General features: G+C 50.7%; 56 protein-coding genes and 1 tRNA gene (1 of these 57 running past the window's edge). 29 read left to right on the forward strand and 28 right to left on the reverse strand.

Annotation, left to right across the window (positions count from 1 at the left end):
- Positions 1-122: 122 nt before the first annotated feature.
- Positions 123-320 (reverse strand): hypothetical protein, encoded by a 198-nt coding sequence (locus M0L20_RS00005; RefSeq protein ID WP_248475089.1) that lies wholly within the window; start codon positions 318-320, stop codon positions 123-125.
- A gap of 218 nt (positions 321-538) precedes the next feature.
- Between M0L20_RS00005 and M0L20_RS00010 the strand changes: the two genes are divergently transcribed.
- From M0L20_RS00010 to arsB, 7 genes are all read left to right on the forward strand, one after another.
- Positions 539-808, forward strand: a complete 270-nt coding sequence (locus tag M0L20_RS00010; RefSeq protein WP_248475090.1) for a hypothetical protein — start codon at positions 539-541, stop codon at positions 806-808.
- Positions 809-1,229: 421 nt separating this feature from the next.
- A complete protein-coding gene (locus M0L20_RS00015) occupies positions 1,230-4,796 on the forward strand; it encodes a PAS domain S-box protein (RefSeq protein ID WP_248475091.1) in 3,567 nt (1,188 codons plus the stop codon).
- A 176-nt stretch (positions 4,797-4,972) separates the two neighbouring features.
- A complete protein-coding gene (locus M0L20_RS00020; protein ID WP_248475092.1) occupies positions 4,973-5,302 on the forward strand; it encodes an ArsR/SmtB family transcription factor in 330 nt (109 codons plus the stop codon).
- 78 nt (positions 5,303-5,380) lie between these two features.
- Positions 5,381-6,310: an arsenite methyltransferase gene (locus M0L20_RS00025; protein ID WP_248475093.1), complete on the forward strand. Its 930-nt coding sequence runs from the start codon at positions 5,381-5,383 to the stop codon at positions 6,308-6,310.
- A gap of 26 nt (positions 6,311-6,336) precedes the next feature.
- Complete coding sequence (locus M0L20_RS00030) at positions 6,337-6,762, forward strand: arsenate reductase ArsC (protein WP_248475094.1); 426 nt, start codon at positions 6,337-6,339, stop codon at positions 6,760-6,762.
- A 2-nt stretch (positions 6,763-6,764) separates the two neighbouring features.
- On the forward strand, positions 6,765-7,199 hold the full coding sequence (gene arsN2, locus M0L20_RS00035) for an arsenic resistance N-acetyltransferase ArsN2 (RefSeq protein WP_248475095.1): 435 nt from the start codon (positions 6,765-6,767) through the stop codon (positions 7,197-7,199).
- A gap of 11 nt (positions 7,200-7,210) precedes the next feature.
- The gene (gene arsB, locus M0L20_RS00040; RefSeq protein WP_248475096.1) at positions 7,211-8,272 is read left to right on the forward strand and encodes an ACR3 family arsenite efflux transporter; all 1,062 of its coding nucleotides are present in this window, start codon (positions 7,211-7,213) and stop codon (positions 8,270-8,272) included.
- A gap of 408 nt (positions 8,273-8,680) precedes the next feature.
- Here the strand turns inward: arsB and M0L20_RS00045 are convergent, their stop codons facing one another.
- The 10 genes from M0L20_RS00045 to M0L20_RS00090 all read right to left on the reverse strand — a co-directional run bounded on the left by M0L20_RS00045 (position 8,681) and on the right by M0L20_RS00090 (position 17,524).
- On the reverse strand, positions 8,681-9,307 hold the full coding sequence (locus tag M0L20_RS00045) for a terminase (RefSeq protein ID WP_248475097.1): 627 nt from the start codon (positions 9,305-9,307) through the stop codon (positions 8,681-8,683).
- A gap of 63 nt (positions 9,308-9,370) precedes the next feature.
- A complete protein-coding gene (locus M0L20_RS00050; RefSeq protein WP_248475098.1) occupies positions 9,371-9,919 on the reverse strand; it encodes a DNA-packaging protein in 549 nt (182 codons plus the stop codon).
- Between the two features lie 404 nt (positions 9,920-10,323).
- Positions 10,324-10,575 (reverse strand): hypothetical protein, encoded by a 252-nt coding sequence (locus M0L20_RS00055; protein ID WP_248475099.1) that lies wholly within the window; start codon positions 10,573-10,575, stop codon positions 10,324-10,326.
- Between the two features lie 13 nt (positions 10,576-10,588).
- Positions 10,589-12,454 carry a DnaB-like helicase C-terminal domain-containing protein gene (locus M0L20_RS00060; protein WP_248475100.1) on the reverse strand — a complete coding sequence of 622 codons (1,866 nt, stop codon included), beginning with the start codon at positions 12,452-12,454 and terminating at the stop codon, positions 10,589-10,591.
- 13 nt (positions 12,455-12,467) lie between these two features.
- Positions 12,468-13,172 carry an LvrA C-terminal domain-related protein gene (locus tag M0L20_RS00065; protein ID WP_248475101.1) on the reverse strand — a complete coding sequence of 235 codons (705 nt, stop codon included), beginning with the start codon at positions 13,170-13,172 and terminating at the stop codon, positions 12,468-12,470.
- Between the two features lie 246 nt (positions 13,173-13,418).
- A complete protein-coding gene (locus M0L20_RS00070) occupies positions 13,419-13,754 on the reverse strand; it encodes a helix-turn-helix domain-containing protein (RefSeq protein ID WP_248475102.1) in 336 nt (111 codons plus the stop codon).
- Between the two features lie 147 nt (positions 13,755-13,901).
- Positions 13,902-14,816, reverse strand: a complete 915-nt coding sequence (locus M0L20_RS00075) for a hypothetical protein (RefSeq protein WP_248475103.1) — start codon at positions 14,814-14,816, stop codon at positions 13,902-13,904.
- A 32-nt stretch (positions 14,817-14,848) separates the two neighbouring features.
- The gene (locus M0L20_RS00080; protein ID WP_248475104.1) at positions 14,849-15,913 is read right to left on the reverse strand and encodes a site-specific integrase; all 1,065 of its coding nucleotides are present in this window, start codon (positions 15,911-15,913) and stop codon (positions 14,849-14,851) included.
- 180 nt (positions 15,914-16,093) lie between these two features.
- Positions 16,094-16,177 (reverse strand) — tRNA-Leu (locus M0L20_RS00085).
- A gap of 108 nt (positions 16,178-16,285) precedes the next feature.
- On the reverse strand, positions 16,286-17,524 hold the full coding sequence (locus M0L20_RS00090) for an ABC transporter permease (RefSeq protein ID WP_248475105.1): 1,239 nt from the start codon (positions 17,522-17,524) through the stop codon (positions 16,286-16,288).
- A gap of 146 nt (positions 17,525-17,670) precedes the next feature.
- On the opposite strand from M0L20_RS00090, the gene M0L20_RS00095 reads away from it, so the two are divergent.
- Both M0L20_RS00095 and M0L20_RS00100 read left to right on the forward strand, forming a co-directional pair.
- Positions 17,671-18,933 (forward strand): asparagine synthetase B, encoded by a 1,263-nt coding sequence (locus tag M0L20_RS00095; RefSeq protein WP_248475106.1) that lies wholly within the window; start codon positions 17,671-17,673, stop codon positions 18,931-18,933.
- Between the two features lies 1 nt (position 18,934).
- Positions 18,935-19,372, forward strand: coding sequence for a hypothetical protein (locus M0L20_RS00100; RefSeq protein WP_248475107.1), 438 nt, complete (start codon positions 18,935-18,937; stop codon positions 19,370-19,372).
- On the opposite strand, the gene M0L20_RS00105 is transcribed toward M0L20_RS00100, so the two are convergent.
- On the reverse strand, positions 19,369-20,433 hold the full coding sequence (locus M0L20_RS00105; RefSeq protein ID WP_232558791.1) for a DNA/RNA non-specific endonuclease: 1,065 nt from the start codon (positions 20,431-20,433) through the stop codon (positions 19,369-19,371). The genes M0L20_RS00100 and M0L20_RS00105 overlap by 4 nt on opposite strands.
- A 133-nt stretch (positions 20,434-20,566) precedes the next feature.
- Here M0L20_RS00105 and M0L20_RS00110 point away from each other — a divergent pair, with 133 nt between their 5' ends.
- The 4 genes from M0L20_RS00110 (at position 20,567) to M0L20_RS00125 (ending at position 24,603) form a co-directional block, all read left to right on the forward strand.
- On the forward strand, positions 20,567-21,808 hold the full coding sequence (locus M0L20_RS00110; RefSeq protein ID WP_248475108.1) for a BaiN/RdsA family NAD(P)/FAD-dependent oxidoreductase: 1,242 nt from the start codon (positions 20,567-20,569) through the stop codon (positions 21,806-21,808).
- Positions 21,809-21,934: 126 nt separating this feature from the next.
- Entirely contained in the window at positions 21,935-22,459 is a 525-nt protein-coding gene (locus M0L20_RS00115; RefSeq protein WP_248475109.1) for a hypothetical protein, read from the forward strand.
- A gap of 122 nt (positions 22,460-22,581) precedes the next feature.
- Complete coding sequence (locus tag M0L20_RS00120) at positions 22,582-22,977, forward strand: protease inhibitor I42 family protein (protein WP_248475110.1); 396 nt, start codon at positions 22,582-22,584, stop codon at positions 22,975-22,977.
- A 138-nt stretch (positions 22,978-23,115) separates the two neighbouring features.
- Entirely contained in the window at positions 23,116-24,603 is a 1,488-nt protein-coding gene (locus M0L20_RS00125; protein ID WP_248475111.1) for an MFS transporter, read from the forward strand.
- A gap of 48 nt (positions 24,604-24,651) precedes the next feature.
- Here M0L20_RS00125 and M0L20_RS00130 read toward each other — a convergent pair whose 3' ends face one another.
- The 3 genes from M0L20_RS00130 to M0L20_RS00140 form a co-directional block, all read right to left on the reverse strand.
- Positions 24,652-25,062, reverse strand: coding sequence for a Dabb family protein (locus tag M0L20_RS00130; protein ID WP_248475112.1), 411 nt, complete (start codon positions 25,060-25,062; stop codon positions 24,652-24,654).
- A 401-nt stretch (positions 25,063-25,463) separates the two neighbouring features.
- The gene (locus M0L20_RS00135) at positions 25,464-26,402 is read right to left on the reverse strand and encodes an NADP-dependent oxidoreductase (RefSeq protein ID WP_248475113.1); all 939 of its coding nucleotides are present in this window, start codon (positions 26,400-26,402) and stop codon (positions 25,464-25,466) included.
- 157 nt (positions 26,403-26,559) lie between these two features.
- Positions 26,560-27,546: an aldo/keto reductase gene (locus M0L20_RS00140; protein WP_248475114.1), complete on the reverse strand. Its 987-nt coding sequence runs from the start codon at positions 27,544-27,546 to the stop codon at positions 26,560-26,562.
- Between the two features lie 264 nt (positions 27,547-27,810).
- Here M0L20_RS00140 and modA point away from each other — a divergent pair, with 264 nt between their 5' ends.
- Genes modA through M0L20_RS00155 form a run of 3 tightly spaced genes read left to right on the forward strand, consistent with a single transcriptional unit; the run spans position 27,811 to position 30,051 of the window.
- The gene (gene modA, locus M0L20_RS00145) at positions 27,811-28,554 is read left to right on the forward strand and encodes a molybdate ABC transporter substrate-binding protein (RefSeq protein WP_248475115.1); all 744 of its coding nucleotides are present in this window, start codon (positions 27,811-27,813) and stop codon (positions 28,552-28,554) included.
- 13 nt (positions 28,555-28,567) lie between these two features.
- Complete coding sequence (gene modB, locus M0L20_RS00150; protein ID WP_232558800.1) at positions 28,568-29,233, forward strand: molybdate ABC transporter permease subunit; 666 nt, start codon at positions 28,568-28,570, stop codon at positions 29,231-29,233.
- Positions 29,230-30,051 carry a sulfate/molybdate ABC transporter ATP-binding protein gene (locus M0L20_RS00155; protein WP_248475116.1) on the forward strand — a complete coding sequence of 274 codons (822 nt, stop codon included), beginning with the start codon at positions 29,230-29,232 and terminating at the stop codon, positions 30,049-30,051. The genes modB and M0L20_RS00155 overlap by 4 nt, the downstream gene beginning before the upstream one ends.
- Before the next feature lie 37 nt (positions 30,052-30,088).
- On the opposite strand, the gene M0L20_RS00160 is transcribed toward M0L20_RS00155, so the two are convergent.
- Entirely contained in the window at positions 30,089-30,511 is a 423-nt protein-coding gene (locus tag M0L20_RS00160) for an EamA family transporter (RefSeq protein WP_232558802.1), read from the reverse strand.
- A 304-nt stretch (positions 30,512-30,815) separates the two neighbouring features.
- On the opposite strand from M0L20_RS00160, the gene M0L20_RS00165 reads away from it, so the two are divergent.
- The 3 genes from M0L20_RS00165 to M0L20_RS00175 all read left to right on the forward strand — a co-directional run bounded on the left by M0L20_RS00165 (position 30,816) and on the right by M0L20_RS00175 (position 37,094).
- Positions 30,816-31,604, forward strand: a complete 789-nt coding sequence (locus M0L20_RS00165) for a DUF2490 domain-containing protein (protein ID WP_248475117.1) — start codon at positions 30,816-30,818, stop codon at positions 31,602-31,604.
- Positions 31,605-32,192: 588 nt separating this feature from the next.
- Positions 32,193-34,934: a T9SS type A sorting domain-containing protein gene (locus tag M0L20_RS00170; RefSeq protein WP_248475118.1), complete on the forward strand. Its 2,742-nt coding sequence runs from the start codon at positions 32,193-32,195 to the stop codon at positions 34,932-34,934.
- 240 nt (positions 34,935-35,174) lie between these two features.
- Entirely contained in the window at positions 35,175-37,094 is a 1,920-nt protein-coding gene (locus M0L20_RS00175) for a M14 family metallopeptidase (protein ID WP_248475119.1), read from the forward strand.
- A gap of 244 nt (positions 37,095-37,338) precedes the next feature.
- Here the strand turns inward: M0L20_RS00175 and M0L20_RS00180 are convergent, their stop codons facing one another.
- Positions 37,339-37,932 carry a GNAT family N-acetyltransferase gene (locus M0L20_RS00180; protein WP_248475120.1) on the reverse strand — a complete coding sequence of 198 codons (594 nt, stop codon included), beginning with the start codon at positions 37,930-37,932 and terminating at the stop codon, positions 37,339-37,341.
- Between the two features lie 3 nt (positions 37,933-37,935).
- Complete coding sequence (locus M0L20_RS00185) at positions 37,936-38,337, reverse strand: nuclear transport factor 2 family protein (protein WP_232558807.1); 402 nt, start codon at positions 38,335-38,337, stop codon at positions 37,936-37,938.
- Between the two features lie 206 nt (positions 38,338-38,543).
- On the opposite strand from M0L20_RS00185, the gene M0L20_RS00190 reads away from it, so the two are divergent.
- From M0L20_RS00190 to M0L20_RS00200, 3 genes are read left to right on the forward strand one after another with little or no spacing between them, the layout of a single operon-like run.
- Positions 38,544-39,431, forward strand: coding sequence for a helix-turn-helix domain-containing protein (locus M0L20_RS00190; RefSeq protein ID WP_248475121.1), 888 nt, complete (start codon positions 38,544-38,546; stop codon positions 39,429-39,431).
- 48 nt (positions 39,432-39,479) lie between these two features.
- On the forward strand, positions 39,480-40,202 hold the full coding sequence (locus tag M0L20_RS00195; protein ID WP_248475122.1) for a siderophore-interacting protein: 723 nt from the start codon (positions 39,480-39,482) through the stop codon (positions 40,200-40,202).
- 13 nt (positions 40,203-40,215) lie between these two features.
- On the forward strand, positions 40,216-40,419 hold the full coding sequence (locus tag M0L20_RS00200; RefSeq protein ID WP_248475123.1) for a hypothetical protein: 204 nt from the start codon (positions 40,216-40,218) through the stop codon (positions 40,417-40,419).
- A 4-nt stretch (positions 40,420-40,423) separates the two neighbouring features.
- Here M0L20_RS00200 and M0L20_RS00205 read toward each other — a convergent pair whose 3' ends face one another.
- The 4 genes from M0L20_RS00205 to M0L20_RS00220 are packed head-to-tail and all read right to left on the reverse strand — an operon-like array spanning position 40,424 to position 44,164.
- Positions 40,424-41,233: a LytR/AlgR family response regulator transcription factor gene (locus M0L20_RS00205; RefSeq protein ID WP_248475124.1), complete on the reverse strand. Its 810-nt coding sequence runs from the start codon at positions 41,231-41,233 to the stop codon at positions 40,424-40,426.
- Positions 41,230-42,264: a sensor histidine kinase gene (locus M0L20_RS00210; protein ID WP_248475125.1), complete on the reverse strand. Its 1,035-nt coding sequence runs from the start codon at positions 42,262-42,264 to the stop codon at positions 41,230-41,232. The genes M0L20_RS00205 and M0L20_RS00210 overlap by 4 nt, the downstream gene beginning before the upstream one ends.
- A 38-nt stretch (positions 42,265-42,302) precedes the next feature.
- A complete protein-coding gene (locus M0L20_RS00215) occupies positions 42,303-43,319 on the reverse strand; it encodes a S41 family peptidase (protein ID WP_248475126.1) in 1,017 nt (338 codons plus the stop codon).
- Between the two features lie 20 nt (positions 43,320-43,339).
- Positions 43,340-44,164: a hypothetical protein gene (locus tag M0L20_RS00220; RefSeq protein ID WP_248475127.1), complete on the reverse strand. Its 825-nt coding sequence runs from the start codon at positions 44,162-44,164 to the stop codon at positions 43,340-43,342.
- Here M0L20_RS00220 and M0L20_RS00225 point away from each other — a divergent pair.
- Together M0L20_RS00225 and M0L20_RS00230 are read left to right on the forward strand one after the other, a co-directional pair.
- Complete coding sequence (locus M0L20_RS00225; RefSeq protein WP_248475128.1) at positions 44,159-44,302, forward strand: hypothetical protein; 144 nt, start codon at positions 44,159-44,161, stop codon at positions 44,300-44,302. The genes M0L20_RS00220 and M0L20_RS00225 overlap by 6 nt on opposite strands.
- Before the next feature lie 180 nt (positions 44,303-44,482).
- On the forward strand, positions 44,483-46,606 hold the full coding sequence (locus M0L20_RS00230; RefSeq protein WP_248475129.1) for a S9 family peptidase: 2,124 nt from the start codon (positions 44,483-44,485) through the stop codon (positions 46,604-46,606).
- 71 nt (positions 46,607-46,677) lie between these two features.
- Here the strand turns inward: M0L20_RS00230 and M0L20_RS00235 are convergent, their stop codons facing one another.
- Both M0L20_RS00235 and M0L20_RS00240 read right to left on the reverse strand, forming a co-directional pair.
- Positions 46,678-47,721 (reverse strand): formylglycine-generating enzyme family protein, encoded by a 1,044-nt coding sequence (locus tag M0L20_RS00235; protein ID WP_435531811.1) that lies wholly within the window; start codon positions 47,719-47,721, stop codon positions 46,678-46,680.
- A gap of 138 nt (positions 47,722-47,859) precedes the next feature.
- Positions 47,860-48,789 (reverse strand): nucleoside hydrolase, encoded by a 930-nt coding sequence (locus M0L20_RS00240; protein WP_248475130.1) that lies wholly within the window; start codon positions 48,787-48,789, stop codon positions 47,860-47,862.
- 122 nt (positions 48,790-48,911) lie between these two features.
- On the opposite strand from M0L20_RS00240, the gene M0L20_RS00245 reads away from it, so the two are divergent.
- The 3 genes from M0L20_RS00245 (at position 48,912) to M0L20_RS00255 (ending at position 53,053) form a co-directional block, all read left to right on the forward strand.
- Positions 48,912-50,345, forward strand: a complete 1,434-nt coding sequence (locus tag M0L20_RS00245; protein ID WP_248475131.1) for a hypothetical protein — start codon at positions 48,912-48,914, stop codon at positions 50,343-50,345.
- A gap of 234 nt (positions 50,346-50,579) precedes the next feature.
- Positions 50,580-51,854, forward strand: coding sequence for a M20/M25/M40 family metallo-hydrolase (locus tag M0L20_RS00250; protein WP_248475132.1), 1,275 nt, complete (start codon positions 50,580-50,582; stop codon positions 51,852-51,854).
- Positions 51,855-51,892: 38 nt separating this feature from the next.
- Positions 51,893-53,053, forward strand: coding sequence for an acetyltransferase domain-containing protein (locus tag M0L20_RS00255; RefSeq protein ID WP_248475133.1), 1,161 nt, complete (start codon positions 51,893-51,895; stop codon positions 53,051-53,053).
- Positions 53,054-53,107: 54 nt separating this feature from the next.
- Here the strand turns inward: M0L20_RS00255 and M0L20_RS00260 are convergent, their stop codons facing one another.
- Positions 53,108-53,404 (reverse strand): antibiotic biosynthesis monooxygenase family protein, encoded by a 297-nt coding sequence (locus M0L20_RS00260; RefSeq protein WP_232558820.1) that lies wholly within the window; start codon positions 53,402-53,404, stop codon positions 53,108-53,110.
- A gap of 211 nt (positions 53,405-53,615) precedes the next feature.
- Positions 53,616-54,731 carry a glycoside hydrolase family 43 protein gene (locus M0L20_RS00265; protein ID WP_248475134.1) on the reverse strand — a complete coding sequence of 372 codons (1,116 nt, stop codon included), beginning with the start codon at positions 54,729-54,731 and terminating at the stop codon, positions 53,616-53,618.
- A 330-nt stretch (positions 54,732-55,061) separates the two neighbouring features.
- Here M0L20_RS00265 and M0L20_RS00270 point away from each other — a divergent pair, with 330 nt between their 5' ends.
- On the forward strand, positions 55,062-56,066 hold the full coding sequence (locus M0L20_RS00270) for an NAD(P)/FAD-dependent oxidoreductase (protein WP_248475135.1): 1,005 nt from the start codon (positions 55,062-55,064) through the stop codon (positions 56,064-56,066).
- 56 nt (positions 56,067-56,122) lie between these two features.
- A complete protein-coding gene (locus tag M0L20_RS00275) occupies positions 56,123-56,443 on the forward strand; it encodes a 2Fe-2S iron-sulfur cluster-binding protein (protein ID WP_248475136.1) in 321 nt (106 codons plus the stop codon).
- 62 nt (positions 56,444-56,505) lie between these two features.
- On the opposite strand, the gene M0L20_RS00280 is transcribed toward M0L20_RS00275, so the two are convergent.
- Both M0L20_RS00280 and M0L20_RS00285 read right to left on the reverse strand, forming a co-directional pair.
- A complete protein-coding gene (locus tag M0L20_RS00280; protein ID WP_248475137.1) occupies positions 56,506-57,027 on the reverse strand; it encodes a RidA family protein in 522 nt (173 codons plus the stop codon).
- A gap of 26 nt (positions 57,028-57,053) precedes the next feature.
- A protein-coding gene (locus tag M0L20_RS00285; RefSeq protein WP_248475138.1) for a GNAT family N-acetyltransferase crosses the window boundary here: on the reverse strand, positions 57,054-57,266 show its end. Its footprint extends 360 nt past the window's final position; only the last 213 of its 573 coding nucleotides appear in the window; its start codon lies off the right edge, out of view; it ends in the stop codon at positions 57,054-57,056.

Here is a 57,266-nt window from a genome sequence, read left to right on the forward strand (position 1 = left end):
TGGTCAGGTGTTTGAGTGCCCTGCTTGGTTTCTAATACGAAGCAGCCGCGTTTGTAGAGGTCAATCCGGCCAATAGATGAATACCCCTTTGAGGTTTCCAAAATAGAAGGAATAGCATTAGCTTAGCTAATGCTATTCCTTCTATTTTGGAAATATACTGCCCGTTCGAGCACATAAGCATCTTGAGCAGGATTGTCGGTGGTAGGGTCAGGTCGGGCAACGCCAATGAGGTCACAAAGGTCTTGCAGGAACAGACTGTAATTGGCCCGTTCGGCTCCCCCGGCTGGTTTCCAGCGGGCTTCGAATTGAGAATAGGTCACAGGTGTAGATGTTGCCAATAAGCGTGTTTAGTTGGAAACAAAAGGCAAAATGACCGGAAAGATAATCACTGCAACGTAGAGTAGCATATAGCGCACAGTACAAGTTAACAACTTGTTGCCAGGGAGCCGAATCTAGTTGGTTGCTGGTAGTCCTTACTGATGAAGTTATGTGTAACTTTACGGTTAGGCGTACCTACCGTAACTTTTTATGAACCTTCATGCTTATCTGTAAGCCTAAACAGGCTCAGCCTTGCTTTTTCTACCGGAGCAGTGCCGATCAACAGGCGCTTAACACGTTTCTAGTCCACTGTAGCGGTTCACAAGCCACTTTCGAGCCAACGGGTAAAGCGTTGTTTATGACCGATCGCAAAGGGCAGTCCGTTTCAATATTCGTGATGCCGGGTTCGTGGGTGCGCTGTTTGGACAGGGGGCAGTTCACCGCCGTACCTGATCGCATCTTTCAGCAACAGTTCGAGTTGGTTTGTTAAACCCGCTCGAACGAATAAGCGAATGAAACCTAGTACCGTTCGATGTTTTGATGCCAACCTGTAAGATGGCCTGATCCAAGCCCACGATTATCGTACTCAGGAGCTGAACTACAACAAGCCCGATTATACGCCCTTGTAGCAAATGATTGTGAAGGCATTACCAATGCCTCATTAACTCAACTGATTGCCCGAACGTGAGGCATTGATTAATGAGATGGCAATTTGAGAATAGCCGCGAAACCCGAAGGTTGCTTTCTATCGTATTCGCTGAGTATCTTCGAAAAACGGGCGTATTTTGAGGTGGTAAACCAATCTACTCATTCTTTTCCGACCGAAGCCTAACTAGCTCTGGCAAATAAGATGTAAATCATAACTTTAGCTTTCGGTAAGAGTTTTCCTCGGATGCCCCTTCCGATCCAGCATGAGCAAACACCACCAACCCGATCAGGCAACCCCCAACCAACCCCCGGCTGACTATTATCAACAAGTCTTGCAATCCTTCCTTACAGCCACCTCCGATGCCGTGTATCGGATGAGTGCTGACTGGCGGCAGATGCATCAGTTGAGCGGTAAATCATTTCTGCTGGATACCGCTACGACCAACTCCTCTTGGCTGCAACAGTACATTCCACCTCCCGATCAGCAGCAGCTACAGACCATCATTGAAGAGGCTATTGTCGCCAAGAAGCCCTTTGAGCTGGAGCATCGCGTCATCCGGGCCGATGGGAGTCTAGGCTGGACGTTTTCGAGGGCCATTCCGCTTCTCGACAAGCAGGGTGAAATTACGGAATGGTTTGGCACTGCCAGTGATATTACCGGCCAAAAACAGGCCCAAGAAGCCCTCGCTCAATCGGAAGAAAAATACCGGATGTTGTTCAACTCGATTGACGAAGGGTTCGTCGAGATGGAAATGGTGATGGATGAGGCCGGACGAGTCCTCGATTGGCGTTGGCTGGATTACAATCCAGCGTTCGAGCGGATGAGCGGGCTGACGGGCAAAAAGGGACAGTTGTTCAGCGAGATCGTGCCTAAGCTGGAGCCGGAATGGGCCCAACGGTACGGGCATGTGGTGGCGACGGGCGAGTCGTTGCGCTTTGAACTGCCGGTAGTCGGCCTGGATAGCTGGTTCGACATCTTCGTCTCGCGGATCGGCGAGGAAGGCGACCGGAAGGTCGTGTGCGTTTTCACCAACATCACCGCCCGCAAACGCCAGGAAGCCAATCTAGCTTTTCTGGCCGAGGTGAGTCAGGACCTGGCCTTGGTGACGGATATTGATCAGACGATGAACGCGTTAGGGCAAAAAATTGCCTCCTATCTAGGCTTGTCGGCCACCTCCTTTGCCGAACTCGATGAGGAGGCTAATCCAGAGACGCTAACCGCCGTCATCAGTCACGGCTGGTATCGGGACGATGTGCCAGGCCATCTGGGTACCTATCGGATGGACGAATTCATGACCCCCGAGGTGATGCAACTTTGTCTGGCTGGCAAAGCCGTCATCATCCGCGATGTCTTCGAAGACCCCAGGACAAATGGAGAGCAGTATGCGGGGTTACACATCGGCTCCTTCATCAGTATGCCACTGGTGCGGGATGGGAAGTGGCGTTTCCTGCTGGTCCTCTATCGAAGTGAGGCCCATGACTGGAGCCAGGAGGAAATTGAGCTGACGCGCGAACTAACCACGCGCATTTGGACGCGTCTCGAACGGGCCCGCGCCGAAGCAGACTTGCAGGCGTCGCAAACGCGCTTTGAATCGATAGCCAACCTGGTGCCCGACCTGCTGTGGGATAGCCAACCGGATGGGTCCACCTACTGGTATAACCAGCGTTGGCTGGACTACACCGGACAGCGGTACGAAGAGGCCATCGGCTGGCGCTGGACTGACGCCGTTCACCCCGACGAACGGGCAGCATCGGCCAAGCGTTACCAAGAGGCCGTGACAACCGGCCAGTCGTTGCGCCAGGAGCACCGGATCCGGCGTCACGACGGGGCGTATCGCTGGTTTGTCGTCAATACCTACCCGCTCAAGGACCAAACCGGGCAGGTGGTCAAAATGTATGGGGCGGCCACCGATATCCACGAGAGTAGACTATATGAAGAAGCCTTGCAGGAATCGGAAAAACGGTTTCGGCTGGCCATCGAAGCCACCGAACTAGCCACCTGGGAGTGGAATCTGGACACCGACCAGGTGTACTGGAACGAGCAGCACTTTCGGCTCTTTGGCATGGAACCCCGGCAAGGCCCTTTGCGCTCAGAGGAGTTCATGCGCCACGTGCATCCACAGGAACAGGATCGAATCAAGCACCTGCTGGAGCAGGCCATCGCCGAGCGAAGCATTTATGAAGCTGAGTTCTGTGCCGTGCTGGACGATGGTGCCCAGCGCTGGATGAGCGGTTACGGACGCATCACCGAAGAGCAGGACGGTCGGCCCGTCAAGATGAGCGGGGTCATGTTCGACGTGGATGATCGCCGACGGACTCAAGATGCCCTGCGGCAGAGCAAGGAGCGGCTCCAAAAGGCCCTCAGCATCCAAACGGTAGGGGTGATCTTCTTCGACCGGCAGACGAGGATCGGGGCCACCAACGAGGCTTTTCTAGCCATGAGTGGGGTGAGCCAGCACGATATCGACCAGCGGTCAGTCAGCCTCATTGAGCTAACGCTGCCCCCCTGGCGTCCCCTTTGCCAGCAGGCGATGAGCGAACTGATGACGGAGGGGCGCTCGCAGCCCCACGAGAAGGAGTTGCTGCGGCCCGATGGCACCCGGTGGTGGGGCCTGTTTGCCGGCTCGCGCCTGAGTGAGGATGAGTTTATCGAGTTCGTGCTGGACGTGACCGAGCGTCGGCGGGCCGAAGATGCGCTGCGGGAGGCCGATGGGCGCAAAGATGAGTTTCTGGCCATGCTGGCCCATGAGCTGCGCAATCCCATGTCCACCCTCCGCTCGGGGTTGCAAATCCTGACAATCACCGATGGCAAAGACCAAACCTCTAGTGACACCATCACCATGATGAACCGGCAGACGGATCATCTGGTACGGATGGTGGATGACCTACTGGATGTGAGCCGCATCAGCCAGGGTAAGATTGAGTTGAAGACGCAGCGAATTAATCTAGTAGAGGTGGTCGCTCAGGCTGCCGAATCCATTCAGACGCTATATCAAGAGCAAGGTCGGCGATTACACCTTGACTTACCGACGACTCCGATCTATCTGGAAGGCGATGCGACCCGCCTGAGCCAGGTGGTCACCAACCTGCTGACCAACGGGGTCCGTTATACCGGGGAGCGCGGCCAGGTTTGGCTGAGTCTGATCCATGAAGCCGGAATACCGGGCGGTCAGCAAGCCACCCTTCAGGTGCGGGATGATGGCATTGGGCTGGCCCCGGATCAACTGTCGGCCATTTTTGACTTATTTGTCCAGGTGGACAATTCCTTAGCCCGCTCGAAAGGGGGCTTAGGCTTGGGCTTAACGCTGGTGAAACGCTTGGTGGAGCTGCACGGAGGCCGGGTAGAAGCACAAAGTGAAGGGATCGGTGCCGGCAGTACCTTTCGGGTCCACTTGCCCACGTTGACTACAGCCTCTGAATCCATCCCCACGCCAGCGGAGGGGAACTCCGCCCAAGTGGCTGCCCAGCGGATTCTGGTGGTGGATGACAATGCCGATGCGGCCTTGATGCTCAGTGTGCTCTTAAGGCTGAAGGGCTACGAGGTGCATAGCCGCCAGAGTGGGCAGGCGGGCCTGGAAGCGGTCGAACAGCTGAAGCCAGGGGTTGTTCTGCTGGACATTGGTATGCCGGGCATGGATGGGTATGAAACGGCTCGGGCCATTCGTCAGCAGTCGGGGGGCCGGGATATCGTCTTAATTGCTTTAACGGGGTATGGTGGCGATGAGGATAAACAACGAGCCAGGGAGGCCGGTTTTGACGAGCATCTAATAAAACCGGTGGATCTGGGCGTCTTAACGGCTTTACTAACGAAGCTGTTACCAGCGGACTAGCGGTAAAGGAAGCCTAGTAACTCCTGTCTATTTATTCTAACAAAATGCTACCAATTGAGACTAGATAGGCTTACATAGTGGCCCAATTTTCGGGCGTATAATGAGATGAGGAATCTGTTAGTAAAAATCATTCATCGCAATATTGCGATTGTGAATTTCTGTGCTACATTTGCAGCATGGGAGTCACGAAAACTGAAATATTCACCGAAGAGCAGAACCGCATTGCGGATCTGGCTAAAGCCTTTGCCCATCCGGCACGGGTGGCCATTCTGCAATTGCTGGCTCAGAAAAAAGCCTGCGTGTGTGGCGACCTGGTGGACGAGTTGCCTCTCGCACAGGCAACCGTTTCACAGCATTTGAAGGAGCTGAAACGCATCGGCATCATTCAGGGCGAAATCAACCCGCCCCGTGTTTGCTACTGCATCAACGAAACCGTATGGGAAGAAGCCCGGCAAGCTTTTGGCTCGCTGTTCGATACCATCGTAAGTGCTGCGACTTGCTGTTAAGTACTCGGACAGCCGCTGCCGCAGCTATTTTTTTGTCCGTTTCAATCGTAATATTACATTTAACCAATAGGTAAACACATGGAAACTGCCGAGCAAATCAAAGAGACAGTGCGCCAGAAATACGGCGCAATTGCCGAACAACCGCCCGGCGGCCCGGCGGATGCCAATGGCTGCTGTGGCCCCACCTCATGCTGCGGGCCTGAAATCGAATCCAACGTGCCGATTGTCATGGCGCAGGATTACCAGGAGCTGAACGGCTATGTGGCCGATGCCGATTTGGGATTGGGTTGCGGCTTGCCGACGCAATTCGCGCAGATCAAACCCGGTGATACGGTAGTGGATCTTGGTTCGGGTGCGGGCAATGATTGCTTTGTCGCTCGTGCGGAAACCGGTGAAACGGGCCGCGTGATCGGTCTGGATATGACTCCTCGCATGATCGACCGTGCCCGCAAGAATGCGAAAGCGTTAGGCTTTACCAATGTCGAGTTCGTGTATGGCGACATCGAGGAGATGCCCTTGCCGGAAAATTTGGCGAACGTGGTCGTGAGCAACTGCGTGATGAATCTGGTTCCCGACAAGCAGAAAGCCTTCGCCGAAACCTTCCGCATTTTAAAGCCCGGTGGCCATTTCAGTATCTCCGATATTGTACTGAAAGGTGAACTGCCCGCAGGCTTGCAGCAGGATGCCGAAATGTATGTGGGTTGCGTATCGGGTGCCATCCAGAAGGATGCCTATTTGCAGCTCGTCAAAGAAAGCGGTTTCACCAACATTCAGGTACAGAAAGAGCGCGAAATCACCCTGCCCGATTCCGTGCTGCAAAACTACTTGTCTGCCGAAGAAATCGCTGAGTATCGCCAGCAAGACCTGGTCACGCCAGACCGGGGGATCTACAGCGTGACGGTTTTTGCGCAAAAACCGTTGGTATTCACCGACATCAAACCCAAGGAGGCCAGCCAGGCCGCTAGCTTTTGCGACCCATCCAGGCCGGGACCTGATTGTTGCAACTAATCCTACAACTGAAACCAGTTCTGAAAATGAAACGAATCCTTGTTTTATGCACGGGCAATTCCGCTCGTTCGCAGATGGCCGAAGGCTATCTGCAAACCTTTGCCGGTGATCGGGCCGAAGTTTTTAGCGCCGGTGTGGCTCCCCACGGTGTCAATCCATTAGCCATTCAGGTAATGGCCGAAGATGGCATTGATATTTCGCATCACACCTCGAACCATGTGGACGAATACACCGACCAGCCGTTCGATTACGTCATCACCGTGTGTGACAATGCCCGTGAGCAGTGCCCCTATTTTCCGTCGAGTGCTGAAAAAATTCACCACAGCTTTCCCGATCCAGGTCATCAGCCGGGCATCGATGCGCTGACCTCGTTCCGCCAGGTGCGCGACCAGATCAAAGCGTACAGTCAGGAGCTTGTCGAAAATCGGTTAGGCGAAACCATCCCCCAATAAGTATGGCCCTGCACATAGAAACCGCCCAGCCCGACGAGAAAGAAACCGTTGTGGCTTTACTTAAACAAGGCGATTTGCTTACCGAGGATTTACCGGCGGGCCTGCCTGATTTCGTGATTGCGAAATACGAGGAAACCCCCGTGGGTGTTGCTGGCCTGGAATCCTTCGGATCGGTGGGCCTATTGCGTTCGGTGGCCGTCGATCCCGCCCATCAGGGTAAGGGTATCGCGGCCCAACTGATCGACCGATTGTTGGCCACTGCCGATGCGTCGCATCTGAAAGAACTCTACCTGATTACCAATACCGCCGATGGCTATTTTACGCGCTACGGTTTTGCACCCGTAAGCCGGGAAACCGTGCCCGAAGCCATCCAGCGAACTCAGCAGTTCAGCGGCCTTTGCCCGTCATCGGCCATTGTCATGAAACGCACGCTTTAAACCATTCGCTTATGAGTACCCCCCGCTTATCGTTTCTCGACCGCTTTTTGACGCTGTGGATTTTCCTGGCCATGCTGATCGGCGTGGCCATCGGCTACTTTTTCCCGCAGTCGCAGACCTTCATCAATGGCTATAATTCTGGCACTACGAATGTACCGTTAGCTATTGGGCTGATCCTGATGATGTATCCGCCTTTGGCAAAGGTGAAGTATGAAGAGCTGCCCAAGGTGTTCGCCAATACGAAAATTCTGGCTCTCTCACTTGTGCAAAACTGGATCATCGGGCCGTTGCTGATGTTCGGCCTAGCGGTGATTTTCCTGCCTGACAAGCCCGATTACATGACGGGTTTAATCATGATTGGCATTGCCCGATGCATTGCAATGGTCATTGTTTGGAACGACCTGGCGGGCGGTGATCGGCTCTATGCGGCTGGCCTGGTAGCCTTCAACAGCATCTTTCAAGTGCTGTTTTATTCGGTTTATGCCTGGCTATTCATCACCGTTTTGCCGCCCCTATTCGGGCTTCATGGATACGACGTGAATATCACCATTGGCCAGGTTGCCGGGAGTGTTTTTATTTATCTAGGCATTCCCTTTTTGGCGGGCCTTTTCTCGCGGGTGATCCTGACCCGGTTATTCAGCCGGAAATGGTACGAGCAGACGTTTTTGCCTGCCATCAGCCCCATTACACTCGTGGCCCTGCTGTTTACGATTGTGGTCATGTTCAGCCTGAAAGGGCAGCTCATCGTTTCCATTCCGCTCGATGTGTTGCGCATCGCCGTTCCGCTGTCGATATATTTCGCCATCATGTTCTTTTCGGCTTTTTACCTGTCGAAACGGGCCGGTGCTGATTATGGCAAATCGACCTCGTTGGCCTTCACTGCCGCAGGCAACAATTTCGAGCTGGGTATTGCGGTGGCCATCGCTGTATTTGGCATCAATTCCGGAGCCGCTTTTGCTGCGGTGATTGGTCCTTTAATCGAAGTACCAGTGCTCATTTTGCTGGTCAATTTTGCTTTGAAGCAGCAACACCGTTTTGAACCCCATAACAAGAAGCCCCATCATGTTCTATAAATCTCATAAAATGCTCTATTCTTGCAACACGCTACCCTTGAAGGATCGAAGTAGCTTTCATCATTTGTAACCAATACGTAATTAGCTATCGCATATTTACGAAAGCTCTACGATTGCTCTGCGATTGCTCCCCCAATCAACTCCTTAATTGCTCTCTAACCTTCGCATATATGCGATAGCTGTTTGCTTTATCGACTAGGAAAACAGGCTTGAACTTCCGTAAATATGCGAAAGTGACACACTCGGATTGTCCCTTCGTCTTTACAGAGTCACGAATCAAAGCATTCAATAGGCACAGAAGCGCAAAATTAGACCCGTCACGCGACGATCTGCCAAGAAACACTCTCTTGCTCGTTTCGCTGTTTGCAGTGCCTTAAATCAAACGTTTTTATCTATCGGTACAATAGCCTAAGCCGAGGTCGATTGCTCCTGACTGGCCCGCTGTGCTACATACTGCTCCAGCTCATCAAGCCACTGTCCTTCGTTGTCCGGCCGGGTTTCGACAACAATCTCCCCGCTCACCTCCTCACGACGGATCAGCACGTTTTGCGCTCTGGCCGCGGGTGGCGTCGGCTTAAAGCTCCACTTATCGGGTTGGCGATTGGTGAGCCAGTACTGACACGCTTTGATGTTGGGCGGTAAGTGCTTCTCGACTTCAATGTGCCGGATCACCCGCTCGCCGTTAGCGTCTTTGAGCAACCATACCTGGGTTTCGGTGTAGGTGTATCCACACGCTAAGCGGAATAGGGCTTCGGCTACTTTCGCATCGGCAATGATCTTACCCCGCCACATGGCTTCTCGAAAGGCAGGATAGCGTTTCTTCCAGTAGTTGAGCGTTCGCACGCTGACATCAAAGAAGAAAGCAATCTCGCTATCGATAGCGCCTAGCAGACAGATGTTATGAACCTGTTTAGCGTATTCGGGCTTATAGCTCCCCGGTCGGCCTCCCTTGTTGCCGACTGCGTTGCGTTTGCCCTGCATGGATTCTGCCGTACGGAGTCGGGAAGAGGGAATGTGTTGAGTGCCTTTTTTCATGATTCGTAGTGTGGGGGGTAGTAAGCCTCGCACGGGCGCACGCGCGTAGCGGTGTGCAATAACTTAGTTTGTTGAAAAAAGGTGGTCCGTAAACTGCGGGTATTCGGTTTCTAAGACGGTATCCCCGTTGGACTGCTCTCGACGAACCAGCACGCTTTGCGGTGGCTGTTGTAGCTGATCATCCCGACGCTGCCTATTTTGCAAGCCTAGCTCCCGCGTAATGATATTAGCATTGAAATAGCCTAGCACAGCTCCTTCGAACTTGTGGGAGTAGATCACATCCTCAATACGATTGATTGCCCATTGAAAAGACTCATCGTCGCGCTTCGACTCTTTGAACTTACGCCAGTAGGATTGACCCACTCGCCAGTAAGCACACAGGCCCGAGAGGGTGTAAGGCCGAATGAGGGGTAAGTCAATCAGACAGGTTTGTTCGCGCTGTAGTGAAGTGTTCGCCCTAATGCGCTGCTCGGTCTTCATCCAGGGATTGTTATCTACCCATTCGAAGTAGTCGGTAGCGGCTTGCCATAGCGCCTGCGGAGTGGCAAAGCGGGGAGTCCGTCCGGTAGTGTGGCGTAGTCGCCAGGCTTGATTTGCCGTTTTAAAACCCATGTTGGATAGAAGAAATGAAGGCTTGAAGATACGAAGAAAGCGGGCTTGTCTCGCGTGCGCGCGCGAAACGACCGTGCATTAATCATAGAAACAGCGGAAAGGGCGTTTTTAGGCTACTGGCCAGGTAAGCGTTCTTCACTGCATTCTCACTGCTTTTGAACTACCCAACTAGTCCAGTAAGCGAAAAGGAAAACGCTCACTTAGCTCAAAAGGAAGGTAGTCGTAAGAGGCTTTATTCATTAGGTCATCGTACACGCTTACGGAATCGATCACCCGAACGGATGAAATACTTGAGCGTACCTCAACCCTGAGCAATTCACCTAAAGAAAGTTTTACCATCAGAGGCTTGTCTATCCACGGATTGGGCTCGGGAATACAAACAGTCAATATGAATAAGCCTTTGATCATACCCGAATGGGAAGGAGATAAAAGGCTTTTGTAACTTCAAGACAATACGGTTCATACTTCATCCTGTCGAACATGTAATCTAATGCCTCAACTAGTGAATTATCAGGCAATACTACGTTCGAACCTGGGCTTTCCACGGCTGCCCGTAGTTGATCGACTGTAAAAGTAAAACCGAGTTTAGGGGTGAAGCTCTCTTCTGACTGGTTGATCATAGCGGCTAATTGATTCGGGGTTGATTTACTATTCATAGTGGCGTGATCGCTAAAACGGGACGTCTTCTTTGTCCAAGGGGTCTTGAAAGCTGTTCGAACCGGTTGGTTTTGGAGGCTCGGGCTGACTGGCTTCGGCTGATGGTGGTTCAACGGGCGTAGAAGGCTCTAAGTCCATCGCTAATTGAACCTTGCGCTTCTGTTGAAACTCAATCTCGGTTTGCCAGACCGGGCGACCCTCCTCGGCATACCGGCTCGTGTCAGGATCAAACTTAAAGGTCTGCGAACCCAACTGACCGTTGAAGAAAAACTTAACCTTCTGCACGTGTACGTCCGCTGTGTTGGTTTCGTAATTACGGTAAACGCATATACCGTTATAGGTCTTGTTAAAGAAGTTTGAAGACCCCGCGATATCATACAGCGTCGGCACGTAATAGTTGCCTTTATCGTCCTTGCGCATTTTAGTCGGGTGAGCCACTAGAAACACGTGAACGTCGTTCAAGCGGGCAAAACGGGTGATCTTGCCCATCACTTCACTGACGTACTCGGTTTCGCTCTGGAAGGCTTGCCGTTTGGACTCAATGCAGTTGTAAGGATCAATGATCAATAGGTCAATGCCTTTGCGCAAGACGAGTTCTCGGCCTTTGTCCAGAATACCATCAATGGTCAGATCCGCCGTATCAATGTCGATAAAAAAGAAATGGTCGTTAACGAAGTTGAGCGCTGCGTTTCGCTGAGTGGCGTTCATCATCGCGTTCTTATCCGAGCGATAGTAGGGTAGTCCGGTATAGCGCTGACAAAGTTTGATGACCTTGATGAACGAAGGCTCTTCATAGGAAAATACCCCCACCTTCCAGCCGTGACGGGAGGCCAGTCGAATCGCGATCTGATCGGTGAACTCGCCTTTGCCGTGCGCAGGAATACCTGTAACTGTGGTGACCTCCCCGCGCCGAAAACGAAGTAAGTGGTCGAACCCTTCGTAACCGATAGCGTCTGACTTGGGCCAGCCATTGAGGGCAATGTCTTCCAGTTCGGCCCGCAGGTCATCGACCAGTAAAACCGATTCCAGGGGAGGGGCAACCGCTGATTGCCACAACGTACGGACTGCTTCGATCCCGTGCTTAAGCAGCACCTCATTGGCATCTTTGCAATCCGCAGGATACTCAACCACCCAGCATCGGTGTTTGCCAAAGCGCCGGATTAGCTCGTTTTTCAAAAACTCTCCGGCCTGATCCCCATCTACGGCGATAATGATCTTCTGCATCTTTTCGAGGGCTGACCAGCAGTTGTCGAGGTATTCCAGCTTGGCGCTACCCTTACTGGCTCCGTTGGGTACCGACACGGCGCCATAGTGTCCCGACTGGTAGAAGGTCATCGCATCGATCTCTCCCTCGCAGATCAGACAGGTGGAGCGGTCTTTCAACGAGTCCAAATTGTACAAAACCAGCTCAGCATCTTTGGTCAGCCGAAAGCACTTGAGCTTGTCGCGATACTTGACGTTGACCTTTTCCCCATCGCGGAAGTAGTTGAAGTTGATACAGCTGCGCTTCCCCGCTGCGTGACCATCGCGTTCAGGCATCCATTCTTTGGACTCACTGACGCGGAAGTATTGCAAGGTTTCGGGGTCAATACCGCGCTGATCTTTGAACCAGCGAATCGTATTGTCATTGAGGGGTAGTTCAATGGGTTCGGGCTTGGCGTACTTCTTACGATCCTGCCGTATTTCTTCATCGGTTTTATCGGTTACGAAGCCGTGCCAGGAACAGTAGTGACAGTTGTACAAGCCTCGGGTGAGGTCAACCGATAAGGATTTATCAGATTTATTTTTACGCTGGTGACTGCACATGGGGCATTTGACTTTCTGATTTCGGCTGCCGTGCAGTTTGACGTCAATGCCAAGTTCGTCGTAGGTTGCCATTGTGGTAGTTGAGTTAGACGACCAGTCGTTTTTTGCCTGAGGTTGTTGCCTGGTCGGGTTTGGATTCTTCGATGGGGTCGTTCCAGCATTCGCCGTTGAGATAGGTAAGTGGATTTTTTCGAAACTCGTATTTCGGGTTCAATCGGACGTAAAGTGGGGTGTGGGCAAGGATAGCCTGCTGAGTTCCCAAGCTTAACTTTTCAAATTTTGCCTGACACTTTTTTTTATCAATCTTCTTGCCGTAAGCGTTGAAAAATTGATCAAATAAAGACGCACTAGATGCGTCAGCATCGGCACTTTTTTTGTTTATTTTTTTATTACTATACTTTACTATACTATTAGAAGCGTTTCGTACACGTTCGAAATCCGTTTCATTTTTGGGAACCACTTGATTTTCACGCCATTCCTGCAAGCGTTTATTGTTTTTTTCTCGAGTTTTCTGGAAGTTTTCGCTAAACTTTAACAGATTTTTGTTGAAAGTTTCACCATTCCCCACTGAAATAAGCCCGATGCTCTCCATAAAAGCCCAGGCTTTTTCGAGCTTCTTGCCAACGGATAGTTGCTTTTTTAGAACAGCTGTCTTTATGGGTTTTTCGTGAAGAGCAAGCTTTTCTAGTATGGCAAAAAAAAGGCCGTAACCCTCATAACCGAAATGCATTATAAGTTCAGTTATCTTCTCGTCTTGGAGGGCGTTCGTGTCATGCAGAAAGTACTTCATGGTTGAAGATCATTAGGCATCATAGACGACTTATGAACGCAACAGCCAACCAGCGCTATAATCAATGACAATAGCTAGTCAAGTCACTACAAATAACTGAGTAGAGAATCTAGCAACTATCAACTATCGTACGTAACGGGTATGCTTATACGACAATTATATTAGCACAAATTGGAAGCGACAGGTTATTGATACTAACCGTTTTGATTGGAGTGCTTACGTTCAGATGTCTGATTAATTTTTAAGCTACCGAGCCGTTTGTTTAGGCTTGTTAGTTCTGACATAATCAGCAACTTGATGCTCAATCTCTTCTGTTGTCTTAACACGATTGCGTTTTAGCCAACCGTCCAATTCAACACGGTCTACGTAAATTACTTTACCCGCGGGTTTGTAATGAGGGATCTTACCGCTAGAAGTTAGTTTGTAGAAGTGCGAAGTACTTAGACCAGCGTAGGCTGCAGCTTCTTCTAAGGTCAAAGTTGCTTTAAAGCAAGCTATTAATGCTAACCGTTGAGTTGCTGTCAATTGCTGTTGTTGTAACTGCTGACTGATTTCAGACATATCCATTGCTGATCCTCCCATCTTTTAAAAAGCGTATTAGTTAGAAAAAATAGGCTTGTGCAAACCTGGTTAGCATTTGCTAACCGTTGGCAAATATGGGAAGCAAAAGAAAAGAAAGCACTTTACCTCACGCATAGGTATAGGTGAAGGGTAAGGTAAAGTGAAGTGTTATAAAAAATTGGAAAGCACTTTGTCTATACTACTCTTTTTCGCTTTACTTAAATCCATATCTAAACGCTGATTGATATTTTTAAAAGCTACATCAAAAGGCTTTCCATCGTCTTTTACAAAGCATCGGCTCAACTTTAAATAATCCATTCGCTTTCCAGCTGAATTTATTAATCCTTTCTCCGTTAAAGAACGAATAAAATATAATAATTCGCTTGGGGAGGCCTTCCATTTAACTGGCTGGAAGTCACCCATCAAGCAACCCGAGAAAGCAGCAGTAAAATCCTGAACACTCGTCTCATTAATATAACGGCTATACATTTGTTCGTACAACTCACGTAATTCTGTAGCAAAATCATCATCGAGCCATTGATATGATATAAACAACCCTCGATCTACTTGTGTCTCACCAGAAATACCATTATGTTCAACTTTTACCTGACGAGCATATACTTTCGAATCGATACCAGTAATTTCAAATAGCTGTTTCGTAAAGCTATTGATGAGATTTACTTTATAGAGTATTGGCCCAGCAATTTCTTGAAGGAAACGCATCATTCCTCCGTAATGGCCCGGTTGGCAAGCTTTATTCAGAACATTGAATTCTATATCTACAATAAGCGCACGACCTAACGCTTTTGTGAAACCTTCGAATAAATGCTTTTCATCACCATAAAACATTGACTCTATACGGCCAATAAGCGTTAATAGGTTATTCCTAATAAGAAATAACCTATTTTGAACATATAGTATCTTTTCTTCTGAGAGTAATAATACTTCTGAGAATGCTGATTCGATTAACATTCTAAACTCTAATTTCTCAGGCTGAAAATAATCAGGGTATTCATCAAAATCCAACCTAATTTTTTTAGGGTTATCGGCGTATAAAAGTTTCGCGTCAAGTTTTTGAACCACAGTTATAAATTCGTGTAGATTAGGGCACTCCATCATAATTCTATTTCAGGTAAACGGTTAACGGCATCTTGTTTTAAAGACTCAACTATTCGCACATATTTCTGTGTGTGTTCAAAGCTAGTATGACCTAGTAGTGATGAAGCGCTACTTATATCAGCGCCAAAAATGATTAGGTTGGTAGCAAATGAATGGCGAGCAACGTGGAAGGTTACCGTTTTAGATAAACCTGCGCGGTCCTTCCAAACTCTTAGACTTTTTAGAACGCCAGTATGTGAAGGCAGAGTAAAAATAAAGTCGCTGGGCTTACCTGGCTCACCTAATAGTCGTTGAGCATTTGTGTTCAGATTTATGATGACTGGCTTCTGGGTTTTATTTTGAATAATCTTTAGTCTCCCCTCCTGGTAGTGTTTCCATTGTAAGCTCTTCACATCACTAAACCGTAACCCAGTGTTACAGGCAACTAGAAACGCCCGTTTAACCTGGTCATTACTACAATCTGCTTTGGCTAGCGCTTGTAGCTCCTCAACGCTAAGGATATCCTTGGCTACAGTAATATCTGGTTTCTTATTAGGAACATCCTGTGCGGGATGGGTCGTGAACACCCCATCACGAACGGCCTGCTTGAGTACTTTTTTGAACTTGGCGAAGAAGTCATAGGGTGTTTCACCCGTCAAGTTTGGGTGATCGTCCATCCAGACTCTGAAGTCACGGCAGAAGTTTTCCGTGATAGACTTAGAGGACAGATAATCACTACCTGTAAATTCTTGAAGGTATCGCAGGGTGTAACGAATCATTCGAACATCTTTTTTGGTGTATCGATCGATATAGCTCTGCATATAGTCCAAAAAGTTAACCTTCTGCTTCAAGGCAGGCGCTACCCCATTTTGTTCGGCTCCGAGTTGTAATTCGCGTTTAGCTCGAATATTCTCAGCGGTCTGCGTAACTTCTTTGTTATGCTGCTTCTCCAGCTCGTCTTTTGGGCGCTTGTAGAGATAGAGTTTTAAAAACTCATATTTACGCTCCTCCCCATTATACAGGTCCAGGTATAAGCTAATCTTACCATTAGCCAATGCTTTCTTTCTGAGTTTAACTGCCATTTGTCGTTCCTTTCTGATTCTAAAGTAGCAAGTAACAGACAAATATGCGAGTAACAAATGAGTAACAAGAAAGCGATAAACAACAGAAAACAAGAGAAAGAAGAAAGTCACAAAAACAGAAAAGCCACTGATTTACAGTGGCTTTAGCTTTCCGTTGTTTGCTCTTGGTAGAGCCTTTTGTACCGGGAGCCGGACTCGAACCGGCATGTCCTTGCAGACAATGGTGTTTGAGACCATCGCGTCTACCGATTCCGCCATCCCGGCGACAGAATCGTCTCCGTTGCCAGAGATGCGTTTGTCAAACGTGGGTGCAAAAGTAAGGAGAAAGATGAAAAGACAAAACGATGAAGCTATTTTTTTTATTTTCTTTGATTATTCGTACCGAAGGGCTTCAATCGGATCGAGTTTTGAGGCTCGCACAGCCGGGTAAATGCCCGCAAACAAACCTACCGTTACGCAGACGCCTAACCCGAGAAACATCCATCCCCAGGGCACGACAAATCCGCCGGTTCCTCCGCTGATTAGTGTGGCAATCAGATTACCAATCCCCAGACCCAGAATAATTCCTCCCAGGCCGCCAAGAATACAGATGACGATGGCCTCAATCAGAAACTGCTGACGAATCCGCTTGGGCGTGGCTCCGAGTGATTTTCGAATACCAATTTCACGGGTACGCTCCGTAACTGACACAAGCATAATATTCAGCAGGGCAATCGAAGCGCCAAGCAAGGTCACAAAACCAATACCAAACCCACCCATCCGCAGATACCCGGTGATCGTCTCGGTTTGCCGGACTAAATCGTCGGCGCGCTGAATTTCGAATGAATCCGGTTGACCGAGCGGATCGCGACGGATCTGACGCATCACGCCCCGCGCTTCGCCAACGATTTCGTCCTGATCAGCAGCCGTCGTTACCGCAGCTGTAATGTTGAACGTTTGCCGCTGGGTACCAGCGAGTGCCCTTGCGTTATCCAGTGGAATCAGCACAACCCGGTCTTCGTCTCCGCCCGTAACTCCTCCTTTTTTGGCTAACACCCCAACCACCTTGTACTGAATACCGGATACCCGGATAACCTGATTAATCGGATTTAACTTGTTTTCAAACAACGTAGTGGCCACTTCACTACCAACGATAGCAACGTTGCGTGCGTAGTCAACTTCATTACCCGTAAAATTCCGACCATTCTGAACGGTATATCCTTTCACCGGGATGTAAGCCCCATCTCCCCCGATGAGTTGAATGTTGGGGTTTGTTTTTTTCGAGCCAAATTTCGCCTGCGTTCCTCCGGCGGCTACTGTCGATACAGTAATTGTCGCGCCATAAGGAAATCGTTGTTTAAATTGAACAGCATCGTGGTAACTGATGGGCTCGTCCTGTTTTTGCACCCGCCCCCCCTGCCGAAACTCATCCTGACGGGCAACAACCGAGAATGTATTAGCTCCTAAACCAGCGAAGCTGCTGGCTACCGAGTTTTGTATTCCATCGATCGCCGTCAGGATGCCGACCAGCGACGTGATGCCAATGGCTATGATCAGGGAAGTCAGGATGGTACGTAGGCGATTTCCCGCAATCGAACGCAGTCCTTCGCGGATATTTTCAAGTAGGTTCATAGCAAATAGGAAACGAGCGAACGGCCAGATACACCACTGGTCAGGCGATTACACATCTACCTTCTCTTTCGCTCGTTATCTCGCACAAAATTTGCTTATCTTTCGTTATTACAAAACTACCATTAGTATTCTTAACGGGGAAACCAATGAAACGGCTGCTGTTACCGCTTATCCTAATTTTGATATTAACGGGTCATACGTGGGCCTCCAAAATTCTGATTCCGATGGACGATGCCCAGAAGAATCACCTTAAAGCGTACGGCATTGCTTATTGGGTGCTTAAAACGCATGATACCGAAATCGACTGGTTGCTCAACTACCGGGGCGGTTCGTTTATGATGCCTCAAAGTCAGGCGTTCGTCAACGAAATGGTCATCCGGGGGGTTAGCTACGAAGTTATCTCGGACGCGCAATCGGCCCAGATTTTATCCGAAATAGCCGCTGCCGACGCCAATATGGATGCCGTTAAATTACAGAAGCCGCCTAAAGTAGCCGTTTACTCTCCTAAGACCAAGCAGCCCTGGGACGACGCCGTAACGATGGTTATGACCTACGCCGAGATTCCCTACGATGTGGTTTTCGACGAAGAAGTAATGAATGGCAAGCTCCCCGAATATGACTGGTTACACTTGCACCACGAAGATTTTACCGGGCAGTACGGCAAGTTCTTCCATTTTAAAGACCAACCCTGGTATATCGCCCAGAAGCAGGAAGCGGAAAGCATTTCCCGAAAATTCGGCTTCTCGAAAGTCCCTCAGCTAAAGCGTGCCGTGACCCAGAAAATTCGTGATTTTGTGCTGGGTGGTGGTTATTTGTTCGCGATGTGTAACGCAACGGATACTTATGACATCGCTCTGGCATCGCAGAATACGGATATTGTAGACGCTTTCTACGACGGTGACCCCGCCGATCCAAACGCAAACAGTAAGCTGGATTATAGCCAAACCTTCGCGTTCCGCAATTTCCAGGTGTATACCAACCCGTATCTGATCGAGTTCTCGAACATCGATAATCAGCCCGAAGAGCGGGGTTTAAGCGAACACAACGATTATTTTACCTTGTTTCAGTTTTCGGCCAAATACGACCCGATCCCAACCATGCTGACGCAGAATCACCTGAACGTCATTAAAGGGTTTATGGGGCAAACAACCGCTTTTAAGAAAAATCTGATTAAGCCGGAGGTAGTCATTATGGCCGAAAATCGGGCGGCTGGTGAGGCTCGGTACATCCACAGTCCGTACGGTCGCGGCTTTTTCACGTTCTACGGCGGCCACGACCCTGAAGATTACCGGCACGAAATCGGTGAAGAACCAACGGATCTCAATCTGCATCCGAACTCAGCCGGTTACCGACTGATTCTAAACAACATTTTATTCCCGGCGGCCAAGAAGAAGAAACAAAAAACCTAGCATGAACGCGTTCTCCGAAAGGCAGTATTTCCGGCAATGGTGGCTGTGGCTCATTCTGGGCTTCAGCGGCTGTTCGGTAGTTTATGGCGTCATCCAGCATCCTGGTCAATGGCCGGGTCTGGTCATCTTCGCCCTCGTCGTAGCCTTGTTTGCCCTCTGGCGTTTGGACACCCGCTACGACGAAACCGGAATTCATTACCGCGTTTGGCCGCTGATGGCCTGGCGGACAATCCGTTGGAATGATGTCCAGGAAGCAACGCTGGTCACCTACCGCTTTGTCGGCTACGGCATTCGCTGGAACTTCGGCGAGTGGGTGTATAACGTAGCGGGTAACAATGGATTACGCATTCGGACAACGACGAACAAGCGCGTGTTAATCGGTACGCAACAACCCGACGAACTCCAGAATTTCCTGGGCACATTGACCGTTCTACACTAGTTACTGAACCATTCGTCCACCATTTCTCCGCGTCCTTTGCTTTCCAGTTTCCGCTCTAGATCGTCCGGCAGCTTAGGGAAGAAATCAATGCCGGTCAATTGCTCGATCTGGTCAACGGGGACTACGAATTGCTTCAGCGAACTTTCCGACGCTTCGTTGTCGAGCAGAAAACCGATCATGCGTATGTCAGGCTTGTTGCAATACAGAATTACCTTGTAAAATTTTTGCGGAACGCTTACTTCGTTGGCTTTTCCAATTGTGGGTAAGCCCGCTTTTAAAACCGGCCCCGTGATGATGTAAAGTCCATTGTCGCGAACCGCCCAGGTACGAACCAGGTCTTCCAGCTCTTTCCAGATACCCCGGTTAAAATCCGGCACCTGGGGTGTGATATTGCTCATTAGGAATGTTTCGCGCATCATCCGCTGTGAGTATTTGAAATCACCCGCCGGAGCCAGGTGCCCCCGATCATAACCCGACCGCGTGTAATCAGAGGGTAAAGCCGTCCCATTGGCAGCCGCCCGATCTGGTTGAAACTGTTCATTTTTCCGGTCGGCGTCGCCCGTCGTCTCATAGTCCAGCAGCGGGTAAGCGACCCATTCGGCATCCTTGTATTCATCCCGGTAGCTAAGCGTGTATCCTTCGTGACGAATCAGCTCCCCGCCCGATCGGGAAACGGGCAGAATAAAATCGACCTGCTTCTCGAATTCAAAGCGCACGATTTTAGACTCTCGGTTTGTCTTCGTTTTCGACGAGCGTCTGCCCCTTTTATCGCTCGCTTCACTTTCAGATGCCGAAGGCTCCGGGCGTTCGTCCGTAGCTACGTCGGAATCCGGTTCCGGTGCCCGGTAGGGGTTCGATTCTTCCTTTTCGGCGTGTGATCGTCTCAGACCAATTATTTCCCGGACATCATTCCAGAAGGCAACGACCGGCTTGGTTTTACCGCCGTAGTGCAGAAATAAACCAATCAGGAAAAATACAAACAGCAGCACAAGCGTGTTACCGCGTAATCGGAAGCCCCGGCGGGCGTATTTTTTTGTATTAAAGCGAGGTCTGAAAAACATAGGCGTAAATCTACAGAGTTTGCGGACAACACAGCTTTGCAGGAAGAAGAAAGCCTAACGATTTATTGATCGACTTTAAACTCCTGCCTGTCTAACAGACGAACCACAATGAGCGGACAACTGTTGAGCGGTTATGTCATTACATATTGCCGTTATTGGCGGAGGAGCCGCCGGTTTTTTTGGTGCCATCACAGCCGTTGAAACGTATCCGGGTGCTACGGTCACCATTCTGGAAAAGACCCGTACCGTATTGAACAAGGTCCGCATTTCGGGTGGCGGACGCTGCAATGTTACTCACTCCTGTTTTGACAATCGTCAACTCGTCAAGCATTACCCCCGTGGCGAAAAAGCATTACGCTCGCTATTGAACCAGTTCGACGCGGCCGATACGGTGCGCTGGTTCGAGCAGAAAGGTATTGCCTTAAAAACGGAAGCCGACGGGCGGATGTTTCCCGCAACCAACACCTCCGAAACCATTGTCGATTGTCTATTGAATACCGCCCAACGACTGGGCATTCAGATTCGAACCAGTTGTGGCGTCAGTACCTTACAGCCTGATGGGACCGGATGGCAACTTCAGTTACTAACCAGCGAAACGCTGTACGCGGATCGCGTTTTGATCGCAACGGGTGGCTATCCGCAACGGCCCTCTTACGACTGGTTTCCCGACCAAACGGATGAGTTGATCGATCCGGTACCATCGTTGTTTACGTTTAACGTACCTGATAATTACCTGCTACCGCTGGCGGGCGTATCCGTTCCCGATACAGCGGTGTCAGTGGTTGGGACGAAACAACAGCAGCGCGGTCCTTTACTCGTTACGCACTGGGGTTTCAGCGGTCCGGCGGTATTGCGGCTATCGGCCTGGGCAGCCCGCGACCTGGCATCAGTTGATTACCGATTTACGCTACGTATCAATTGGGTTCCTACACTGACCGAGAACGAACTGCGAGCAGCCTTACAGGATTTCCGGCAGCAAAATGGCCGTAAACAGGTAAGCTCACAAAATCCGTTTGGTCTGCCATCCCGTCTTTGGCAGTCCTTTGTTTCTGAATCGGGAATCGAAGACAACCAGCGGTGGGCCGATTTACCCGCTAAACCACTCAATCGACTGGCCGAACGGCTTACCAACAGTCAGTTTGGGGTTGCCGGCAAAAGTACGTTTAAAGACGAGTTCGTTACCTGCGGGGGCGTTCCACTCAGCAGCCTCGATGTACAAACCCTTGAGAGCAAGGCTCAGCCAGGTTTGTTTTTCGCCGGCGAAGTGCTTGACGTTGACGGCATTACCGGCGGTTTTAATTTTCAGAACGCCTGGACAACGGGGTACGTCGTCGGTAAGCACATTGGACACGAATCGACTGCGGTAGCCGAATAGCCTGTTTGTAGGCATCCTTAAGTCTATTAAGCCATATAAATCCTGTTTTCGGGACATTTTCGGTTGACGAAATAGTCGATGGAGCGTATTTTGATGTAGTCCAGCCTGACGCATTCTCTGGCTTCTATGATCGCTCTGCTTTATTCAAACTCCCCATATTATCGACGCTTCCGGTGTGTACTTTATACGGTGAGTTTGCTTTTTCTGGCTAGTTCGACGTTTGCTCAGCGTGTAAACCTGAACGAACTCCTGACCTACATGAGCCTACCAGCGGCACAGTTTGATCAGTGCATGTTCCGGAAAGGCTTTGTTTGTTATAAAAATGAAAGTGGTGTCATTGGTTTTACCTGTCTGTTTGCCTATTCCAGCAACACGCTGCTGACCAGACCGACAACAGCCTCTGCCCTTATTCAATATGTGCGTACAGGACGTTCTGATATATTGATGTATCAGGTTCGCTCGAAAGAAGAATGCGATCAACTTCAACAGCAGCTGATTCGTCAGGGTTACGCGCTTGAACCCGTATCTTCGGATCGCCTGACGTACGTGAACAACAATGTTATTGTCACTTGCCAAAAGGTCGATGTAAACAACGCCATATCCGGTAATTACGCAGGCTACAACCTATCCTTCATCCGGCGCTGGTATTAGCCCGAGGTATTGTTCTCGACTCCAGTCAGCCAGTTTCTTTTGAAACCGCTTTATGGTGCTACGAATGAGCCAGCTGGCTCAAATTCCCAAACCGTTCAGGCGGTCGGTGAGTTATAGCGGGTATGACAACGACACGTACGCAACAAATTCGCCCGCAACTTCTTCTAGCTGGCCTTCTGGCTATAACAACGGCTTGCAGTTCAACGAAAAACGAAGGCTCCAAACAGCGCATCCGCTTATCCGTTGGTGAGATCAAGGAAATTTCTTTACCAAGCCGGGGAGACGGTTCTACCCAGTTAATCGGCACGTCAGATAACCAAGAAGTGGTTGAAGTGTCACGGCCAGAGCTGGCCCCAGCGGTTGATACCCTGAAACGCGATAAATCAGGCCCTACTGTTTTTCAGCTAAAAGGAATTACCGTGGGTAGCGCCAATGTTATGTTCTCGGAAAAACAACCCAGTGAAACGGGTAGCGGCCAGGTAAAGAAAACGTACGTTGTTCAGGTGGTAGCTAAATAAAATTACGACCGGCAAGCATCTCATTAAACGGGAAAGTTAGGGCTCGATAGCCCATCCTTATACCTGGTTATTTCCGAAATCCCTTCAAACAACCAGTCTTACTACCCTGTTACGACCTTGTAGTAATTCGCATCCGTCGTGACACAACCCATTGCCTCCGTCGAAGCATCGGCACCCAACAAGTGGATTATCCTTGGAACGGTCATGTTCGGCACGTTCATGTCTACGCTCGACAGTAGCATCGTGAACATTGCCCTGCCGACCATTCGCCGGGAACTCGGAGCGGGTGATCGCGTCGAATGGATCGTCCTGTGTTACCTACTGACAACAACAAGTACGCTGCTGATCATGGGCAAGCTCTCGGACTGGGTTGGACGGCGGCAACTGTACATCACCGGTTTTAGTGTTTTCGTCGTGGGGTCGCTGTGCTGCGGGTTAGCCTGGAACCTGTGGTCGTTGGTCGGCTTCAGAGTCCTTCAGGGCTTGGGCGCATCCATGATTTTTGCCATTGGGCCGGCCATTATCAGCGATGCCTTCTCCCCCAAAGAGCGGGGTCAGGCGCTCGGCCTCATGGGTTCCGTTGTGGCTGCGGGCTCCAGTGCAGGTCCTGTAATTGGTGGTTTGCTGCTGAGCAAGTTTGGCTGGTCCAGTATCTTTTTCGTCAATGTTCCCATCGGCTTAATCGCCATCTGGCGGGCGTGGACCATTTTGCCGGAAAGCCCTAAAGTGACCAGGCAACGCTTCGATCTGGTTGGAGCAGGTCTTTTTCTGGTTGGTGTCATTACCTTGCTAACAGGTCTGGACTTCGGGCCAGAACCTCGCTACGGCTGGAACGACTCACTTGTGGTCGGATTGCTGTCGGTAGGCGGTGTCTTACTAGTGCTCTTTTTTCTCTGGGAAATGCGGGTCAAAGAGCCAATGTTACGGCTTAGTTTGTTCCGCGTCCGGGCGTTTACTTCGGCAATCCTGGCGGCCTTCTGTGGCTTCATTGCCTCCGGTGCCAACCTATTCGTGATTCCTTTTTTCCTGCAACAATTACTGGGCCTCCCGCCCGGACGAGCGGGGCTGATCCTGCTGGCAGGTCCGCTGACCCTTAGTCTGGTCGCACCGCTGGGCGGCTATTTATCGAGTAAGATCAGTGCCCGCTGGCTTTCCAGCGCTGGGTTGCTTATTACAGCCAGCGGTTATTTTGCTTTTTCGTATCTGTCCACTGATTGGGAATGGCAAGATGTGGTCTGGCGAAGTTCGCTGGTGAGTCTGGGATTCGGTTTATTTCAGTCACCCAATAGCAGCAGCGCCCTCAACTCGGCTCCGCTGGATCAACGAGGCATCGCCAGTAGTATGATTGCCTTTATGCGAAACCTCGGCTTTGTGGTAGGCATCGCGCTGGCGGCTGCCGTTTGGTACAGCCTACGAAACCGATATGCAGTCAATAACCACGTATCGCCCGAAGCAACACCGGCGCAGTTACTTGGCATGCACTATGTGTATTTAACCATGACCGGGTTAGTGCTGCTAGGAGCCCTTTTTTCGCTAACGCGCGGCAATGCACCAAAGCCATCGCCCGTCGAAACAACGGCGTTGTCGACCAGCGGCTTATCAAACCCGGTCAGCCAAGCCGACTGATGACGATAACTGAATATCAATAGCAACCGTCATCAGTCGAGCTAGCGTTTATCGTTTTGGTCCAACCGAATCGTAGATAACAACTTTCTCCCACAACGACGCATAGTTGTTTCTGAAGTCGTCGTGAATCGGATGTTTCTGGTAACTTTCTTCATCGGCAGGGCTGTCGAAAAAGCACAGCCACGAATAGGTATAGTCCCGCTGAATAACCTCACGGTTAGTCTTGGCTGGCGTTCCAATATGAACCATCTTGATTGTCGGACATTTAGCCAGCTTGTTTAATCCTTCCAGCAACTTCGCTTTGTCGGACTCACTGCCCGGATTTTTCAGATAAAAGAAAACGTGGTGGGTAAACAGTTCTTTCGGGGCCATTTCAGCCATGCCCGTTGCGGGAAGTGCAGCCCCTAGCCCGGCGGCAACGCCACTTTTCACAAATGCTCTGCGCGATTGCTCGTTCATAAACGATTTAGGTTTGTTCAGCGAAGCGGCATGTACCCGCTTACAAAAGCAAAAATGAACAACAGTTAGCCGCTTTGCAACTTCAAGTGTACACTAATGAGGGAAATCCCTTACAGATTTTTTCATTCTACGCGTTATTCCTGCAAATTTTACCAAGCTGAAACGGAGTCACACGTTAGATAAAGCCCACTAAATATATAGGCTCCGTTTTCAATTGTACGCTGATCTGTGTTTATATGCTTGACTTTTGGCAGACAGGAATGGTTACAAATCAGTTAAAAGATGAAGATGTTAGCCTTATGGTGGTGTCGGCGGGGCGGCCCCGCCGACACCACCACCATAAGTGAGCTACGGCTACTTGTTTGGGACTGGTCAAAGAGCCAAAACTTCAGATTACTATTTCAGGGAACCAGAACGGCGATTTTGCCCCGCGTTTTTCCGCTTTCTATCTGTATATGCGCTTGCCTCATCTCGTCAAAATCAAAGGTCTGCGAAATGTGGGATCTGATTTTACCCTGCTCAAGAAGGTTTGCCAGTTGGTTCATATCCTCGCCGTTTGACTGCACGCGTATCGGATAGCCAATCATTCCTTTAGCCTCCGCTTTTTCTTTCACCGCTTCGTTCTTCCCCGACGGAATACTAATAATCGTCGCCCCCGGTTTCATCACGTCGAGCGAATGGTCGATGTTTTCGTTCCCGATTGTATCCAGTACGAAGTCAATAGCCTGGGTGGCTCCTGCTATCGTTTGCGTCTTGTAATCAATATGTTCGTCGGCTCCGAGCGATAAAACAAAGTCTTTGTTGGCTGCCGACGAGGTTCCAATTACGTAAGCGCCTAACTCTTTGGCGATTTGTACCGCAAAGTGCCCTACCCCACCCGCAGCGGCATGAATGAGCACCCGTTGACCGGCCTGCACGTTGGCGTGTGAAACAACAGCCTGAAAAGCCGTCAGAGCAGCCAACGAAGCAGCGGCTGCTTCAGCGTGGGAGATTGATCCAGGCTTCAGAGCCAGGTGACTCGCCGGCGCAGCTACATACTGAGCGTACGCTTTGCCGAATCCCGGAAAGTTGACCATACCAAACACATCATCGCCCGCTTTGAACAACGGTGATTTCGACTCCACAACGATACCTGAAACATCCCAACCCAGGATAATTGGATTTTGATCGTTGAACAGGCTGGACACTCCTTTCCCGGAGCGCGTTTTTACATCTATGGGGTTGACGCTGATGGCCTTGACCTGGATCAGTACTTCATTGTCGGAAACAGCGGGCGTATTCACATTGGTAACGACAAGATTGTCAACACTACCGAAATCAGTTAAAATAATCGCTTTCATGCGTAAGTCTGTTTGATTGGCACAAAAGTATACGCTGGCTTTCCCGTCGCTCTGTACATTTCTTCGCTATTTCGGTAGAACCAGACTACTGACAGGAAATTTAGCGCGACAAATGGCCTTTATGGAAAAGGACGCCTTTGTTGAGCGTCCTTTCTCGTTAACTTCGATCCACCAGCTTGTAGTTATTCGCGTTGTAGCGATCTCCGGTGTCCGGATATTTGTGCAACAGGTCTTCAATAGCCTGTACTTGCTGGTCTGACAGCTGGACATCGACACTCCCCGCATTCTCTTCCAGATACTTCCGCTTTTTGGTGCCGGGGATAGGGATAATGTTATCACCCTGATGCAGCACCCAGGCGAGCGCCAGTTGAGCGGGCGTGCAGCCGATATGCTGGGCAATATCCGCAAAGCCAGCGGCTAAATGCTGGTTATTGTCGGCATGTTCAGCCTGATACCTGGGTAATGTTTTCCGGAAATCTCCTTCTTTCAACTCGGCTACGTTCAGTGTGTTGGTCACCAGTCCTCTGGCCAGTGGACTGAATGGTACGAACGAAATGTTCAGCTCTTTGGTAAGGGGTAAAATGGCTGACTCCACATCGCGGGTCAACAGGGAGTATTCGCTTTGTAACGCCGAAATCGGATGGACGGCATGGGCTTTTCGAATCGAATTGGCCGACGCTTCTGACAAACCCAGGTATTTGACTTTGCCTTCTTTCACCAGATCAGCCATCGCCCCGACGGTTTCTTCAATCGGCACGTTCGGATCGACGCGGTGAGCATAGTACAAATCAATAACATCGATCTGTAACCGTTTCAGGCTCGCTTCAACCGCTTTTTTGAGGTAAGCGGGCGACCCATCGAAAGCCGATAAATTGCCATCCGTCTGAGGAACAAACCCAAATTTCGTCGCAATAAAAATCTTATCCCGGTTTGACTTCAACACCTGCGAAATCAACGATTCATTTTTGCCGCTTCCGTAAATATCGGCCGTATCCCAGAAGTTAATGCCCAGTTCAATGGCTCTGTGAAGCGTTGCTATCGACTCATCGTCATCGGGCTGACCGTACGCATGGCTCATCCCCATGCATCCCAGTCCAATGGCCGACAACTGCACATCTGTATTACCTAATAATCTGTATTTCATAAGCTTGTTTCTGTTTTTATGTTCTCACGAACATTCCGTTCACCTGCCTGGATTGAAGAAGGCTTAACCTTTGTAAGATGCCCGTTGTTCAAGATCAGGGAGTCAGACAACGTCTATATCAATACCTTGCCTCTGACTTTATCCAGCCGTCGAAAAACAACGCAAACCACGAAGGCTCACAGCCTGGATACGCCATCGTCCTGATAACGAAAGCAAAATTCAACGCTGGCCGTTATATTTGCCCAACCACAACGTTTGCGTTTAATGAAAAACCTTATTTTCCTGCTTCTTTTCTGGCCCGCTTGCGCACAGTCCCAGGCCCTGCGTGTGGCGGTGGCGGCCAACGCGCAGTTTGTTATGGAACAGTTGCGAACCGCTTTTCAGAAGCAAACCGGCGTCACTGTGGAATCGATTGTTAGTTCCTCGGGTAAACTTACCACGCAGATTCAGCAGGGCGCTCCCTACGACGTATTTCTGTCTGCCGATATGGATTACCCGCAGGCGCTTTATAAACAAGGCTTGACCCAGGCTGCGCCCGCTATTTATGCCTACGGTACGCTTGTGCTCTGGACGGTGGGCGATTTGCCCTTGTCTCAAGACCTTACGGTGCTGAAAAATCCGGCGGTGCGCCACATCGCCATAGCGAATCCGGCAAAAGCACCGTATGGCGAAGCCGCCGAAAGCGTATTGAAACACGCCCAGTTGACGGATCAGGTAAAGGCCAAATGCGTCTATGGCGAAAGCATTGCGCAGGTAAATCAATATGTCCTATCCGGTTCGGCAGAAATGGGTTTTACGGCAAAATCCGTTGTCCTTGACCCTAGCCTGCAACAGAAAGGGCACTGGATCGAACTCTCCACGGACCACTATTCGCCCATTGCTCAGGGCGTTGTGGTACTCAAACGAACAACACAGGGCAAGGCCGCCGGGCAGTTTGTTCAGTTTTTACGGAGCCAGACCGCCCGGCGCATTTTACAACAGTTTGGTTACCGATTGCCCAAGAATTAAAAAGACGTAGCTCATGCCCATTGACTGGGACCCTATCTGGCTCACGTTACGACTTGCCAGTATCACCACCTTTATCCTGCTGCTCATCGGTGTCCCGCTGGCCGGGTGGCTGGCGCTTAGCCGGTTTCGATTGAAACCGTTGGTCGAAACCGTTATCAGTCTGCCGCTGGTACTTCCCCCTTCGGTTGTCGGCTTTTACTTGCTGCTGGCTTTTAGTCCGAACAGTTGGCTGGGGGCCTGGTTGCTTCGTACGCTCAATCTTCAACTAGTCTTTTCGTTCGAGGGGCTGGTCCTGGCGTCGCTATTGTACAGTTTGCCGTTTATGGTTCATCCCATTCAGGCGGGCCTCGAAAATTTGCCCATTTCCTGGCGCGAAGCGGCCTACACGCTGGGTCAGTCTCCCGTTCGAACGTTATGGCACGTCTTGTTGCCCAATTGCAAACCGGCTCTGCTGACGGGCATTGTGCTGTCGTTTGCCCATACGATTGGTGAGTTTGGATTAGTCCTTATGATTGGCGGAAACCTGCCAGGACAAACCCGCGTAGCCTCCATCGCCATTTACGACGAAGTGGAACTGTTGCATTTTGAATCAGCGCACGTCTACGCAGCGCTGCTGTTGGGCCTCTCGTTTCTGATTTTATTGCTGGTGTACGCGATTAACAAACGGGTAACGATATGATTACGCTGGATGTCTGTATGCCGCGCCTGTTTGCCGAAGGCGTTACCGAGCTTGATGTGCAATTCGACCTGGCGGTGGGTAGCCTGACAGCGCTCGTAGGCCCTTCGGGTTCCGGGAAGACGACCTTACTGCGACTGCTGGCCGGATTGGAAAAGCCAAGCCGTGGCTGTATTGAGATCAACGGCGTACGCTGGCTCGATACCGCCCGGCGCATCAATTTACCGCCCCAACAGCGGTCAATAGGCTATGTTTTTCAGGATACGGCCTTGTTCCCGAATATGACCGTACGCGAGAACATCCAGTTTGCCGCGCCCGCTGGTCATCCTGAATTGGTCGATCAACTGATCCAGGAAACGGGACTCGCTACGTTTATCGGCCAGAAACCATCGGCCTTGTCGGGTGGGCAACGACAGCGGGTGGCGTTGGCTCGCGCATTGGTACGTCGGCCAACAGTACTGTTGCTGGATGAACCTTTTGCGGCTCTCGATCCGGACTCTGGCGGGCAGCTCCGTCAGCTGCTTTTAAAACTGCATCAATCCTGGGGTACAACAACCTTGTTGGTTAGCCACCACGAAACCGATGTTCAGGTACTAGCCGACCGGGTTATTCGGCTGACGCAGGGACGTATTCAAAGCGACCGAGTCAATGAGAGAACAGATGTAAGCATTACAGCAGCGTCCGAACCAATCCGGCACATTTACTTCGATGAAACCAGTCAGGAGTGGGTTGTTCAGACCGACACGCTGCTGCTACGATCCACCAATTCGGCTTGGGGGAAGCTACAGGTGAATGACTCCATTCGGATCGCAACCTCCTAAAGGTATGTAATCGACAGTATGGCTCGTGTCGGTTATTTTATTCACGCGCCATCGCAATGACAACCGCACCGATAGCCATCAGTGCAGCCCCGGCAATAACCTGCCAGTTGACTTTTTCTTTGAGGAAAACAACGGCCAGTATAATTGAAAAAACCAACGACACTTTGTCCAGCGACGCCACACGGGACGCGTCACCTATTTTGAGCGCCCGAAACGACAGCAGCGAAGAAACGCACGTGACGATGCCCGCCAGAATCAAATAAATCCAGACGCGTCGCTCGATACGTGCCACATCAGACAGCGTTCCCTGACTGATGACAACACCCCAGGATACAATCAAAATAAGAACCGATTGAATGGCAAACGCCAGACTAGAATCGACGTTTTTAATACCGGCCTTCGACAGTGTTACCACGATAGCCGTTGCCACCGCGGCCAAAAGCGAAAAAAGAATCCACATGAGTTAAGGAATAGCGAAGCGTTTATTGATCAACTAACTGTCTCATTTAAAGGTTACAGTTCCCTGTTATTTAGCTATGCGCATTGCAGCAAGCTACTATGCCCGGACGCTCGATCAACCACCCGGAAACGGCAATATACCAAGTGCAGCTCTGACCACCGGGAAGAGACTGAAACGCTCGCTTAATGTTATGCAAATGTTAACAACGCTAGTTATAAATTACTAAATCGTTATGATTGACCTGAGTCAAATTATAATCTCTTAACACAGACTATTTTTACAGCGTTGTAATGAACCTGCACTTGTGAACCGCTTTCGATTCGCTTTCCTTCTGACAGCCAGCCTGTTTTCGTATACTTTCAACTGCACCTTTGCCCAAACCGCATTAACACCCGCAACACCCTGGGGATCATGGCTTATTGGTACCGTTCAGCTGCCGGGCAATGAAAAAAAATGGGGCGGTTTTGCCGAAATACAGACCCGAAGCAACGCAGTGATGCAGCAGTTTTTTTATTACGAGTTGAAGGGTGGTATCAGTTACGACCTCGACCGTAATTTTACCCTGATGCTAGCGGGTGGTCAGTATGGTACCTACGATTTCAAAGATCTGTCTACCGGACCGCTCAATACCGAAAAGCGGCTATGGCAACAGCTCATTATTAACCAGTATTTGTCGCGAATAAAATTTGAACATCGGTACCGCATTGAGCAGCGTTGGTTTACGTATAGAGAAGGTAGTCAGATGTTTCGAAACCGCATTCGTTATCGATTGAATGCGTTCGTTCCCCTAAACAAACGAACCATCACCGAGAAGACGATCTTTCTATCACTGTACGACGAAGTGTTTCTTAACCCCGTTGGCCCAACCTTCGAACGCAACCGTCTATACGCGGGCATCGGCTACCAGCTAACCAAAAACTGGATTATCCAGACGGGTTGGGTGAATCAGACCAATTATAGCCCCGCTACATTTGAGCAGGGCGTATTTACTCCCCAAGCGGCTTCTGGTAAAAACAACCTGGTTATCGGGTTAACTTACCGTATTTCCCGCCGTAGCGGCCACGCAGAAAAGCTCCCTTCACAACCCGACTGATTACCGTACAGTAAGGTATTCGTAAAAAAGCGCCCTGTCCCATTCTACCGTTTGGGTTATTAGTTAATGGGTTTTAGTTTTGCTATATACTATGAGAAAAGGTGTCTTCTCTGAACAGGGCAGCACTGGAATGACGGTGCCTGTATTCTACACCCTATTCTGTAGTTACAGGATTTATGATTTCTTCTTTTTCCGATTTCGTTTCCTATCCCCACTCTGCGCTCATCACTAAGCGCACATTTCCCCGTTCCGTTGTACGGCGACTATTCCAGAGCCTGCCAGGTACACCAGCGAAATTTATTTATTCTTTTTTTCGAGTGTGGTTAAACGGTAGAACAGATTATTGTGTCCATCAATCTGAGATTGTCTCGCAGAAGTCTGTATTTATCCTTTGTTTATACCAGCATTCGCATTCACGACGTTCAATCGAAGCAGGCCTAAAACAACGACCTACGGGGTGCGTCGTTTTGAGGCAGCGTCGCCTGCGGGAAGCGCTCGCAGATCCTGCTCCCGTTCATATGCTACCTTATAAACTGTGATACTAACCTCTAACCATATTACTATCCAGTCTGTACTTTTACAAAGTTTATGAAAAGCGTTTTCGTTTCGTGTTGGTTCTTTTTGATGGGGTTCTATTCTTTTCAGACAAGCGCTCAAATCCAAGTTTCGTTTCCGGTTAGCCGAGCCGTTTTTCAGCGTAACACAAATAATGAAGCCACTATTCGTGTAAACGGCTATTTTACGACGCCCGTAACCCGAATTGATGCCCGCGTTCAGGCACGTGACGGACAAGGCACCTCAACCGACTGGGTCACAATTCAGAATAATCCGACTGGCGGTAATTACGCCGGTGATCTGACCGTAAAAGGAGGCTGGTACAACCTGGAAGTACGGGGCATGAACGGTGATCAACAGGTGGGCGGTAGCACTATCGTTGAACGGGTGGGTGCCGGCGAAGTATTCGTGATCGCGGGTCAGTCGAATGGTCAGGGTGTGTACGACGATATGCCCAGCGCCAGTGACGACCGCATCAACTGCGTCAATTATTTTGATCCTTCGGAGTCGCAGAACGACCCGCCTATGGATGTGCTGAATTTATTCTCTCACGTCAATCAGGGTGGTCGAATTACGCCACGCGGAGTAGGCAGCTGGTGCTGGGGTCGGGTCGGTGATATGCTGGCCCAACGACTGAACGTACCGATCATGTTTTTCAACGCTGGTTACATTGGCACAGCCGTTAAGAACTGGCGCGAAAGTGCGGAAAATGGCCGTACGGAAAGTATTTACTCGCAGGGTTTGTACTATGCCGACGGTCAGCCTTATGCCAACCTACGGATCGCCTTGCAGTTTTACATCAATATGCTGGGTGTCAGGGCTATTTTGTGGCAGCAGGGCGAAGCCGAAAATTTCGACAATACGAGTCAGGGAAGCTATTACAACCATTTACAGTACGTTATCAATCGCAGTCGGCAGGACGCCAACAAAAATATAGCCTGGGTCGTTGCCCGCGTGTCGTATTCAGGCGATTCACGGGGAGCCCGTCCTCAGATACTTGCTGCTCAAAACCAGATTATTAGTTCGGTAAGTAACGTGTTTCCGGGACCAGAGACCGACAACATTCAGATTCCCCGTCAGCGCCCGCCCCGGACGATCTTCGACGATGTACACTTCGATGTCAACGGACTCTACGAGGTAGCTAACGTCTGGAACAACAGCCTCAACGACGGATTTTTCGCGAATGCCCAGCCGATTTCTCCAACCCCTGCCCCGACGGTTACGGTATCGTGCGCCGGTACCAATCAACTGTCGATTGCCGTGAATGGCTCGTTCTCGTCGGTAACCTGGAACACGGGTGAAGGCGGCCAACGCATTACCAAAGGGGCTGGGCAGTACCGGGCGAAGGTGAAAGACGCGGCCGGTAATGTACTGTTCTCACCCGTTGTGCGCGTGGCTTCTGCTCCATCCATTCAGGCTTCGGGTCCGACCACGTTTTGCGCCGGAAACAGCGTGACGTTACGGACTGATTACGACAACAATATCCAATGGAATAATAACAATACGTCGCAACAGTTGTCTGTCAATTCCTCCGGCGATTATTCGGTTCAATACCGGGATGTAAGCGGCTGTACGTTTGTTTCGGGAACGACCTCGGTCCGGGTAAATCCATTACCCGCTATTCCGACGGTTACGGCTCAGCAAACGACAACCTTTTGTCAGGGTGGCAACACCACGCTGAGCGCCAACGAGGTTGCGGGTTATCGGTATCGGTGGAACTCGGGCCAGACCGACCGCAACATTACGGTACAGACAGCGGGAGCCTATACCGTGACTGCCACGGACCAGAACGGCTGTACATCGCCCCAATCGCAGTCAATTGCTGTCGTTGTAAATCCTTTGCCAGCAACTCCAGTTATTGCGGCCAGTGGAAACACGACCTTCTGCGCCGACCAGCGCGTAACCCTGACTTCGACCGAAAACACGGCCTATCAATGGACGAACGGAGCAACTTCGCGAGCCGTGACCATCAACCAGTCCGGTGTGTACACGGTGCGGACACAAAATCAGTTTAGTTGCTTTTCGGCTCCGTCCAACGCCATCACGATCCGGGTAAACCCGCTGCCAAATTCGCCAACACTGACAGCAAACGGGCCGACAACCTTTTGTGATGGTAACCAGGTAGCACTTACAGCAACCAGCAATTTACGCCCTTTGTGGAGCACCGGCGATTCCGTACAAACCATCCAGGTGCGTCAGTCGGGTTCTTATTCGGCGCGGGTTCGGGATAACAACGGCTGCTTTTCGCCGTTAGCCACGGCGATTGCCGTTGATGTAAAACCACTGCCGAGCGTTCCTTCCGTTACGCAGATTGGTACCTATACGCTCGAAGCGATGGGCTCCCTTTCAGGCGATTTTTACCGCTGGTACATCAACACCGATACGCTGGCCGTTCAAACAGCGATAATCAAGGCCGGTCGATCCGGTTCGTACGCGGCCCAGGCGTTTATTCGCTACAGCCCAACGCTGACTTGTTTTTCTGATCCATCCGCCCGGCTAAACTTCGTAGTTGATGATTCAAACCAGGGATTAAGTATCTATCCGAATCCTAGCCCGGACAAAATCATTACGCTCGAAACGCTGAATAACCTGGCCAACGCCACAATCCGCATCTTTACCGTATCGGGCCGGGAGGTTGAAACGATTTTCCTACCGAGTATCGAAGATCGTAAATCCATCGATCTGCAAAAATTGGCTCCGGGCATGTACATTATGCAAATCAACGCCATTAACTACTCAGCATCCAGACGTTTTCTCGTCGGTATGGGCAACTAAGCCACGCCTTCGGCAAGATAGAGTTCATTAAGAAAAAAGGCTCCCCTAACACAACTAGGGGAGCCTTTTTTATGTACATTTTAGACTATACAGTGTAATTTTATTTTGAAATTTTATCTAAACATCAAATATAATAGCTATGAATAGGACTTAAAATAGAATATTCTATAAATTGCTTGTCCAATAAGTGGGCACTACTAACAGTCAAAAAAGCTCCTCTTCATTCTCCGTTACCCATCCATGAAAACGTATTGTACAGTTCTTTTAACTCTGTCTCTCCTCTCTAGTGCATTTGCCCAGCGATCGTATTACGGTACCGAAGAAAAATGGCCCGAACAGGACACCGCCCGAAAGGTGTACACTGTGAAAGGCGAACGGCACGGCATCAGTTATTTCAAGAAGCATACGTTCAAGGACGTGCAATACCAAATGGGATCGACGCTTACCTTCGATACCTACCACACCCCCGACGTCATGTACGGCTGGTGCCGCAAATGGGCCGAACAATACCCTAACCTGGTAGATTTGTACGAAGTGGCAAAAAGCTACGAAGGGCGGCCTATTTTACAACTGACACTGACCAACAAGAAAACGGGTAAACACACCGACAAACCAGCGGCTTACTTTGAAGGCGGACGGCACAGTGGCGAAGTCACCAGTAGTGAAGCCGTCCTCTGGCTTGCCAAACACTTGCTGGACAACTACGGTAAAGACGCGTCCATCACGAAACTGCTGGATACCAAAACCATTTACCTGCGTCCCGAAAACAATCCTGACGGCGCAACGATGTACCTGTACACGGCGCAACGCAACCGCAGCAGCCTGCGCCCGAACGACAATGACCGGGATGGACTGCTGGATGAGGATTCTGAAGATGATCTCGATGGCGACGGGATCATTTACCAGATCCGGAAAAAGGCAACAACGAAGGCGGACCTGGAAAAGGCGGATTATGTCATCGACCCAAAAGACAAATCAGGCCGGTTGATGAAGCGGGTACAGGCTGGCCAGGGCACGCACCTCGTATACACCGAAGGCATTGACAACGACGGTGATGGCAAGTACAACGAAGATGGTATTGGTGGCCTGGACAACCACCGCAACTACCCCGAAAACTGGCGACCCGATCAGGGTGGCGACTTTACCGGGCGGGGTTACACGCAGGGCGGTGCCAGTGAATACCCGCTCAGCGAACCCGAAACGCGGGCTACGTACGTCTGGCTGATGGGTCACCCCAACATCACGGTGGTCAACTCGATGGACACGAGCGTTCCGATGCACCTACGCCCCCCCTCCACATCGGCCAGCGCCGAAAGTATGTTCCCCGCCGACGAGGCTATTTACAAACACATGGATAGTTTGGGGCTTTCGTTTACGGGCTATCCGTGGGCGGGCGATGTGTACGATGTGTATAATACGCGCAACAAAATCAATCGCTTGACCGGCGACCCGTCAAAGCCACAACCCCTGTTCGGACACGGGCCGGATTTCGGCTATTTTCAATACGGTGCCGTTTGGTACGGGGATGAGCTTTGGAACAATGGGGCCATGAAAGATTACGACGGCGATGGCGACCGGGATGAATACGACGCGCTGATGTGGGACGACGAAGCCAACGGCAAACGTGGCTTCAAGCCGTGGACCAAAATGACGCATCCCCAATTGGGCGAAGTAGAGATTGGCGGCTTTAACCCTAAGTTTTTCTCACAAAACGGTCCGGCCTGGATTTTAGAAAACTGGATCTCGAAGCAATCGAAATTCAATCTGGCGATGGCGAAAGAACTTCCGCAGGTTGATTTGACCGATGTAACTATCAAACCGCTGGCCGATAATGAATATGAAATAAAAGCGAGTTGGATAAACTCCGGTAAGTTGCCCGTAGCGTTAGAGCAGGCCAAGCGGGTTAAGATGGTTCCCGAAGACCGGGTAACGCTGGACATCAACAAGGAGCTGTTGAAAGGTTTTAAAGATGCAAAAGTCGTCATTACCCAACCGGCTCTGTTTGACAAAACGATATACGCGGGCTACACAAACGTTGGCGAGAAAAAAGAAGCGACCTTCCGGGTTAAGCTCAACCAACCGGGCAGCATCAAAGCAAAGGTTAAATTACTGTCAACGCGGGGTGGTTATACAGAAAAGGAAATTACCATCGGTAAGTAATTTACAAAGCGAATAGCGAACAAGCGTGCGGTCAGATTCTTGATTTTGTGTTACGGCGGTGTCGGTTGTCAACAAAAAAGACGAGTTCCGCATAAACCTCTTGTGGTGTCGGTTTCTTAAAACCGACATTTCTGCTGGCAACAGTTGGTGTCGGTTTTGAGAAACCGACACCACAAGAAACGAAGCCAAAACCATGACCGCACACTTGGTCACTTTTCTTTTTGTGCTAACCCACCCCAGAAAACTACAGATCCCTCATCCAGTAGACCATCGTTTTAGGCGTCGATACCGATTCACCGATATCGGGCCAGTCGAGGGTACTTCGCAATGCATCCTGCTTGGCATAGCCTCTCTTCTGCCAGAACAAGTCGTTAGGTCGGTAATCCAGCGGTTTGGCGGGGTGGTTCTCGTCGCGCTCGACCGCGCAGAAGCAGGTTGTTCTAAACGTACCGAAACTACGGGCGTGGGCTTCCCGCTCATCGAAAAAACGGTGCCCTAGCCCCAATCCGCGAAACGCAGGCAGCAGAATACTTTCACCAAAATAAAAGATGCGATCAATATCGGCAGAAGTCTGCGTAAACGGTCGGCGGATGTCGTCTGTTTCGTCACGCAGCGGAATGGCCGTCGTGGCACCAACCATCTCGTCTCCGCTGTACACCGCAAACAAAAACGACCGCTCCGACTGGCTATACGTTTTCAGATACGCTTTTTCGTACGCAACCGACCCTTCGTATAGGTACGGAAAGTCGCGGAAAACGGCAATACGTAGCCGGGCCAGCTCGTCGAAGACAGACGCTATTTCGCTTCCTTTTTTGGTAGTAAACGACAGTGCACTCATCGACTATTCCGATACCAACTTGATCCAGAGCGGCAGGTTGTAGTACGTCGTTACCCGCGAAATTTTCTCATCCTTGACCTCAAGAAATGCCGCGGCAGGCAGTCGATAGGTTTGATTGTGCGCTTCGGGTAGACCCGCTTCACCTTTCTTATAAACCCCGTTCACGATAAACTCCACCGCTACGCGCGTGTCGGTCGGCTCCGTCAGAAACACCAGATCGGTCAGCGTTTCGTCGTACGACTCGTCCATCGTTTGCATAAACTCGGTGAATTTTTCGGTACCAACGCGCGCTTCGCCCTGGTTCGGCTCGTGTCGAACGTCCGGGTGCAGCAGCACTAGCATGCCGTTCCAATCTTTCTGGTTGAAGCTCGAATAATACTCTTGTACAATCTCTAAGGCAGTCATTGCAAGTAATCTAAGTCTATTTTTATCAACTCATCCGCCGTAGCGAATGTTGACCGTTGAGCAAAGATACAAAGTAGCCCGCTGACCGGCGACAGAAAGCTTTTTCTACGAATCACCTAAATTGCCGACCATCGATACAGGATGCGGTTTGATACCTTATCTTCGACCACGCCTGAATGCGCTCGACGCTTAACCCTTGTTCACGCTTGAGTAAGAAAAATAACATACCCGTTTTTGAACTGTCAAAAGAAGCAAAAGCGGGATTATTTGTTCGAATGGTCGATTCGACGGTTATTAAGTCGGGCGATCACGACATTGATATCGCCCATCGCGACAATTCGTATCTGTTGTTCATTCTGCAAAGTGGAAACGGACGATTTTTGCTGGACTTCGAAGAATTTCACTTCCAGGCACCCGCTTTTGGTTTGATCCGCCCCGAACAAGTACACCGCTTGGTCGATCATCAGGCCGCGAAGGGCTGGCTTGTCGCTTTTGATCCCGGCCTGCTCGATCCGGAGTTGGTTCAATCAGTCCGCTTACTGACGCTATCGCCCCTTCCCGACCTCAATTCCGACAAGCTTGCTTCGATTCACGAACTCGTCCGTTTGCTGTACACCTTGTTTTGGTCAGCCGATAGCCGATCAATTACGTTGCAACACCTGCTGAACGCGCTTGTCAGTGCAGTTTGCGACCTTCACCAATCCGTCAATAAGGCGTCGGGTTATACAGAGAGTAGGGCCGATGAAATCACCCTCGCTTTTCGCCAGTTGGTTGAACAGCAGTACATTGACTGGAAACGGCCCGCTCACTATGCCGAAGCACTTCATGTATCGGTCAATCACCTGACAGACACTATCAAGCAAAAAACGGGCTTCCCGGTGTCGTACTGGATTCAGCACCAAACGATGCTCGAAGCCAAGCGGCTTTTATACCATACGCAGGGAACGGTTAAAGATGTCGCTTACCGCCTGGGCTTTTCCGATCAGCATTACTTTTCCCGACTATTTCGCAAGGTTACGGGCCACACACCGATTGAATTCAGGCAGCTATTCCATGATTTGTCCACCAAAACCCCGCCTTCAGCCATTCTTTAGGCCGCCTGCCCCCCGTTTCTTTGCATCGTAGCTAATCAGCAAAATACGATGAGCCTTCTAGATACGATTACCAAAGCGGTTGGGCAAAAAGCCACGATCATTGAAAAAAGACAAATCGCCGATCATACCTTTCACCTAAAAATTCAGGGGAGCGCCCTGCAAGCGCTGACGTACACACCGGGCGAACACCTGCGGGTATTGATTGGGCTCGACAAGAATAGCTCACTCATGGATAAGGTCCGAACGTACTCCATTTGGCAGTATGATCAGGCCAATGCCACCATTGATCTTGCCGTTTGTACGCATTCGAAGGGCGTTGGTAGCCGCTGGATTCAGGAGGTGCAACCGGGTGAACTTCTGTACTTCGTCGGTCCGAGAGGCAATTTCACCGTAGACGATTCAGGCGATTATTATGTGTTTGTCGGCGACCCATCGGCATTGGCGCACCTGTACGAAATCAACCGAAACCTGTCGGGTTCTAAAAAAATCATCAGCTTTATCTACGCCGACCAGGATATGGATTTCTTTCCTGATGTGGATGGCTGTACGCCTTTTTCATTTTATCAACAACCCCAAAATCCAGCCCAAACGGTTATCGAGCAACTGACCAGTCAGGTAAACAACGCGACCGGGAAAGGAATGCTGTATGTTGGTGGTGATAGCCGACTCTGCGCGACGCTCAACCGCTATTTTCGACATTCGCTCCACTGGGGAAGCCGCCAGATCAAAACCAAGCCTTTCTGGAATCCAACAAAAACAGGTTTATCGTAACCCATAAAATCGTATGTACGCTCAACTCATCATCTGCCAGGATGCGCCCGCTCATTCGGACGGTTCAACCAGTCAGTCACCGCAACCGAATCCGCTTACCCCATCGACTATTTATTTGAACTGGCAATTAATCAGCGATCGGCTAACGACCGGTAAACTGATCGACCTGATGGCTTGTCTGGATGAGCTTGGTTTCGCCGAATTGAAAACCAATTAAGCACTTACTCGCCCAACCACTGGCGGAACGCCATCGCTTTCTCGCGACTTACCATAACGCTTTCTTCCGTGGCTGGCCGAAGCTCCACCTTCAGCTTGCTGCTGAAATGCAGATGGATGCGATGAACCGCTTTATGACTAACAATAAATTGCCGGTTGGCCCGGTAAAACTGTCCTGGATCAAGCGACTTCTCTAGTTCATCGAGCGAGTAGTTAAGGCTGTATTGGTTGTTCGCGTGCGACTTTAGAAAAGTCAGCTTGTTGGTCGAGAAAAAATAAGCGATCTCACTCCCATCGATGGGTATCAACCGCTGACCGACATGCACCAGAAAGCGATCCCGGTAGGCAAGCGTCGCTGGCTGACGCTCCGTTAGCTGGCGGATCAGTTCGTCAATGGGCATGCTTACAGTCGGGTTGCCGCCGTACGTCTGCCGAAGCTGACGAAACTTATGCAACGCTTTTTGCAACGCCGTTTCCTGAATGGGTTTTAGCAAATAATCGACACTGTTGACGTCAAAAGCCTTGAGGGCGTACTCGTCGTACGCAGTCGTGAAAATAATCGGACTCGTTACCGCTACCTGATCGAAAATCGCGAAGCTCTGCCCATCCGACAATTCAATATCCAGCAAGATCAGATCAGGATGTACGGGCTGCCCAACAATGGCTGGTTGCTGGCTACTTTGCCGAAGGTACGCTACCGTGCGTTCGATGCTGTCGAGTACGGCCAGCACCGTTACATCATCCCCCGCCCGCTCTACCATGGCTTTAAGCTGACGAGCAGCTACGGCTTCGTCCTCCACAATTAGTATATTCATGGCTGCACGTTCGGTAGTAAAGGAATCGACACCTGAAAAATGTGTTCCGTCCGGTGAATAATTGGGTCGGGTTGATTGAGCAGTCGGTATTTAGCCGAAATATTAGCTAGTCCCATCTGGTTTGACGGAACAACGGTTTGCTTTGGTTGCAAATTATTAACCACAAGCAGGTTATGAGCCGCATCGCTTTCGATCCGAATGGTGAGTGGACTACCCGTCGATATTCGATTATGCTTCACGGCATTTTCGACCAGCATCTGAAGCGTAAGCGGGGGCAACCCGTAATCCAGTACGTCGGCAGCAATAGCTAGTTCCAGCACCAAACCCTGTTCGTAGCGCGTTTTGAGCAATTCGACATACGCCTGAATAAACGTCAGTTCTTTCGACAACGGAATAAGCACCTGTTCGTTGCTTTGCAAAAGATAGCGGTATACCTGCGACAGATTAATGATAAACGCAACGGCCTGCTCTTTCGCATCCTCCATCACCAGTCCCTGCAAGGTATTCAGGCTGTTGAACAAAAAGTGCGGTTTTACCTGCTCCTTTAACGATTCCAGCTGCGTTTGCAGGTTGATTTTTTTCAGCTCCTGCGCTTCGTAATACGTGACGGTCCACTGCCGATACAGGTACATCCCTTCGTAAATAGCTGCTATGGGTATGATACCGAAGAGGCCAACGGCCACATTGTAAACGTAGCGGATGGGGGTGTAATGATAACCCCAGAACAGACTTGTGTCGTACAGGAACGTGGTCAGCAGCCGCACGAGTCCGGTGGTAATGACGAACCACACAATCTGAAAAAGAATACGCGGTCGCGTTTGACTCAAATCCGGGTAACGCCGTCGCGACCGGAGGATACCGTACCGGCTGATCGTCCACAGCAACGACACTTCCAGCAGACTGAAAATCCAGTCAATCCAGAACAGTTGATTATGCTGTCGATTGATTTCGTCGTAGAAAATCCAGTTGGCCAGCAACGCCATAACCGGAATACCGACCAACCGAAACCACTTGTCGTTTAATCGTGTCATCCGTCGTTGTCCGAAGGCTGCAAGGTAGCCGTACGGCATCATTGTAACAACTCAATGGCCCGTTCCAGCGCCCGATCATGACCGGCTTTCAAATCGTCGGGCGTGTTCTTGACCCGGATCTTAGGCATGATCCCGATACCTTCCAGATTCTGACCCGTTGCATTGCGTACGTCGGCAATGGGCACGCGGATGCTCCAGCCGTTGGGCAGATCACGGGTAATAGCGTCCGACAGAGCCCCGCCCGTTACATCGCCTACCTGCGTCACCTGCTTGTTCTGTATCATCGCCAATACAAATGTTTCTGCCGAGCTATACGAAGACCGATTCGTTAGTACGACGACTGGTTTGGTATACTGAAAAAGGCCTGCCGGTTCGGTGTAAAACGTTAGTTCGGGCGCAAAGTCAGCGTGACGCAGTCCATTGCGAAGCCGGGCGGTAAAGGATCGATGCCGTTCGCTCGCGAATCGGTTGGCAACGTACTGAGCCACTCGGTCTTCGCCCCCACCGTTGTTGCGCAGGTCAATAATGATTCCTTTCGTATCAGCCAGATACGTCAGCACCGAATCCATCGTCTTATCGTACGTCGCAAAACTAGCTTCGAACCCTTTCAGCAGCAGGTAGCCGACATGCGGACCGATTTTACCGCATTCAAATTCGTCCGTAATTGGTCTGGTGGCACTCACATACCTTTTGACCACTTCGCCGTTGTAGTCATCCACCTTGGTTCGGCCCAGAATTCCCCCTGAATACCAGGGCAGTTTAGTGGCAGCTGTCGGACGCAGATAAACGTGATTATCGCCCAGTACATCGAGCAGACTAGTCATCACCCGATACAAGTCCGCGTCGGTAGATTGCTCATTGATCTGCGGTCGGTAGGTTTTATAGGCAGCATCCCAGTCAATTTTTTTCGGTTCAAACGCGCCGTATAACTGGTCGTATTCTTTCCAGAGCTGATCGAAATTGGTTACGGGTGTATTGGCCGTTTGCGGTCCGAGAAGTTGCGGACTACAACCCGAAGCAATGAATAGTACGAGAACAAGCCGAATGGATTTCATGCGCAACGATTGAGTAGTGGTTAAAAATTAACTTCGCCTTCCAGTGATACGCTACTGCTGACAGCCCGGACGGGCCGAGGAACGGGATAGGACACATAACGAGCGCGGTACGTAGCTCCCACGCTCATGCGCGGACTCAGCCGATAGCTGTAACCAAACTGCACGTTGACATGGCCCAGTTTTCCGACAGCCGTTGGTCGGGTACCTTGTTTAAAGTAAGCAGCCACATTGCTATCGTCCGTTGATTTAGGGTAGCCCGCCCAGATAGCACGGGTAATCAGGCCAAGAACGGCCATATCCAGGCGCAAGGACAAACTGTGATTGGGCTGAAATGCGTAGTCGGTCTGTACCACCGGAGACAGCGTCGCCGTATTGACAAGCCAAGGAAAATTACCGACTTCATCGGCATACCAGACCGACTCCCGAAGCGAACCACCCACCCAAGTGCTTAGCTTGGTGGGCTCCACCGGACCGATACGCCGGAGGTAATCGGCTTCCAGATTAAAGGCGTACATCGTCGAGGAAATCTGATACGAAAACTCGTTTCCATCGCCCGTGGGTGTAGTATAGGTCCGGGCTCCGAAGCGCGTCGGATTCATCTCACCAACTCCTCCCGAAAGACGAAGATTAAAGCGGGCGCGTTCGGATTGATGTCGATACGTCAAACCAACCAAGGGTAACGCCCGACCCGTGTATTCCAGCACCGAAGCCTGCTGATCGAGCATCCGTAGGCGGAACGTACCCAATGAAAGGCCAATGGTGTTTCTATAAGTCTGCGCGCTTGCTGGTGAGACAAGGCTTGTGGTAAAGCTCAGGATAAAAAACAGTTTGTGAAACGTATGCATACGCTGCTGCTTGATGGTGCGGCAAAGTTGCGAACCGTACCGCAAAACAAGACTGATCGGCCGACGAACCGGAAAAAGTCGATCACCAAACCGGAAAGAACCCTCCTAAATCGTATTTATATGCCACTGGCGGTGTAGTGTCGGCGGGTCCGTGGTGTCGGTTTTGAGAAACCGACACCACTAGTATGACGTATGGATTCGACTGTCAATTGTAGAATTTTATTCTTTCGATACTACATATCATACAACAAAGTGCTTATTTTATACTAGCAAGCAAGTCTTTTAACAATACACTGCCACTTCCTTCTTTTGCAGCCCATGAACAAGTTTATCTTTCTCTGCCTGACCATAGTCTTCTTTCTAACCCAAGCGATTCCTCTACAGGCACAAACCTTCTCTCTGGAAGCTGTCAAAAGTTATCCGTTTCCAACGGAGCTGACTAGTTCAGCAAAGGGTTCACGCATCGCCTGGTCATTCAATGAGCAGGGCAAACGAAACGTGTACGTAGCAGAAGGCCCCGACTTTACCCCACGCAAGCTCACCAGCTACGGCGAAGACGACGGCCAGGAAATCACCAGCTTAGCTGTTTCCGACGACGGCCAATGGGTTATCTACGTACGCGGTGGCGATCACGGCTCAAACTGGGATGATGAGCAACCGGTAAACGTAACGTCTTCACCCGTACCACCTAAAGTGCAAATCTGGAGCATACCGTTTGCAGGTGGCGAAGCAAAAGCCCTGGCCGAAGGTGAAGAACCCGTAATCTCACCCAAAAGCGACCGGGTAGCGTTCGTCAAAGGCGGCCAAATATGGATAGCTCCCATCAATGGTTCGTCCGCAGCAAAACCCTTCTTCAACGCCAAAGGCACGAACGGCTCCCTCGAATGGTCACCCGACGGCTCAAAGCTGGCGTTTGTCTGCGACCGGAAAGATCATGCCTTTGTTGGTGTATTTACCAACGAAACAACACCCATCACCTGGATAGCGCCTTCCTTTTCGCGGGATCGCTCCCCACGCTGGTCGCCCGACGGAAAACGGATTGTGTTTGTCCGCACACCCGGCGCGGGCGGTGCTCCTGACTCAATCCTGGCCCGCAAACACCAGCCCTGGTCGATCTGGACCGCCGATGCCGCGTCAGGAACGGCATCCCCACTCTGGCAGGCCCCCAAAACACTGGCGGGTTCCGTCCCGACTACGCATGGCGGATTTAACCTGCACTGGGCAGCCAACGACCGAATCGTTTATCTGTCGTATCAGGACGGTTGGCCGCATCTGTATTCCATTGCCTCAACCGGAGGTAACCCCTTACTGCTGACACCGACGCCGTTTATGGCTGAGCACATTACCCTAAGCCCTGACAAAAAATGGCTGGTGTTCAGCGGCAATACCGGTCCCGATAAGCTGGACATCGACCGTCGGCACGTAATACGCGTACCCGTGGACAAAGCCCAGATGGAGGTACTTACGCCCGGCAACGGTCTGGAATGGACGCCGGTAGTAACGGGCGACGGATCGACCCTAGCCATGATCAGCGCGACGGCCCAGCGCCCTCCCCTGCCAACGGTAATGACCTTCGCCAAAGGAACACCAAAAGTTCTTGGGCAGAACCTGATTCCGGCTAACTTCCCTCAGAATCAACTGGTCGTTCCTAAGCAGGTAACCGTCAAAGCGCCGGACGGCATGATTGTCCATGCTCAGCTTTTCGAACCAGCGAACGGCTCGGCTAAGAAACCGGCGCTTATTTATGTCCACGGTGGCCCACCCCGGCAAATGCTTTTAGGCTGGAATTACTCTGATTATTACGCCAATTCGTACGCGCTCAATCAGTATCTGGCTAGTCAGGGATTTGTGGTGCTATCGGTTAATTACCGGCTCGGTATTGGTTATGGCTATGATTTCCACCAGCCCGCCCATGGTGGTGCCAACGGAGCGTCAGAGTACCAGGATGTTCGGGCGGCTGCCGTCTGGCTGTCCGAGCAACCGCAGGTCGATGCCACACGAATCGGTATTTACGGGGGATCGTACGGCGGGTATCTGACGGCACTGGCCCTCGCCCGCGATTCGAAGCTATTTGCCGCGGGTGTTGATATTCACGGTGTACACGACTGGAGCCAGCAACGGACGATCAGCAATTCGAGCGACCGCTTCGAAAAAATTCCGGATGCGGAACAGGCCGCCAAAGTGGTTTACGAATCGTCGCCCATTTCGTCGGTGAGCCGTTGGACCTCACCGGTTCTCATCATCCACGGCGACGAAGACCGGAACGTACGCTTTAGCCAAAGCACCGATCTGGTCCAACGTCTCGAAGCGAAGGGTGTACCGATGGAAACGCTCGTCATTGTTGATGATACGCACCATTGGATGAAGCATACCAACGCCCTAAAGATGGGCAACGCTACCGCCGACTATTTCAAACGGAAGCTTATGAAACCAAGGCAGTAATGCGAAACGGTTCGCTTCGTTGAGAATTTCGGTTTGAATTCTCAACGAAGCGAACCGTTTACAGAATCTTGTTAGCGCACGCAGCGGAAACCGAGGTTATTACTGCCGCTGCTTACTTCGCCTTTGCCCCGACTACCCGCTTTATACCGAATACAATACTGATCACTGCACAGAAAAGAGCCGCCCCGCTGGACACGCTTAACCGCTCCCGGTTCATCAGGGTCATAACTATCATCGGGTCCCTGCGGATTACTTTTGGGCGATTGACTGTAATAGTCGGGTCGGTACAAGTCCTGGCACCACTCCCAGACGTTGCCTTCCATATCGTACAAACCGTAGGCATTGGCCGGAAACGATTTCACCGAAGCAACCCCGGCAAAACCGTCCTCCTGCGTATTTTTTTCGGGAAAATGGCCCTGATGAATATTCGCTACCCAGCGGCCTTTGGGTTTTAGTTCGTTACCCCAATAGTACGTCTGGTTGTTAGCCCCACCCCGCGCGGCAAATTCCCACTCGGCTTCGGTCGGCAAACGTTTACCAGCCCACTTCGCGTAAGCGACGGCATCATCAAAGCTCACATGAACGACCGGCTCATTTTCGTGACCGTTAATCGTACTCTGCGGCCCGGTAGGATGCTGCCAACTGGCCCCCGGAACGTATTTCCACCATTGCAGCGGATTGTTCAAAGAAACCGCCGACGCAGGTTGTATAAACACCGCAGAACCGGGAACGAGTTGATCGGCTGGAACGTCGGGATAATCGGCGGCATCGAGCGGTCGTTCGGCTACGGTTTTGTAACCGGTCGCCTTGACAAACTGGGCAAATTGCGCGTTCGTCACCTCGTGTTCGTCCATCCAGAACCCTTTTACCGAAACCGGATGAACGGGTCGGGCATCGGCAAATTCGTCGGAACCCATTTCGTAGGTCCCCCCTTGTAGCCAGACCATCCCATCGCGCTTTTCGCCCGGCTTTCCCGGAACCGTCTGTCGAACAGCGTTGGCATCACGTGCACCATCTTTTAACGACTGATCATCCGACTGGGATGCGTTACAGGCCAGTGTTCCCCAAACGACACCCAGGGCCAAGATAGATTTTCGATAAAAATAAACGCGCATAGTCAATGGAACCGGGCTAGGATGCCTTCGTATAGACAAAGCTACCAAATCCTATCCGAACGAATAGCACGCCTACCTGATCCCGCGCAGAGGAATACGATTTCTCCCGTAAACCATTGTTAATTGCTACCGATAGATCTATCGCTTGAACTGTGTTAGCAGGTATTCGTAGAAATTCTCGACGTTCACGTCCGTGACAATTGTAGCGGCATATCCGGCTTCATCCAGATAGGTTTGTCCGGCGTTGGGTGGACGCGTACTGACGTTCATGCGTACCGATTGCGTTTTAAACTGCTCAGGCATAGCCAGATAACTGGTTGCCAGAATATCCCACATGAAATACGTGTAATAATAGCCCGGAATCGTGTCCAGCGTCAAGGCCCAGAACTGCCCCGCCAGATTCGAAAGTGGATAATCAATCTGAGTGGCTAGTTTGGACAGAAACGCTTTGGTTACGGGTACATGGTTCGTGACATCCAATGGTATAAACGTAAGCGGCAATTGCCATTCCACTAATTTTCGGGTACTAACCGGGTCCCAAAAGACGTTCCATTCGGCACTGCCGTCGTGCTGGTAGGTTTGCACATTGCCGGATACCGTAAAGGCTCCCGCCATCCAGACGATCTGCTCAATTTTGTCAGCTAGTTCCGGCGCTTTTTCCAACGCCAAAACCAGATTTGAACAAGGGCCAGTCAACAAAATAGTCACCTTGTCGGACGCTTGGGTTAGCCAGTCGATGAGCAGGTCAGGCGCAGCCGGATACGCGTACGGGTCGGGCGCTTTCGGCAGGTTGATGAGCATTGGCAGAGCATTGATAATGTCCGGACGCGCCCGCCATTCGCTCGGAAATGCGTTGATACCCGCGTAGTCGCCCCGCCCCAGCGGAATGTATTCATGGCCCGTCAGTTGAAGCAGTTTGTAGGACGATTCGAGCGCAGGTTCGATATAACAGTCAGCCGGTGTTACGGTCACGCCGAGTAATTCGACATCGGGCATGGTCAGCACGAGCAGCAGCGACAGCAAGTCATCAATGCCACCGTCGTGATCCATCAAAAGAAGTTTGGGCATTCGCAAAACGGTTATAGAACCACAAAATAATCTGCAAAAGAATATAATTTTCTAAAGGCAGGGTGACTTTCTTTACAAACCAATTCGCAGAACTGACAACAAACCGTTTTGCGAATCAATGAATGATTGCTTCTAAAACACCACTACGCGTTATTTTATTTGTTTTAATCGGCCTCACCGCGCTTACCTATTACCATCGCAACCCAACGGGCGACGACGCCTGGTTTGCCGAGCAATCCTATTGGTTTGTCAAGGACGGGGTTATCCGTTCCGAGTTTTTCAGGGGCTTGCTGGGATGGGAAAATCAGTTGCTGGTCAGCCACAAACTGTTTTTACTTTTCGGAGCCGGACTGATCAAATTATTCGGCTATCAGCTTCCCGTCGTTCAATTCGTCGGCCTTATTTCCTTCCTTGTCGTCGTAGCCGAAGTTATTGCTTACCTGCGCCAACGAGAAGGCACCTACAATTCCTGGTACCTACTCGCCATTCTAATTTTGATTTTTTCGAATCGCCTGCTGATCAAGATGAGCTTCGAAAATCGTCCCGAAATCATGCTGGCAGCCTTGGGATTTGGTTCGTTCCTTTGTCTGGACAGCAAGCAGCCATCGTCGCTGAAAACCGCTTTGGCTGGGTTTCTGGCAGGATTAGCGGTGCTGTCTCATCTCAACGGCGTCATTTATCTGCTGGCTGGTTTAGGAACCCTGCTTTATCTGCGCCGGTATAAACAGGCCTTTTTGTTTACGGTGGTGGGTGGCGTTACGTCGTTATTTTATTTCACCGATGTTGTGCTAGCCGATAACGGGTTCGCAACCTGGTACTATCAGTTTCGCCATGACCCGGCTACGCAAAGCGCGTTCGGCTGGTACCCTAAACTGCTGGTTATCCTCACGTTTCCTAAGCTCTTTTTTGAGTCGCCGGAGCAGGTAGCCTTGTCGTTGTTGCTGGTTTTTCTGCTCTGGCACCAGCGCCGATTTATCAAGCACGTACCTTCCGTCCTGAAAATTTATTCGGTCATCGTGGTGCTCTCGTTCTGGCTGCTTACCAAAAAAGCATCGGGTACGTACCTGCCGCTTTTCATGCCCTTCATGCTGGTTCTGGTGTACGAATTATACCGGCTGAACTCATTTAAAAACTTGGCCCTGTACGTCGTTCTGGCCGCTTATTTTATCATTGGCCTCGTCGGTACCATCGAGATTATCCGCCGTAATTTCACGATGCGGTATCTGCCACTCTCCTATCAGGATTTGCGAAAAGCTATTCCAGCGCATACCAAAGGGCTTGTCCCCCTAACGTTTTTCTTCAACGAATATGAACATTACGGAAAGCTGCTCACCAGCGAGAATTATAAACACCAGTCTACACCATCGGATGACCCCGCCAACGCAATGGCACAATGGGCCAATGACCGGGACGTCGATTTTATCCTGCTGGACCACACGTTCAGGCCCGAAGGCTACTATCCCAAACCGGGAACCGATTCGCTGGCCCACTACAAACTAAGCTATTTCGACGGACGGTTTGCGGTCTACCTCCACGCCAAGACTAGAGCCCAATAGCGTAGATGGTCAATAGGCTCGAAAGTAATTTTCGGTAAATTATTTGTCATGGCACCGGCCACCCGGACGGTGCCATGACAAATAATTCATTGCTGTATACCTATAGAAAGCCCCATTTAGACTCTTATCAATAAAAAATTTGCCAATAGGCGTATAAACCCACCATTTATACTAGCAGACAACAACTTTCTGTATTTTAGCTCAGCATACGACCTTGTTTACAGAAAGTACCCTATGAAAAAATTAGCTTTACTTCTATTACTCGGCGGCTACGGCGCGTTGGGACAATCGCTTTCGAAACCGGAAGCCGCCGTTATTGCCACTGTTAAAAAGCAGATGCCTGAAACCGAAGCGTTTCTGGAAAAAGTAGTCAACATCAACAGCGGTACGCTCAACATCGAAGGCGTTCGGACGGTGGGAAAATTGATGGCCGATGAACTCGACAAGCTGGGTTTTAAAACCGAATGGGTTTCCTTACCCGACTCGCTTAACCGGGCGGGTCACCTGGTAGCAACTCGGCAGGGCAAAAAAGGAAAAAAGCTGTTTTTGATTGGCCATCTGGACACGGTATTCGAAAAATCGCTGCCGATGGAACCCTTCAAGCGTATCAACGATTCGACGGCGACGGGTCAGGGGGTCAACGACATGAAAGGGGGCGACGTGCTGGTGATCGCGGCTCTGAAAGCGCTTCACACCCAAAAACTGCTCGACGATACGTCCATTACAATCTACTTTACGGGGGACGAAGAAAGCTCGGGAGGCCCCGAAAGTCGCCGGGATTTCATCGAGCGAGCCAAACAGTGCGATTTGGCGCTGGCTTTTGAAACCGCCCAGGGACTCAGCAGTGTAACGACCGGACGACGCGGATCGAGCGGCTGGACGCTCAACGTAAGGGCTCGTTCAGGGCATTCATCCCGGATTTTCAGTGATCTGGGTTACGGAGCGATTTACGAAGCGGCCCGAATCCTGACCGAGTTTCGACGGACGCTGGGGCAGGAAAAATACCTGACGTTTAATCCGGGGTTGATTGTCGGTGGTGCGGAGGTACATTATGATGAGAAAACGGCAAAAGCCGAAGTGGTTGGTAAAACCAACATTGTAGCGGGCACAGCGTTGGTCAAAGGCGATTTGCGGTTTCTGACCGAAACCCAGAAAGAAAATGCCCGCGCTAAAATGCGTGAGATCGTAGAGAAAAGTTTACCGCTGACCAAAGCCTCGATTTCGTTTACGGATGGTATTCCGGGCATGGAACCGACCGCAGCAAACGACGATTTGCGCAAACAGGTCGATAAAATAAGCCGCGACATGGGTCTTGGTCCCGTTACGGCTTTCGATCCGGGGGCGCGGGGTGCGGGCGATGTATCGTTTGTGGCCAAATACATCCCTTGCCTGGACGGTCTGGGTGCTTCGGGCAAAGGGGCGCACAGCATCGAAGAAACGATGAACCTGAAAGAATACCCGTTCCTGATTCAACGCACGGCGGTACTCATCCATCGTCTGACGCGCTGAAACGGGTAGCGACCAACCTTCCTAAAACCTATCCGCTCATGAACCGAATTACGACCATCGATGTAACGCGCGGTCTGGTCATGGTCATTATGGCGCTGGATCATGTGCGCGACCTGTTGCACACCAGCGCCACGACGCAGGACCCTACCGATCTGGCGGTCACCACCGCACCGTTATTTCTGACGCGCTGGATCACTCACCTGTGTGCCCCCACGTTTGTTTTCCTGTCTGGTATGTCAGCGTATCTATCGGTGAAAAAACAGCAGCATTCGCCCAGTTCCCGGTTGTTTCTGCTCAAACGTGGTCTGGTGCTGATCCTGCTCGAACTGACCCTTGTCAACTTCGCCTTCTGGTTCGACATTCAGTTTCGCACGATACTGCTGCAAGTGATTTACGCGATCGGTGGCGGCTTGGTAGTTGTTTCGCTCCTGGCCCGGCTACCGGTCAGATGGGTTGGTATCCTCGGTCTGGTGATTATCTTCGGGCATAATCTTTTGCAAGCCGTTCCGGTACCGGCCAGCCACACAGCCCGCTTTGTTGAATCGCTATTTTTTCGCGTAAACGTTTTCCAGCCCAGTCCTTCGTTTGCCTTAATTGTGGGCTATCCACTACTTCCCTGGCTGGGGATTATGCTGGTTGGATTTGCGGGCGGTTCACTCCTGGACCAACCGCTGGTACGTCGGAAGCAAACACTGCTACGGTTAGGGCTAGCGTCTCTGGGTTTGTTCCTGCTCCTGCGGTTTATCAATGTTTACGGTGACCCGGTTCCCTGGTCGGTACGAAAGGATACGCTGTTTACTATGTTGTCGTTCATCAACGTAACCAAGTACCCACCGTCGCTGCTGTACGATCTGCTGATGCTTGGGGTTGCGCTGCTATTGCTGAGTCTGGCCGACGGAGCCGACAATGCAATCACTCGTTGGCTCACCGTATATGGCAAAGTACCAATGTTCTACTACATCATTCATTGGTACGCCGTCCATCTGCTGATGATTGCGATGATTCTAATTCAGGGATACGCCTGGCATGACATTCGACCCGGCACAATGAGCTTCGGACGACCGGCGGGTGCGGGCGTTGAGCTTGGGCTGGTCTACTTGGTCTGGGGTGGCCTGGTGCTAGCCTTGTACCCGCTTTGCCGATGGTACGGTCGCTACAAGGCGTCTCATCCGTCGGCTGTACTGCTGCGGTATATCTAGGCAAATGGAAATCGCCGGACTGTTGGCCGGCGATTCGTTATTCGTCAAGTTTGTTTAAGCGACCTGAACGCTGACTTCGTAGTAATCAACCGTTGGCGGACCCGCAAAATAGTTACCCATTTTCTGCAATACGCCTTGTAGAAAGCCACTGTTTTCCGCATCCTGGCGGTGCGCTTCCGACTCCCACAGCGTAACCATGAGCCCTTTGTTAGTTTCGGAGTTCGTCAGGAAACGGCTGTTTTTAAAACCGTCCAGTTGTTTAAGCGCCGGACCAACCGAATCCCGGAAATAATCGATGGCTTCGTTGATCGACTCCGGTTTCAAGGGTACTTGAATGACACGTGCAAACATACGATAAGGATTAGAGACAGGAAGAAATGATTTTGTACAATCAGTAATTAGGTGATAGGAATTACCTTACTACCCGTTCGAAAATAGCAGAAAAACAGATCCCTACGACCTTCAACTCCCCCATTTTAGTAAAAGGAGTGAGTCGCTGTCTACAAAAAACAGGCGGAACCTTTCGACTCCGCCCGTTGGCTACTAGCAGGTGTATAAATGTTTATTTGCCGTATGGCTCGATGGTTTGGATGGTCCCGTCGGAGTTGCGTTTCAACTCGGTCACTTTGACGTTGCGCAAATGCGTTTTTCCCGACAGTTCGGTATCATGGTAGAAAATATACCACTTGCCGTTGATCTCGACAATCGAATGGTGCGTCGTCCAGCCTTTCACCGGATTCATAATGACGCCCTGGTACGTAAACGGCCCATACGGCGAATCACCAATGGCGTAAGCCAGATAGTGCGTGTCGCCCGTTGAGTACGAGAAGTAATACTTGCCGTTGTATTTGTGCATCCAGCTTCCTTCAAAAAAGCGCCGGTCGTGGTCACCGCCTAGCAGCGGTTTGCCGTCTTTATCAACGATCTTAACGTCCTTCACCGGCTCGTCGAAACGCAGCATATCCTTGCTCATCCGAACGACTTTGGCACTGATAGCCGGTTCGTTGTCTTTTTTCAGGTCGGTCTTTGATCCATTTGCTTCGTACTTGCCCGTTGCCCAGCGCTGCAACTGACCGCCCCAGATACCGCCAAAATACATGTACGAGTTCCCATCGGTATCGGTGAAGACTGCCGGGTCGATACTAAAGCTGCCGGGGATCGGGTTAGGCTCGGCTTTGAACGGACCGCTTGGCGACTTGCTGGTTGCCACGCCCATCCGAAACACATCCTGCTTATCCTTAACGGGAAAGTACAGGTAATAGGTACCATTCTTGAAAGCCGCGTCGGGTGCCCACAGCTGCCGACCCGCCCACGGAATGTCTTTGATCGATAGGGCAACGCCATGATCCGTCACCTTACCGTTGATGCTGTCCATCGACAGAATATGGTAATCGTTCATGGCGAAGTGAGCCCCTTCGTCATCTTCCTTCACCCCCGCGTCAATGTCGTGCGAGGGGTAAATATAAATTTTACCGGCGAAGAGGTGAGCTGACGGATCAGCCGTATAAATGTCGCTCACCAGGGGCTTGGGTAGTTCTTTCGTGCCGGCAGAATCAGTCGTTGCCGCCGTCGTTTCGGTTGTTTCCTGGGTTGTCTTTTTGTTTTGGCAGGCACCGAGCAGCAGACCACAGATGGCCAACGCAAACAGCGACAGGTAGGTTTTGGAATGGTTTACCATTTGACTTAGCGTATTGGAATAAATGTACTGGCAATATAGGGTGAAAGGCTTGATGTGACGAGCAGTTTTTTCACTAATTATTTGAGGTTAAGTACAACAAAATGGCCTTCCTCCCCTTGCCCATTAAAGCCTGATCTGTTTGATAAGCCCCTACTTCTATTCGTTGCGGTTATCGCGCATTACGATTTGTGATGCTGGTTTGCTCGACTCTCACAGCTCTTTGCCCCTACTTTTGTCACGAATTATTCGCTTAGCCAGATTGTTTTTCATTAGGTGCGTTTGCGTTCTTTCGAGCGACAAACCTCACCGATTTACAGACTAGTAGACTTTATGATTACCACAGATATTTGCATCATTGGCGCGGGGCCGGTAGGCTTGTTCGCCGTCTTTGAAGCTGGTTTATTGAAGATGCGGTGCCACCTCATCGACGCACTCCCACAGGTTGGCGGACAACTGTCGGAAATTTACCCGCAGAAGCCCATCTATGACATTCCCGGTTATCCGGAAATTAAAGCGCAGGAATTGGTTGACAACCTGATGGAGCAGATTGAACCGTTTCATCCGACGTTTACGCTGGGCGAACGGGTCGAAGCCCTCGAACGTCAGGACGACGGGTCGTTTGTTATTACGACCAATGACAGTACCAGCGTGCACTGCCAGGTTGTTGTGATTGCCGGCGGGCTAGGCTGTTTTGAACCCCGCAAACCGGAAATTCAGAACCTGGAGCAATTTGAAGGAAAAGGCGTTGCGTACATGGTCAAGAACCCCGAGCAGCTCCGCGACCGACGCGTTGTGCTGGCGGGTGGGGGCGATTCGGCCCTCGACTGGACTATCTTTCTGGCCAACATCGCCAAAGAAGTGACGCTGGTGCACCGGAGCGACAGTTTTCGGGGAGCGCCCGATTCCGCCGAAAAAGTGTTTGAACTGGCTAAAGAAGGCCGCATCAATCTGGTACTTCAATCGACGATTACCAGCATTACGGGGAGTGGTCATTTACAGGAGGTAACGATCACGGCGAAAGACAAAACCGTGACAACCTTAGCTGCGGATAACCTGATTCCGTTGTTTGGCCTGACACCCAAGCTCGGCCCCATTGCCGACTGGGGACTCCACATCGACAAAGCGGCCATCAGCGTTGACACAACCGACTACTCGACCAACGTGGAGCGGATCTATGCTATTGGCGACATCAACACGTATCCGGGCAAGCTTAAACTGATTTTGTCTGGTTTTCACGAAGCGGCCTTGATGTGCCAGAGTGCGTTTAAATACGTGTATCCGAATCAGAAATTAAGCTTTAAGTACACAACGGTTAACGGCATTCCTACTTTTTAATACCGCTTCCTGTACCGGTTATTCGACAATCGGTACAGGGGTTCAAAAACAATACCATGATTCAGTTCACAATAGAAGATCGGAACGGCGAACGGCAGCCTATAGAAATTCCCGAAGGCATTAATTTGAGCCTGATGGAAGTGCTGAAAGCGTCGGATTATAACGTACTGGCAACCTGTGGTGGCATGGCACTTTGCGCTACCTGTCACGTACAGGTGCTCGAAGGTTTGGATGCACTCCCCCCCGCCCGTGATGCCGAACTCGACATGCTGGACACGCTTCCCGATGCCGAATTCGACAGCCGATTATCCTGCCAGATCCGCGTCGATGAAGCCCTTGAAGGAGGAATTTTCAAGATCAAAGGACCGGAACAGTAACCCGTAAGCGACTAGCGTTCTGCCAACCTTATTCAAGTTTGCTACCGATGCGTTGCCAATTCTTAGTCCACTTCAACGATCATCTCGATCTCAACGGCACTATTTAGCGGTAGAGCGACCATACCAACGGCAGACCGGGCGTGTTTTCCTTTTTCCCCGAACAAGGCGACCAGCAGATCCGAGCATCCGTTGATCACTTTCGGTTGATCGACAAAGTCGGGCATTGAGTTTACAAAGCCGGTTACCTTGACGATGCGCCTGACATGAGCCAGTTCGCCAAGCTCGGCTTTCAGCGTCGAAAGCAACGAAATAGCCGTTGTGCGGGCCGCTACATAACCCTGTTCCATAGTCAGGTCTTTGCCCAGTTTACCCGTTATGGCGGAGCCGTCCGGATTAGTCGATATGTGCCCCGCCAGAAATACCAGATTACCCGAACGGACCGCTTTGACGTAGTTGCCCGACGACGGGGTAGGTTTGGCTAGCTCGATGCCCATGTTCGTCAACGTCTGTTCGGGTGTTTGCCCATGGGAGATGTTGAGAGCAGCGACCAGCAAAAAGCTGAGTAGTAAGGAAAGATAATTCATAGAGAACAGTGGTTTATTGATGAGCATTAGTTCACGGCTGCGCTGGTCAGTAGAGACACCTCTTTTTTGAGCACAATGAAACTGAGTGGCTGTTTTGGTATACCGAACCGAGAATCATCGGGAAACGGTTTTGTTTCGCCGGTAGGTTCGTAACCGCGACGCTGGTACCAGGCAATCAGCTCATGCCGGGCCGTAATTACAGTCATCACAATAGCCCGACATTGCCAGGCAACAGCCCG

Origin of the sequence: Spirosoma liriopis, from assembly GCF_023196085.1 — a bacterium.
Taxonomy (GTDB): domain Bacteria; phylum Bacteroidota; class Bacteroidia; order Cytophagales; family Spirosomataceae; genus Spirosoma; species Spirosoma oryzicola.

Excerpts from the sequence above, each read along its gene's own strand:
- M0L20_RS00010 (WP_248475090.1), top strand. The coding sequence starts at position 539 with ATGCTTATCTGTAAGCCTAAACAGGCTCAGCCTTGCTTTTTCTACCGG.
- M0L20_RS00015 (WP_248475091.1), top strand. The coding sequence starts at position 1,230 with ATGAGCAAACACCACCAACCCGATCAGGCAACCCCCAACCAACCCCCG.
- M0L20_RS00020 (WP_248475092.1), top strand. The coding sequence starts at position 4,973 with ATGGGAGTCACGAAAACTGAAATATTCACCGAAGAGCAGAACCGCATT.
- M0L20_RS00025 (WP_248475093.1), top strand. The coding sequence starts at position 5,381 with ATGGAAACTGCCGAGCAAATCAAAGAGACAGTGCGCCAGAAATACGGC.
- M0L20_RS00030 (WP_248475094.1), top strand. The coding sequence starts at position 6,337 with ATGAAACGAATCCTTGTTTTATGCACGGGCAATTCCGCTCGTTCGCAG.
- arsN2 (WP_248475095.1), top strand. The coding sequence starts at position 6,765 with ATGGCCCTGCACATAGAAACCGCCCAGCCCGACGAGAAAGAAACCGTT.
- arsB (WP_248475096.1), top strand. The coding sequence starts at position 7,211 with ATGAGTACCCCCCGCTTATCGTTTCTCGACCGCTTTTTGACGCTGTGG.
- M0L20_RS00045 (WP_248475097.1), bottom strand. The coding sequence starts at position 9,307 with ATGAAAAAAGGCACTCAACACATTCCCTCTTCCCGACTCCGTACGGCA.
- M0L20_RS00050 (WP_248475098.1), bottom strand. The coding sequence starts at position 9,919 with ATGGGTTTTAAAACGGCAAATCAAGCCTGGCGACTACGCCACACTACC.
- M0L20_RS00055 (WP_248475099.1), bottom strand. The coding sequence starts at position 10,575 with ATGAATAGTAAATCAACCCCGAATCAATTAGCCGCTATGATCAACCAG.
- M0L20_RS00060 (WP_248475100.1), bottom strand. The coding sequence starts at position 12,454 with ATGGCAACCTACGACGAACTTGGCATTGACGTCAAACTGCACGGCAGC.
- M0L20_RS00065 (WP_248475101.1), bottom strand. The coding sequence starts at position 13,172 with ATGAAGTACTTTCTGCATGACACGAACGCCCTCCAAGACGAGAAGATA.
- M0L20_RS00070 (WP_248475102.1), bottom strand. The coding sequence starts at position 13,754 with ATGGGAGGATCAGCAATGGATATGTCTGAAATCAGTCAGCAGTTACAA.
- M0L20_RS00080 (WP_248475104.1), bottom strand. The coding sequence starts at position 15,913 with ATGGCAGTTAAACTCAGAAAGAAAGCATTGGCTAATGGTAAGATTAGC.
- M0L20_RS00090 (WP_248475105.1), bottom strand. The coding sequence starts at position 17,524 with ATGAACCTACTTGAAAATATCCGCGAAGGACTGCGTTCGATTGCGGGA.
- M0L20_RS00095 (WP_248475106.1), top strand. The coding sequence starts at position 17,671 with ATGAAACGGCTGCTGTTACCGCTTATCCTAATTTTGATATTAACGGGT.
- M0L20_RS00100 (WP_248475107.1), top strand. The coding sequence starts at position 18,935 with ATGAACGCGTTCTCCGAAAGGCAGTATTTCCGGCAATGGTGGCTGTGG.
- M0L20_RS00105 (WP_232558791.1), bottom strand. The coding sequence starts at position 20,433 with ATGTTTTTCAGACCTCGCTTTAATACAAAAAAATACGCCCGCCGGGGC.
- M0L20_RS00110 (WP_248475108.1), top strand. The coding sequence starts at position 20,567 with ATGTCATTACATATTGCCGTTATTGGCGGAGGAGCCGCCGGTTTTTTT.
- M0L20_RS00115 (WP_248475109.1), top strand. The coding sequence starts at position 21,935 with ATGATCGCTCTGCTTTATTCAAACTCCCCATATTATCGACGCTTCCGG.
- M0L20_RS00120 (WP_248475110.1), top strand. The coding sequence starts at position 22,582 with ATGACAACGACACGTACGCAACAAATTCGCCCGCAACTTCTTCTAGCT.
- M0L20_RS00130 (WP_248475112.1), bottom strand. The coding sequence starts at position 25,062 with ATGAACGAGCAATCGCGCAGAGCATTTGTGAAAAGTGGCGTTGCCGCC.
- M0L20_RS00135 (WP_248475113.1), bottom strand. The coding sequence starts at position 26,402 with ATGAAAGCGATTATTTTAACTGATTTCGGTAGTGTTGACAATCTTGTC.
- M0L20_RS00140 (WP_248475114.1), bottom strand. The coding sequence starts at position 27,546 with ATGAAATACAGATTATTAGGTAATACAGATGTGCAGTTGTCGGCCATT.
- modA (WP_248475115.1), top strand. The coding sequence starts at position 27,811 with ATGAAAAACCTTATTTTCCTGCTTCTTTTCTGGCCCGCTTGCGCACAG.
- modB (WP_232558800.1), top strand. The coding sequence starts at position 28,568 with ATGCCCATTGACTGGGACCCTATCTGGCTCACGTTACGACTTGCCAGT.
- M0L20_RS00155 (WP_248475116.1), top strand. The coding sequence starts at position 29,230 with ATGATTACGCTGGATGTCTGTATGCCGCGCCTGTTTGCCGAAGGCGTT.
- M0L20_RS00160 (WP_232558802.1), bottom strand. The coding sequence starts at position 30,511 with ATGTGGATTCTTTTTTCGCTTTTGGCCGCGGTGGCAACGGCTATCGTG.
- M0L20_RS00170 (WP_248475118.1), top strand. The coding sequence starts at position 32,193 with ATGAAAAGCGTTTTCGTTTCGTGTTGGTTCTTTTTGATGGGGTTCTAT.
- M0L20_RS00175 (WP_248475119.1), top strand. The coding sequence starts at position 35,175 with ATGAAAACGTATTGTACAGTTCTTTTAACTCTGTCTCTCCTCTCTAGT.
- M0L20_RS00180 (WP_248475120.1), bottom strand. The coding sequence starts at position 37,932 with ATGAGTGCACTGTCGTTTACTACCAAAAAAGGAAGCGAAATAGCGTCT.
- M0L20_RS00185 (WP_232558807.1), bottom strand. The coding sequence starts at position 38,337 with ATGACTGCCTTAGAGATTGTACAAGAGTATTATTCGAGCTTCAACCAG.
- M0L20_RS00195 (WP_248475122.1), top strand. The coding sequence starts at position 39,480 with ATGAGCCTTCTAGATACGATTACCAAAGCGGTTGGGCAAAAAGCCACG.
- M0L20_RS00200 (WP_248475123.1), top strand. The coding sequence starts at position 40,216 with ATGTACGCTCAACTCATCATCTGCCAGGATGCGCCCGCTCATTCGGAC.
- M0L20_RS00205 (WP_248475124.1), bottom strand. The coding sequence starts at position 41,233 with ATGAATATACTAATTGTGGAGGACGAAGCCGTAGCTGCTCGTCAGCTT.
- M0L20_RS00210 (WP_248475125.1), bottom strand. The coding sequence starts at position 42,264 with ATGACACGATTAAACGACAAGTGGTTTCGGTTGGTCGGTATTCCGGTT.
- M0L20_RS00215 (WP_248475126.1), bottom strand. The coding sequence starts at position 43,319 with ATGAAATCCATTCGGCTTGTTCTCGTACTATTCATTGCTTCGGGTTGT.
- M0L20_RS00225 (WP_248475128.1), top strand. The coding sequence starts at position 44,159 with ATGCATACGCTGCTGCTTGATGGTGCGGCAAAGTTGCGAACCGTACCG.
- M0L20_RS00220 (WP_248475127.1), bottom strand. The coding sequence starts at position 44,164 with ATGCATACGTTTCACAAACTGTTTTTTATCCTGAGCTTTACCACAAGC.
- M0L20_RS00230 (WP_248475129.1), top strand. The coding sequence starts at position 44,483 with ATGAACAAGTTTATCTTTCTCTGCCTGACCATAGTCTTCTTTCTAACC.
- M0L20_RS00235 (WP_435531811.1), bottom strand. The coding sequence starts at position 47,721 with ATGCGCGTTTATTTTTATCGAAAATCTATCTTGGCCCTGGGTGTCGTT.
- M0L20_RS00240 (WP_248475130.1), bottom strand. The coding sequence starts at position 48,789 with ATGCCCAAACTTCTTTTGATGGATCACGACGGTGGCATTGATGACTTG.
- M0L20_RS00245 (WP_248475131.1), top strand. The coding sequence starts at position 48,912 with ATGATTGCTTCTAAAACACCACTACGCGTTATTTTATTTGTTTTAATC.
- M0L20_RS00250 (WP_248475132.1), top strand. The coding sequence starts at position 50,580 with ATGAAAAAATTAGCTTTACTTCTATTACTCGGCGGCTACGGCGCGTTG.
- M0L20_RS00255 (WP_248475133.1), top strand. The coding sequence starts at position 51,893 with ATGAACCGAATTACGACCATCGATGTAACGCGCGGTCTGGTCATGGTC.
- M0L20_RS00260 (WP_232558820.1), bottom strand. The coding sequence starts at position 53,404 with ATGTTTGCACGTGTCATTCAAGTACCCTTGAAACCGGAGTCGATCAAC.
- M0L20_RS00265 (WP_248475134.1), bottom strand. The coding sequence starts at position 54,731 with ATGGTAAACCATTCCAAAACCTACCTGTCGCTGTTTGCGTTGGCCATC.
- M0L20_RS00270 (WP_248475135.1), top strand. The coding sequence starts at position 55,062 with ATGATTACCACAGATATTTGCATCATTGGCGCGGGGCCGGTAGGCTTG.
- M0L20_RS00275 (WP_248475136.1), top strand. The coding sequence starts at position 56,123 with ATGATTCAGTTCACAATAGAAGATCGGAACGGCGAACGGCAGCCTATA.
- M0L20_RS00280 (WP_248475137.1), bottom strand. The coding sequence starts at position 57,027 with ATGAATTATCTTTCCTTACTACTCAGCTTTTTGCTGGTCGCTGCTCTC.